Annotated in this window: 53 protein-coding genes and 1 other annotated feature (2 of these 54 only partly in view); of the genes, 6 read left to right on the forward strand and 47 right to left on the reverse strand. The window is 52.0% G+C overall.

Annotated elements, in window-relative coordinates:
• The 19 genes from ACTHPM_RS10515 to gpr form a co-directional block, all read right to left on the reverse strand.
• A protein-coding gene (locus ACTHPM_RS10515) for a 16S rRNA (uracil(1498)-N(3))-methyltransferase (RefSeq protein ID WP_440395109.1) crosses the window boundary here: on the reverse strand, nucleotides 1-261 show its beginning. 504 nt of this gene lie to the left of the window's left edge; only the first 261 of its 765 coding nucleotides appear in the window; it begins with the start codon at nucleotides 259-261; the stop codon falls past the left edge of the window.
• 96 nt (nucleotides 262-357) lie between these two features.
• Nucleotides 358-1,038 (reverse strand): site-2 protease family protein, encoded by a 681-nt coding sequence (locus ACTHPM_RS10520; protein ID WP_440395110.1) that lies wholly within the window; start codon nucleotides 1,036-1,038, stop codon nucleotides 358-360.
• Nucleotides 1,038-2,009 (reverse strand): 50S ribosomal protein L11 methyltransferase, encoded by a 972-nt coding sequence (gene prmA / locus ACTHPM_RS10525; RefSeq protein WP_440395111.1) that lies wholly within the window; start codon nucleotides 2,007-2,009, stop codon nucleotides 1,038-1,040. The genes ACTHPM_RS10520 and prmA overlap by 1 nt, the downstream gene beginning before the upstream one ends.
• A 199-nt stretch (nucleotides 2,010-2,208) precedes the next feature.
• Nucleotides 2,209-2,409 (reverse strand): YfhD family protein, encoded by a 201-nt coding sequence (locus ACTHPM_RS10530; protein WP_440395112.1) that lies wholly within the window; start codon nucleotides 2,407-2,409, stop codon nucleotides 2,209-2,211.
• A gap of 57 nt (nucleotides 2,410-2,466) precedes the next feature.
• Entirely contained in the window at nucleotides 2,467-2,835 is a 369-nt protein-coding gene (locus ACTHPM_RS10535) for a hypothetical protein (RefSeq protein WP_440395113.1), read from the reverse strand.
• Between the two features lie 211 nt (nucleotides 2,836-3,046).
• On the reverse strand, nucleotides 3,047-4,168 hold the full coding sequence (gene dnaJ / locus ACTHPM_RS10540; protein ID WP_440395114.1) for a molecular chaperone DnaJ: 1,122 nt from the start codon (nucleotides 4,166-4,168) through the stop codon (nucleotides 3,047-3,049).
• A gap of 113 nt (nucleotides 4,169-4,281) precedes the next feature.
• Nucleotides 4,282-6,129 (reverse strand): molecular chaperone DnaK, encoded by a 1,848-nt coding sequence (dnaK, locus tag ACTHPM_RS10545; RefSeq protein WP_440395115.1) that lies wholly within the window; start codon nucleotides 6,127-6,129, stop codon nucleotides 4,282-4,284.
• 57 nt (nucleotides 6,130-6,186) lie between these two features.
• On the reverse strand, nucleotides 6,187-6,786 hold the full coding sequence (gene grpE / locus ACTHPM_RS10550; RefSeq protein WP_440395116.1) for a nucleotide exchange factor GrpE: 600 nt from the start codon (nucleotides 6,784-6,786) through the stop codon (nucleotides 6,187-6,189).
• 66 nt (nucleotides 6,787-6,852) lie between these two features.
• Nucleotides 6,853-8,403, reverse strand: coding sequence for a TCP-1/cpn60 chaperonin family protein (locus tag ACTHPM_RS10555; RefSeq protein ID WP_440395117.1), 1,551 nt, complete (start codon nucleotides 8,401-8,403; stop codon nucleotides 6,853-6,855).
• 16 nt (nucleotides 8,404-8,419) lie between these two features.
• A complete protein-coding gene (gene hrcA, locus ACTHPM_RS10560; protein WP_440395118.1) occupies nucleotides 8,420-9,454 on the reverse strand; it encodes a heat-inducible transcriptional repressor HrcA in 1,035 nt (344 codons plus the stop codon).
• Nucleotides 9,455-9,621: 167 nt separating this feature from the next.
• Nucleotides 9,622-11,274, reverse strand: a complete 1,653-nt coding sequence (locus ACTHPM_RS10565; protein WP_440395119.1) for a DUF4179 domain-containing protein — start codon at nucleotides 11,272-11,274, stop codon at nucleotides 9,622-9,624.
• On the reverse strand, nucleotides 11,258-11,842 hold the full coding sequence (locus tag ACTHPM_RS10570) for an RNA polymerase sigma factor (protein ID WP_440395120.1): 585 nt from the start codon (nucleotides 11,840-11,842) through the stop codon (nucleotides 11,258-11,260). The genes ACTHPM_RS10565 and ACTHPM_RS10570 overlap by 17 nt, the downstream gene beginning before the upstream one ends.
• A gap of 140 nt (nucleotides 11,843-11,982) precedes the next feature.
• On the reverse strand, nucleotides 11,983-12,957 hold the full coding sequence (locus ACTHPM_RS10575) for an NAD-dependent epimerase/dehydratase family protein (RefSeq protein WP_440395121.1): 975 nt from the start codon (nucleotides 12,955-12,957) through the stop codon (nucleotides 11,983-11,985).
• A 1,186-nt stretch (nucleotides 12,958-14,143) separates the two neighbouring features.
• The gene (locus ACTHPM_RS10580) at nucleotides 14,144-14,611 is read right to left on the reverse strand and encodes an N-acetyltransferase (RefSeq protein ID WP_440395122.1); all 468 of its coding nucleotides are present in this window, start codon (nucleotides 14,609-14,611) and stop codon (nucleotides 14,144-14,146) included.
• Between the two features lie 128 nt (nucleotides 14,612-14,739).
• Nucleotides 14,740-15,945: a radical SAM family heme chaperone HemW gene (gene hemW / locus ACTHPM_RS10585; protein ID WP_440395123.1), complete on the reverse strand. Its 1,206-nt coding sequence runs from the start codon at nucleotides 15,943-15,945 to the stop codon at nucleotides 14,740-14,742.
• A gap of 139 nt (nucleotides 15,946-16,084) precedes the next feature.
• Nucleotides 16,085-17,902, reverse strand: a complete 1,818-nt coding sequence (gene lepA / locus ACTHPM_RS10590) for a translation elongation factor 4 (RefSeq protein WP_440395124.1) — start codon at nucleotides 17,900-17,902, stop codon at nucleotides 16,085-16,087.
• 83 nt (nucleotides 17,903-17,985) lie between these two features.
• Nucleotides 17,986-18,372: a hypothetical protein gene (locus ACTHPM_RS10595; RefSeq protein ID WP_440395125.1), complete on the reverse strand. Its 387-nt coding sequence runs from the start codon at nucleotides 18,370-18,372 to the stop codon at nucleotides 17,986-17,988.
• A gap of 30 nt (nucleotides 18,373-18,402) precedes the next feature.
• On the reverse strand, nucleotides 18,403-19,755 hold the full coding sequence (locus tag ACTHPM_RS10600) for a stage II sporulation protein P (protein ID WP_440395126.1): 1,353 nt from the start codon (nucleotides 19,753-19,755) through the stop codon (nucleotides 18,403-18,405).
• A 282-nt stretch (nucleotides 19,756-20,037) separates the two neighbouring features.
• Nucleotides 20,038-21,039 (reverse strand): GPR endopeptidase, encoded by a 1,002-nt coding sequence (gpr, locus tag ACTHPM_RS10605; RefSeq protein ID WP_440395127.1) that lies wholly within the window; start codon nucleotides 21,037-21,039, stop codon nucleotides 20,038-20,040.
• 160 nt (nucleotides 21,040-21,199) lie between these two features.
• Here gpr and rpsT point away from each other — a divergent pair, with 160 nt between their 5' ends.
• Nucleotides 21,200-21,472 carry a 30S ribosomal protein S20 gene (gene rpsT / locus ACTHPM_RS10610; RefSeq protein ID WP_440395128.1) on the forward strand — a complete coding sequence of 91 codons (273 nt, stop codon included), beginning with the start codon at nucleotides 21,200-21,202 and terminating at the stop codon, nucleotides 21,470-21,472.
• Nucleotides 21,473-21,580: 108 nt separating this feature from the next.
• Entirely contained in the window at nucleotides 21,581-22,801 is a 1,221-nt protein-coding gene (locus tag ACTHPM_RS10615; protein WP_440395129.1) for an MFS transporter, read from the forward strand.
• A gap of 75 nt (nucleotides 22,802-22,876) precedes the next feature.
• On the opposite strand, the gene holA is transcribed toward ACTHPM_RS10615, so the two are convergent.
• From holA to ACTHPM_RS10645, 6 genes are all read right to left on the reverse strand, one after another.
• Entirely contained in the window at nucleotides 22,877-23,896 is a 1,020-nt protein-coding gene (gene holA, locus ACTHPM_RS10620; RefSeq protein WP_440395411.1) for a DNA polymerase III subunit delta, read from the reverse strand.
• A gap of 285 nt (nucleotides 23,897-24,181) precedes the next feature.
• Nucleotides 24,182-25,366 (reverse strand): zf-HC2 domain-containing protein, encoded by a 1,185-nt coding sequence (locus ACTHPM_RS10625; RefSeq protein WP_440395130.1) that lies wholly within the window; start codon nucleotides 25,364-25,366, stop codon nucleotides 24,182-24,184.
• A complete protein-coding gene (locus ACTHPM_RS10630) occupies nucleotides 25,363-25,911 on the reverse strand; it encodes an RNA polymerase sigma factor (protein ID WP_440395131.1) in 549 nt (182 codons plus the stop codon). The genes ACTHPM_RS10625 and ACTHPM_RS10630 overlap by 4 nt, the downstream gene beginning before the upstream one ends.
• A gap of 303 nt (nucleotides 25,912-26,214) precedes the next feature.
• Nucleotides 26,215-28,854 (reverse strand): ComEC/Rec2 family competence protein, encoded by a 2,640-nt coding sequence (locus tag ACTHPM_RS10635; protein WP_440395132.1) that lies wholly within the window; start codon nucleotides 28,852-28,854, stop codon nucleotides 26,215-26,217.
• Nucleotides 28,855-28,984: 130 nt separating this feature from the next.
• A complete protein-coding gene (locus tag ACTHPM_RS10640; RefSeq protein WP_440395133.1) occupies nucleotides 28,985-29,503 on the reverse strand; it encodes a deoxycytidylate deaminase in 519 nt (172 codons plus the stop codon).
• 54 nt (nucleotides 29,504-29,557) lie between these two features.
• The gene (locus ACTHPM_RS10645) at nucleotides 29,558-30,133 is read right to left on the reverse strand and encodes a ComEA family DNA-binding protein (protein ID WP_440395134.1); all 576 of its coding nucleotides are present in this window, start codon (nucleotides 30,131-30,133) and stop codon (nucleotides 29,558-29,560) included.
• A gap of 254 nt (nucleotides 30,134-30,387) precedes the next feature.
• On the opposite strand from ACTHPM_RS10645, the gene comER reads away from it, so the two are divergent.
• A complete protein-coding gene (gene comER, locus ACTHPM_RS10650; RefSeq protein ID WP_440395135.1) occupies nucleotides 30,388-31,218 on the forward strand; it encodes a late competence protein ComER in 831 nt (276 codons plus the stop codon).
• A gap of 85 nt (nucleotides 31,219-31,303) precedes the next feature.
• Here comER and leuS read toward each other — a convergent pair whose 3' ends face one another.
• Both leuS and ACTHPM_RS10660 read right to left on the reverse strand, forming a co-directional pair.
• Complete coding sequence (leuS, locus tag ACTHPM_RS10655) at nucleotides 31,304-33,751, reverse strand: leucine--tRNA ligase (protein WP_440395136.1); 2,448 nt, start codon at nucleotides 33,749-33,751, stop codon at nucleotides 31,304-31,306.
• 109 nt (nucleotides 33,752-33,860) lie between these two features.
• Nucleotides 33,861-34,098 (reverse strand) — a binding site (T-box leader).
• 217 nt (nucleotides 34,099-34,315) lie between these two features.
• Entirely contained in the window at nucleotides 34,316-35,929 is a 1,614-nt protein-coding gene (locus ACTHPM_RS10660) for an extracellular solute-binding protein (protein WP_440395137.1), read from the reverse strand.
• Nucleotides 35,930-36,346: 417 nt separating this feature from the next.
• Here ACTHPM_RS10660 and ACTHPM_RS10665 point away from each other — a divergent pair, with 417 nt between their 5' ends.
• Entirely contained in the window at nucleotides 36,347-36,505 is a 159-nt protein-coding gene (locus tag ACTHPM_RS10665) for an asparagine synthase (protein WP_440395138.1), read from the forward strand.
• Between the two features lie 101 nt (nucleotides 36,506-36,606).
• Here ACTHPM_RS10665 and ACTHPM_RS10670 read toward each other — a convergent pair whose 3' ends face one another.
• The 16 genes from ACTHPM_RS10670 to spoVAC form a co-directional block, all read right to left on the reverse strand.
• The gene (locus ACTHPM_RS10670) at nucleotides 36,607-37,335 is read right to left on the reverse strand and encodes a 3-ketoacyl-ACP reductase (RefSeq protein ID WP_440395139.1); all 729 of its coding nucleotides are present in this window, start codon (nucleotides 37,333-37,335) and stop codon (nucleotides 36,607-36,609) included.
• A 140-nt stretch (nucleotides 37,336-37,475) separates the two neighbouring features.
• A complete protein-coding gene (locus ACTHPM_RS10675; protein WP_440395140.1) occupies nucleotides 37,476-38,246 on the reverse strand; it encodes a class I SAM-dependent DNA methyltransferase in 771 nt (256 codons plus the stop codon).
• A 31-nt stretch (nucleotides 38,247-38,277) separates the two neighbouring features.
• Nucleotides 38,278-39,183: a CvfB family protein gene (locus ACTHPM_RS10680; RefSeq protein ID WP_440395141.1), complete on the reverse strand. Its 906-nt coding sequence runs from the start codon at nucleotides 39,181-39,183 to the stop codon at nucleotides 38,278-38,280.
• The gene (gene rsfS, locus ACTHPM_RS10685) at nucleotides 39,180-39,527 is read right to left on the reverse strand and encodes a ribosome silencing factor (RefSeq protein WP_440395142.1); all 348 of its coding nucleotides are present in this window, start codon (nucleotides 39,525-39,527) and stop codon (nucleotides 39,180-39,182) included. Before rsfS ends, ACTHPM_RS10680 begins: the two co-directional genes overlap by 4 nt.
• Nucleotides 39,524-40,102 (reverse strand): bis(5'-nucleosyl)-tetraphosphatase (symmetrical) YqeK, encoded by a 579-nt coding sequence (gene yqeK, locus ACTHPM_RS10690; RefSeq protein WP_440395143.1) that lies wholly within the window; start codon nucleotides 40,100-40,102, stop codon nucleotides 39,524-39,526. The genes rsfS and yqeK overlap by 4 nt, the downstream gene beginning before the upstream one ends.
• Nucleotides 40,074-40,676, reverse strand: a complete 603-nt coding sequence (gene nadD / locus ACTHPM_RS10695; RefSeq protein WP_440395144.1) for a nicotinate-nucleotide adenylyltransferase — start codon at nucleotides 40,674-40,676, stop codon at nucleotides 40,074-40,076. Before nadD ends, yqeK begins: the two co-directional genes overlap by 29 nt.
• A 15-nt stretch (nucleotides 40,677-40,691) precedes the next feature.
• Nucleotides 40,692-40,982 carry a ribosome assembly RNA-binding protein YhbY gene (gene yhbY / locus ACTHPM_RS10700; RefSeq protein ID WP_440395145.1) on the reverse strand — a complete coding sequence of 97 codons (291 nt, stop codon included), beginning with the start codon at nucleotides 40,980-40,982 and terminating at the stop codon, nucleotides 40,692-40,694.
• Between the two features lie 52 nt (nucleotides 40,983-41,034).
• Nucleotides 41,035-41,901, reverse strand: coding sequence for a shikimate dehydrogenase (gene aroE / locus ACTHPM_RS10705; RefSeq protein WP_440395146.1), 867 nt, complete (start codon nucleotides 41,899-41,901; stop codon nucleotides 41,035-41,037).
• 28 nt (nucleotides 41,902-41,929) lie between these two features.
• Nucleotides 41,930-43,057, reverse strand: coding sequence for a ribosome biogenesis GTPase YqeH (yqeH, locus tag ACTHPM_RS10710; protein WP_440395147.1), 1,128 nt, complete (start codon nucleotides 43,055-43,057; stop codon nucleotides 41,930-41,932).
• A complete protein-coding gene (locus ACTHPM_RS10715; protein ID WP_440395148.1) occupies nucleotides 43,054-43,581 on the reverse strand; it encodes a YqeG family HAD IIIA-type phosphatase in 528 nt (175 codons plus the stop codon). The genes yqeH and ACTHPM_RS10715 overlap by 4 nt, the downstream gene beginning before the upstream one ends.
• Before the next feature lie 96 nt (nucleotides 43,582-43,677).
• Entirely contained in the window at nucleotides 43,678-45,816 is a 2,139-nt protein-coding gene (locus ACTHPM_RS10720; protein ID WP_440421528.1) for a transglutaminase TgpA family protein, read from the reverse strand.
• Between the two features lie 89 nt (nucleotides 45,817-45,905).
• Complete coding sequence (locus ACTHPM_RS10725) at nucleotides 45,906-47,153, reverse strand: DUF58 domain-containing protein (protein ID WP_440421530.1); 1,248 nt, start codon at nucleotides 47,151-47,153, stop codon at nucleotides 45,906-45,908.
• Between the two features lie 4 nt (nucleotides 47,154-47,157).
• Nucleotides 47,158-48,114 carry an AAA family ATPase gene (locus ACTHPM_RS10730; RefSeq protein ID WP_440395151.1) on the reverse strand — a complete coding sequence of 319 codons (957 nt, stop codon included), beginning with the start codon at nucleotides 48,112-48,114 and terminating at the stop codon, nucleotides 47,158-47,160.
• 245 nt (nucleotides 48,115-48,359) lie between these two features.
• Complete coding sequence (gene spoVAE / locus ACTHPM_RS10735) at nucleotides 48,360-48,710, reverse strand: stage V sporulation protein AE (RefSeq protein ID WP_440395152.1); 351 nt, start codon at nucleotides 48,708-48,710, stop codon at nucleotides 48,360-48,362.
• A 2-nt stretch (nucleotides 48,711-48,712) separates the two neighbouring features.
• A complete protein-coding gene (gene spoVAD / locus ACTHPM_RS10740; protein ID WP_440395153.1) occupies nucleotides 48,713-49,726 on the reverse strand; it encodes a stage V sporulation protein AD in 1,014 nt (337 codons plus the stop codon).
• Nucleotides 49,723-50,226 carry a stage V sporulation protein AC gene (gene spoVAC, locus ACTHPM_RS10745; RefSeq protein ID WP_440395154.1) on the reverse strand — a complete coding sequence of 168 codons (504 nt, stop codon included), beginning with the start codon at nucleotides 50,224-50,226 and terminating at the stop codon, nucleotides 49,723-49,725. The genes spoVAD and spoVAC overlap by 4 nt, the downstream gene beginning before the upstream one ends.
• 434 nt (nucleotides 50,227-50,660) lie before the next feature.
• Between spoVAC and ACTHPM_RS10750 the strand changes: the two genes are divergently transcribed.
• Nucleotides 50,661-51,734, forward strand: coding sequence for a M42 family metallopeptidase (locus ACTHPM_RS10750; RefSeq protein WP_440395155.1), 1,074 nt, complete (start codon nucleotides 50,661-50,663; stop codon nucleotides 51,732-51,734).
• Between the two features lie 214 nt (nucleotides 51,735-51,948).
• On the forward strand, nucleotides 51,949-52,308 hold the full coding sequence (locus ACTHPM_RS10755; RefSeq protein ID WP_440395156.1) for a LytTR family transcriptional regulator DNA-binding domain-containing protein: 360 nt from the start codon (nucleotides 51,949-51,951) through the stop codon (nucleotides 52,306-52,308).
• Nucleotides 52,309-52,373: 65 nt separating this feature from the next.
• Here ACTHPM_RS10755 and ACTHPM_RS10760 read toward each other — a convergent pair whose 3' ends face one another.
• The 4 genes from ACTHPM_RS10760 to ACTHPM_RS10775 all read right to left on the reverse strand — a co-directional run.
• Complete coding sequence (locus ACTHPM_RS10760; RefSeq protein WP_440395157.1) at nucleotides 52,374-53,195, reverse strand: SDR family NAD(P)-dependent oxidoreductase; 822 nt, start codon at nucleotides 53,193-53,195, stop codon at nucleotides 52,374-52,376.
• A 225-nt stretch (nucleotides 53,196-53,420) separates the two neighbouring features.
• Nucleotides 53,421-55,037, reverse strand: coding sequence for a response regulator transcription factor (locus ACTHPM_RS10765; RefSeq protein ID WP_440395158.1), 1,617 nt, complete (start codon nucleotides 55,035-55,037; stop codon nucleotides 53,421-53,423).
• 97 nt (nucleotides 55,038-55,134) lie between these two features.
• Nucleotides 55,135-56,874 (reverse strand): sensor histidine kinase, encoded by a 1,740-nt coding sequence (locus ACTHPM_RS10770; RefSeq protein ID WP_440395159.1) that lies wholly within the window; start codon nucleotides 56,872-56,874, stop codon nucleotides 55,135-55,137.
• Nucleotides 56,875-56,967: 93 nt separating this feature from the next.
• Nucleotides 56,968-57,671 carry the 3' portion of a carbohydrate ABC transporter permease gene (locus ACTHPM_RS10775; protein ID WP_440395160.1) on the reverse strand. Its footprint extends 142 nt past the window's final position, so only the last 704 of its 846 coding nucleotides appear in the window; the start codon falls outside the window, past its right edge — the gene reads right to left on this strand; its stop codon occupies nucleotides 56,968-56,970.

Below are 57,671 nucleotides of genomic sequence, written 5' to 3' on the forward strand. Positions count from 1 at the left end.
GCCTTTCGGCAAGCTTTGGGCAACCGTCACCTTCACGGCGGGCTCATGCGTCATTTCCAGGTGCTCCAGAACAGACGTGGTCACCACGCCGGACTCGATGGCTGTAATTTCCACCAGCGCTTCCCGGGACAGCCCATCGCTGACAATCAGCTTATCCCCGCTCTTGCCTCGCATCACCTTCGAAATATGACGCGCATCCTCACCGGAAATGTCGACCGTATTCTCTTTGAACTGCTCGGGCGATACGAAATATCGCTGCATACTCATCAACTTCCTATTTTAAAAATCACAAGCTACATCATACAACATTTGCACCGGATGTGACCAGTACATGTTTATCCTTGTTATAGCCCTTTATCAGGACATAATATGCACAAAAACTCCCAGGAAATGATAATACAAATCCGTGGCCAAGACGTAGAGCGGCCGTATCGTGTAGTTTTGGAGGGTCGGTATAAACAGAATCAGCAGAAAAATGAGCACCGACCACTGCTCCACCTGCTGCAGCTTGGCACGTACCGGGCGGGGAACAAGGTCCTCCACGATCCGGTATCCGTCCAGGGGCGGGAGCGGAATCAAGTTAAACAGAAACAGGAAAAAGTTCATCATGCCGAACAGCTGGAAAAACATCAGGATCGCTTGTAAAAGCTTTTCGTTCGTGATCGACGCAAGCGTTCCGGTAGCCATGAGTGCCGCGAAAATAAACGTTCCGATAATGGCCAGAATAAAGTTGCTCAGCGGCCCGGCCGCAGAGACGACGACGCCCATCAGCCTTGGGTTTTTGAAGTTATCGCGGTTGACCGGGACGGGTCTGGCCCAGCCAAAGCCTGCAATCAGGAGCAGGATGATCCCGAGCAGATCAAAATGGACAGCCGGGTTTAACGTGACGCGTCCCAGCAGCTTTGCCGTCGGGTCACCAAATTTATTGGCAAAATAAGCATGCGAAAATTCATGCACCGTAAAAGCAATGACAAGCACGAGCAGATAAAAGGGAAGCTGCTCCAGCGGTACGCTGAGTATTCTGTTCAAAAACTCCATTACGACCTCTTTCTAGCTACAAATGCGACCCAGTCCTCATCACGGCATACATCCTCTATGTCAAAACCGGAATCCTCAAGTGCCTGCTGTACGATTTCTACTTTATTTTTATAAATGCCTGAAGCAATGTAGACGCCGCCAGGTTCCAAAGCCTGGTATACATCGTCGATGAACAGCAAAATGATTTCGGCCAGAATGTTGGCCACGATGATATTCACTGGAAGGGTAATTCCCAGATTGTCTTCGCCGCTGCCGTTCAAAAGGCCCAGCAGATCGCTTTCCTTTACGGTAATCTGCTCGTTCATTTGATTGAGGGCCGCATTCTCGCGGGCACTGGAAACCGCCACAGGATCCAGATCTAGCGCCAGCACATGCTTCGCTCCAAGCAGAACGCCGCCAATGGCCAGAATGCCTGAACCCGTACCCACGTCGATGATTTCTTCGCCGCCCTTGATGACCTGCTCCAGCGTACGCAAGCAAAGCGCCGTCGTCGGATGCGTTCCCGTTCCGAACGCCATGCCCGGATCGAGCTCGATAATTTTCTCTGTCTCAAGCTCAGGCGTATAGTCTTCCCAGGTCGGCTTGATCGTCAGGCGCTCCGATACGCGCAGCGGCTTGAAATACTGCTTCCAGGCCGTTGCCCATTCATCCTCGTTGACCGTCTTGAATTCGTAACGAACCTCGCCCGGATCAATATCGAATGTCCGCAGCTCTTCGATTCTATGCTTCACTCCCTCCAGAATGTCCTCTACGGGAGATTCTTCGGAAAAGTATCCCTTAATCTCGGCCTGCCCTTCAGGTATATCGTTCAGCGGCAGCTCATACCACTGGCCGTATGAAGTGTCGCGCTCCTTGTTCAACGTGCCAGATTCCTCGATGGAAACGCCGCCCGCACCAGCCTCATGAAGGAAATTGGAAATCATCTCCACGGCTTCCTCGGTCGTATGTATCGTAATTTCATGCCATAACATCGTTTTTCATCTTCCTCCTCAACATCGTGCATAGGATTCATTGTACTATACATGGGCAGCCGAGTACAAAATTTTAAGTAAAATAACCTTTTTCCATCTGCAATACGAATGGTGAGGAAACCGAGTGCTTTTATAAGCACAAAAACCCGCGGCAGGAAAGGCTGCCGCGGATTTGGCTGAACCGCCAGAATGGCTGTTTCTATTCTTGTATGTTCCAGCTGTCATCGTTCATCTGGCGCAGCTGACGGTCATCTGCTGCTTCGCTCCGGCGGAGCGCTTCCACATCGTCGTGGTCCGCCAATGCTCCCGAAAATTCCACGTCCTCGTTTTTCATGGACATCAGTTTGATGGTCTTTTCCGTCTTGCTCATGATGCGGCCCTTTTTATCCTTGCTAGCCATCTCCTGCACCCTCTTTCGAATTTGTTCCGCGCTTTCTGAAATCGGCACACGGCTCCGTTATGCCATGCCGCCCGCATCTTCAACAATTTTCATCGCGCGGTCAAAGGATTCTTCCTCCACCACGATGGTCAGCAGAATATCCCTGCCCGTAGGCCCGCCTTGTCCGCCGTCGCTCATCCCGCTGGCAGATGGATCGGCAGCCGCCAGGATGGACGAAGATTCGCCGGTGAAAGAGGTGCCGTAGGTTGATGCAGACAAGCTGACCATATCGCCTACAAAGGGGCTTGCGCCGTACATTTCCGTTCCCGGATACCGGCTGAAACGGTCGATCGACATATCCACGACCCGCAAAGCCTGCAGCTTTTTGGCCGCGCTCTCGGCTTCCTCCGGGCTTTTAAAATAGGCAAGAATGTTTTTTTCACTCAACGCATTCACCTGCTTGTATCGGTAGTCTTGTTGCATGTTCAGGCATGCCGCTGCCTGTCGTTAGATTCTGCCCAAGACCTCATGAATATTCGCCTATTCGAGGAATTAGCAACATTTGCATTTGCTTGCATTTCGGCTTACTTGATCTATGTATGTCAAAAAAACCGGTCCCTGAGGGACCGGTTTCTGCAACAAAATTCATATCGACGGATCAGTCGCCGCGGAAAGCGCGCTTCATCCGGTCGAAAAAGGACTGCTCATGCTCGTGCGTCTGTTCGCCGTCCAGGGAAGCAAACTGACGCAGCAGGTCCTTCTGCTCGTCGCTCAGCTTGCTAGGCGTCACGATGACGACCTTCACGTGCTGATCGCCCTGTCCGATTCCGCGCAGGCGTGGAACGCCTTTGCCTTTCAGGCGGAAATACGTTCCGGTCTGCGTGCCTGCCGGAATTTTCAGCTTTACTTTTTCCGTGAGCGTGGGAATTTCGATCTCATCCCCGAGGGCTGCCTGTGCAAAGGTCAGCGGGATCTCGCAGTAGATGTCGTCACCTTCGCGCTCAAAGAAATCATGCGCTTTAACGCGGATCACGATGTATAAATCGCCTGAAGGACCGCCGCGAAGGCCGCCTTCACCCTCACCTGTCATGCGAAGCTGAGCTCCGTCATCCACGCCGGCAGGGATCTTGACATGGATTTTACGCTGCTTCTTCACCTTGCCGCTGCCGCCGCAAGTGCCGCATTTGTCCTTGATGATTTGGCCCGTGCCGTTACAGTTCGAACAGCTCCTGCGGTTCACCATGCGGCCGAACGGCGTATTCTGAACCACTTCCTGCTGACCGGAACCGTGACATACGGAACATGTCTGCGGCTTCGTTCCCGGCTTGGCGCCGGAACCGTGGCAGGTGTCGCAGTTTTCCGTGCGCGGAATCGTAATATCCGTTTCCTTGCCGAATACAGCTTCCTTAAATTCGATGGTCATCGTATATTGAAGATCATTTCCCCGCTGCGGTGCATTCGGATCGCGCCGTCCGCCTCCGCCGCCGAAGAACATGTCGAAAATATCTCCAAAGCCGCCGAAGTCGCCGCCCTGGAAACCTCCCCCCATGCCCTGGTTCGGATCGATGTGTCCGTATTGGTCATAAGTGGAGCGCTTCTGCCCGTCGCTGAGCACGTCATAAGCTTCCTTGACTTCTTTAAACTTGGTCTCCGCGTCAGCTGCTTTGTTCACGTCCGGATGATACTGCCGTGCCAGCTTGCGGTACGCCTTTTTAATATCCTCGTCGGAAGCGTCTTTGCCTACGCCAAGCACTTCATAGTAATCACGCTTATCAGCCACTCTTCCACCCCCGTCGTTTCCTTAAGAATATGCCGCTCATGGAAAAAGGAAAGCCAAAGCACCTGGGATGCCCCGGCTTTGACCTTCCCTTCCTGAACATAACTTTCTATAGGTTAACCTTGATTTTTGTCCTCGTCAACAACCTCATAGTCCGCATCAACGACGTTGTCTTTCTTCGCTGCGCCTTCCTGGCCGCCTGGAGCGCCTTCGGCACCTTGCTGAGCCTGAGCCGCTTGCTCATACAATTTGACGGACAGCTGCTGTACGATTTCAGTCAGTTCTTCGGTCGCTTTTTGGATTTGCTCCAAATCGTCGGTTTCGAGGGCTGCTTTCACTTTCTCTTTGGCCGCATTCGCTTTTTCGACTTCACCTGCATCCACCTTGTCTCCAAGATCTTTGATGGTTTTGTCTGTGGAGTACACGAGCTGGTCGGCATTGTTTTTCGCTTCAACCAGATCTTTACGCTTGCGGTCTTCCTCGGCGTGAGCCTCGGCATCCTTCATCATGCGTTCCACTTCGTCATCGCTGAGGCCGCTGGAAGAAGTGATCGTGATTTTTTGTGTTTTGTTCGTACCTTTGTCTGTCGCCGATACGTTTACGATTCCGTTCGCATCGATGTCAAAGGTAACTTCGATTTGCGGTACGCCGCGTGGTGCTGGAGGAATGTCTCCGAGCATGAAGCGTCCGAGCGTTTTGTTGCCGGCTGCCATTTGGCGTTCGCCTTGCAGCACGTGAATCTCAACGCTTGGCTGATTGTCGGCATACGTGGAGAAGATTTGCGATTTGCTGGTTGGGATCGTGGTGTTGCGCTCGATCATTTTCGTGAACACGCCGCCAGCGGTTTCGATACCGAGGGACAGCGGAGTCACGTCCAGCAGAACCACGTCTTTCACGTCGCCTGTCAGTACGCCGGCTTGCACCGCTGCGCCGAGGGCAACGACTTCGTCCGGGTTAACGCCTTTGTGAGGCTCTTTGCCTGTCAGCTTCTTGATCGCTTCCTGTACGGCAGGAATCCGCGTGGATCCGCCGACCAGAACGATTTTATCGATATCGCTCGCCGTCATGCCTGCATCGCTAAGCGCTTGACGGGTTGGTCCGAGCGTACGCTCTACCAGATCAGCGGAAATTTCTTCGAATTTGGCACGGGTCAGGTTAACCTCCAAGTGCTGAGGCACGCCATCCACAACCGTGATAAACGGCAGGGAGATGGTTGTCGTCAGAACGCCGGACAGTTCTTTCTTCGCTTTTTCTGCCGCATCCTTCAAACGCTGAACAGCTGCTTTATCTTTGCTCAGGTCGATGCCTTGTTCTTTTTTGAATTCGTTCACGAGGTAATCAATGATAACTTGGTCGAAATCGTCGCCGCCCAGATGATTGTCACCGCTGGTAGCTTTTACTTCGAAGAAGCCGTCGCCGAGTTCGAGGATCGAAACGTCGAAGGTACCGCCGCCCAGGTCATAGACCAGGATCGTTTGGTCTTCGGATTTTTCAAGGCCGTATGCCAGCGCTGCGGCAGTTGGCTCGTTAACGATACGCAGCACTTCAAGGCCCGCGATTTTACCGGCATCCTTGGTTGCTTGGCGCTGGCTGTCGTTGAAGTAAGCCGGTACGGTGATAACCGCTTGGGATACCGGTTGTCCGAGATACGCTTCTGCGTCGGATTTCAGCTTTTGCAGAATCATGGCCGAAATTTCTTGCGGCGTATAATCTTTTCCTTCAATCGTTTCTTTATGGTTTGTACCCATATGGCGTTTAATGGAATGAATGGTGCGGTCCGGGTTCGTGATCGCCTGGCGTTTTGCTGTTTCGCCGACGATGCGTTCTCCATCCTTTTTGAAGCCTACAACCGAAGGGGTTGTGCGGGCGCCTTCCGGATTTGGAATAACGACAGCTTCGCCGCCTTCCATTACGGCTACGCAGGAGTTGGTGGTTCCAAGGTCAATACCGATAACTTTACTCATGTGATATTTCCTCCTTCAGAATAAATGAATAGGTTCATATATTTAAACAGCCATGAATTACATGCTGACTTTAACCATTGCCGGGCGTAACACTCTGTCTTTGAGCATGTAGCCTTTTTGCACTTCTTCCACTACGATGCCTTCTTCATGCTCGTCGCTCTCCACCTGCATGATCGCTTGATGGAATTCCGGATTAAACGGCTGTCCCACCGTATCCATCGTCTCAAGCCCTTCGGCTTTCAGCACGCCTTCGAGCTGACGGAAGATCATGCCTACGCCTTTGGCGAAGGAATCATTCTCCGCGATTTCGCCTGCTGCGGTAATCGCACGGTCGAAGTTATCAAAGATGGGGATCAGCTCCGTAATCAGCTTGGAAGAGGCATATTTCGCAAAATCCTCTTTTTCCTTCTGGGTCCGTTTGCGGAAATTATCAAAATCCGCTTGCGTGCGCAGTGCACGCTGCTGATAGTCGTCGGCAAGCGTCTGCAGACGCTGAACCTCGCTTTGCAAATGTACCGTATCCAATACCTCCACGTTGCCCTCTTCTTCCGAAGAAGCATCCGTTTGAGCATTCACGTTATCATTTTCCACACCCGCTTCTTCGCGGTTGTCGTTCAATTCTTGTTCCTGTTCTTGAAAATCCTGGTTTTCTTTCAAGATGTCTTCACCTCCTTAATATGCTCTATATCGTTCTTAGGCAAACTCTGCGCTTCCTGAACCTGTTCATTCTTCATAGGCATGCGGGCTCTTCATCTTAATCACATTATGAATGCGCAGTACGGCTGCAGCAACCTCACCGGCTGTCTGCAGACCGTGTATTTTCACAAGTGCGGGATCGACGATGCCCTTCTCCTCATAATGGATCACCAGGCCGGAGTCGCAATCCACGCCCATATCGTCGCAATCTTCTGCGAGCTGGGCTGCACGCGCTTCTTCCATCTTCTCCAGCGGATTGTAACCGGCATTCAGAAGGATCTGGGACATGGGCTTGCGCAGGGCCGCGGCGACGGCTGCGATGCCAAATGCCTCCATCCCTTTCACAGCCTCGCGTTTTCGCTCCAATTCATACGAAACCGCCAGCTCGGCAGTGCCTCCGCCGGGAAGAATTCCTCCGGCAGCAGCAGCCTGAAGCGCTGAAGCCGCATCCGCGGCGATCCGCGCCGATTCGCCGACCACCTCCGCCGTGCTGGCTCCAACGATCAGCGTGACGAAAGCGTCGTCTTTGGGGGCGCCGCTGCGAATCCGCACGCGCTCCAAGGCCTCGTCATAGTAAGCCTGCGGGGAGAACCCGAGCAGTCTCCTGAGCGAATCCCGCTCCTTATGTAACGCCGTCCGCCGCAGCGGCACGGCACCGGTCATCGAGCTGACGCGAGCGAGGTCCTTCCGGCTTATGCGCGGAATCACCATCATATCATGATCCATGCAGAATTGCTCTGCATCGGGATGAATCCCTTTTTCGAGCAGGATCAGACCAACGCCAAGCTCCGCCAGTCCCTGCAAATCACGGGCAAACCGTTCCCGCAGCTCCATGTAACGGGCAAAGCCGGCTTCCGTTGTCAGCACTTCCTCGTCAAGGCTTTCCGGCTCCAGCGCATCATGCAAAATCAGAATGCGTGTGTCCGCCAGGCGGGGCGCATCTTGCGGATACAAAGGCGTTTGCTTGAGCAAAAGCCCTTCAAACACTTCATTGTTTCCTTTTTCATGGGCGGTAACCGCCTCTGCCAGCAAATAAGACGGATCCTTCAGCTTATGAAGGCCGATAATGGAGGCAGCCTCCATCACGAGAGCGACAATATCCTCCCGTTCCCGTCCGGCCACGTAAGCGGCTTTGGCGAGCAGCGGATCGTCCAGGTCTTGAATATCCCTGGCCCTCTCCCTCAAGGAATCGCAGGCCATTCGAACGCCCTGCTGCATGCCTGCAACAACTTTGGACGCGGGCACTCCGCGGACGATCTGGGATACGCCTTCCTGGACAAGCGCGCCCGCAAGCACGGTTGCCGTGGTTGTCCCGTCTCCCACCTTCTGCTGCTGGGAACGGGCCACCTGAATCAGCAGCCTGGCTGCCGGATGGCTGACATCCATTTTATCCAGAATCGTGACCCCGTCGTTCGTAATAATCACTTCGCCGCGGTCTCCTACCAGCATCACATCGAGTCCTTTCGGACCCAGCGTCCCTTCGACAGCCGAGGTGATGGCCCGGACAGCATTGCTGTTGTTCAGCAGCGCCGCGTACCGTTCTTCGCCTTCACGCACCGGCGGTTGACCTTGACTCATCCGTCCTCAAGCCTCCTTATTTGTAAAGCCTTGACAGCATCGTCGTCAGGTCCTTGGATACCATGCCGAGCAGGCTCATAACCCTCGCGTATTCCATGCGGGTCGGACCCAGAATGCCAATCGTTCCGAGCGCTTCGCCATCGAGTGAATAGGTAGCCGTAATCAAGCTGCAGTTCGCGAATGCTTCATGGTCGTTTTCTGTGCCGATCCGAACCCGAATTCCCGCTGAGCTCTGCGTAGCCGCCATCATTTTCATGAGTGTAGGCGTTTCCTCAAGCAGATCGAGAATGTCCTTCACTTTATCTACGTCCTTGAATTCGGGCTGCGTCAGCATGTTGGTTGCGCCGCTCAAATACACGCGCTGATCCGTATCCGTGTCAACGAATATGTTGTCCAAGATGCCCATGATTTCTTCGAAATTGGTCAAATGACGCTGCATTTCCTGGCCGAGCTCGCTGTACAGTCTCGACTTAAGCTTATAAAGCGGTACGTTCACCAGTTTACTGTTAAGCAGATTTACCACCTTTTCCATTTCTGAAACAGAAATGCCCGGCGGCACAGACACCGTTTTGCTCTCGACCTGTCCCGTGCTGGTCACGATAATGGCGACCGCGGTCGTATCGTTGAGGGACAGCAGCTGGAAGTGGCGCAGCGACGTATGAAAAACTTCCGGCCCAAGCAGGATGGAAGTATAGTTGGTAATATGGGAAAGGATCATGGCGGCGTGCTGGATGACCTGCTCCGTCGCGTTCAGCTTCTCCGCAAAGTAAGCCCGCAGCGTATGCTGCTCAGTAGGGAGCGCTTCATTCAGCGGTTCCAGATGATCCACGTAATATCGGTAACCTTTATGAGAAGGGATGCGTCCGGCGGATGTGTGAGGCTGTTCCAAGAAGCCCAGATCCTCGAGATCAGCCATTTCGTTGCGAATGGTCGCAGGACTGTATCCGACATCTCCCCGTTTCGAAATGCTGCGCGAGCCGACAGGTTCCGCTGAGCGGATGTAATCGTCCACAATGGCATTCAGTATCAATCTTTGACGTTCGGTAAGCATGTCTTCCCCTCCCTCTGGTCGGTGACTTTCGCCAATCGTTAGCACTCGTCTTCGTTGAGTGCTAACCGCTAATACAAAAATACCAAACTGACATGAGCATTGTCAAGTCAGTTCGGCATGTCGCCCCTTACACTGTAAATTCAGATAAACTCTCTGAACTGCAGCGCTTATCGGAGCATGAACTCCAGACTGCGGGACGGATCGCGATAGCTGTAGAACCCCGGATTCAGTTCTACGGCATCTTTCATCTGAAAGTCCGGATATCTTTCAATATTCTTGCTTTGTGCCTCGGGGCCCCGAGGCGACATTTCCGGAAACAATGTCTTACCGTCCACGCGCAGTGTGCTTTGGCTGATCCCCTTAAAGGAAGCATCGTCCGATTCAGATTCGATCATCAAGTCCTTTCCATCCATATAATAAGTAAAATGGACCGTAAAGGATTCCAGCCTCATATCGATGAACTTCTTCTCAGGCTCCGGCCGATCCAGGGTCATCCAGTTTTTGGCCGTATCTCGTTTGACGACGCTGGCATCCTTCAGGATCAGCTTCATCGGAACCTTGGACCAATCTTTGTACCACTCCGGCGATTCGAAAGCGAAGACATGCTTATAGTTTTCCGGATCGTCTCCCTTGATGGTATAAGACCCGGTTATTTCCTGTTCGCCTACCCGCAGGCGTACATCCCTGTAGATAACATCCCCCTGCGGGCTGCGGTCCTTCATCCCCCGTTCATCCTTGATGCCGATTATAATCTCAAGAGGTGTGACGGTTAGCGTATCAAGCTTGACTCCCGATTTTTGCTCAAATTCGGCATTCGTCTGCAGAGGCTGCGAGTAGATGGCTTCACTCGCTTTTCGGCCGTCCGCCTTGAATTGGAAAGACCATGTGCCCTCCGTCCTTTGGCTTTCCTTCATATAATTAAAGTGAAGTTCTGATGCTCTCCATTCTTGCAGGTTCATATGGCTGAAAATCTGTTCCATTACAATTCCGTCATTGTCAGAAGGATGCTGGGTCACCTTCCCTCGGCTGCTTCCACCGCCGGCACGGATCGTTAAATGAGGCCCGCCGTGCCCCTGATCACTTGGGTCCCGCGGAGTAACGATATACCTGACAGACAAACTATCTTTTGATTCTGTCACGGACTTGATGCGGATTTCAGGATATTGGGCTTCCCCTGTCGACAGCGCTTCCCCCGCTTCCGGCACCTTGCTGAGTGGTTTATCGACCGTCTTATAGGATACGAGGCCACCAGCTTCCAGCGTCAGTTTTTTCTTGCTGCTCTGCAACAGATCCTTGGCTTCATAAATTCCAAGCAGCTTTCCACTGGACTCGTCATACTTCAAATAACCGTTTACGGATTCCTCCGCGCCCGTCCCGTCCTTGATCACCATGCGCTCCAGTTCCATAAATTCATCAGGATCCGGCTTTATGGCGGACCCGGCGTCGAACGAGACCAGCAATTTCATTTTCTCTCCGTCCGTCACGACCCCCTTCAGGCTCATGGTCGCTCCCTTGCTCGTTGCATCCATATCATAGCGTTGGCCCACCCCGTTGTTTAGCGCACTCGTCACGCTCCGACCGCCATACAAGCTGTCCCAATTCAGCGTAACGCCGGCGAAAACCGGAACAGCGGCAGCCATAAAGCAAGCAAAAACGACGGCGGCCGGAATCCATTTTCTCCGAGCTCCCGGTGAAGGATTGAGCTGTAGCAACGCAGACCTGCGTCTGGACGCTTCTCTTTCAATCTCGCTCCACATCCGGTCGTAATCGGGACGGGGAGGCGCTTCTACGTGAACCCTATCATCATAATACCGACTCATTTCGGATCAACTCCTTTTCTTGAAATGCAGCCATCCGTCCCAGCAGTTTAGTTCCGCGGTTCAATCTTGATTTCACTGTACCTTCGGGGATGCCGAGCAGTCCCGCAATTTCCGGAACCGTCAGATCATTGACATAACGCAGGATGACAGCCATCCGGATTTTATCCGGAAGCTTGCCGTACATCAGCTGAAACTCTGTTCGGATTTCCCGCTGGTCCACAATCTCCTCTACCGAATTGGAGGCACGGGTGCGAGTCAGCAGGTAGGCCCTCAGTTCCTTGGCCCAGCCGTTCTTACGCCTTCTGAGCACGCTGCTGCATTCATTGGATGCGATCCGGAGCAGCCACGGCTTCAGCTCCCGGACCTGCGACCTGTCGGCCAGCATCGCTTTGACGAACACCTCCTGGCACAGATCCTCGGCGTCCGAGCGGTTCTGCATCATGTAATAACAGAGGTGGTAGACTTGTTCCTTGTAAGCCTCAAAAAGCTCGCGGTCATTCAATCGTTTGGCACCTCCCTTGTTTGACGTCTCGATGATATGACCCACATCACCCGGCAATCGTTCCATTTTTATGTATGCAAAAAACCACTTCCCTCCCGTCATCTTACATGACCCGAGAAGGAAATGGTCTATTAAAGCTTCATTCACATTCATAAAGAAGCATTCATCCTGTAATTGAATGAATGCCTCCGTGCTTTCCGTTTGCTTTATCCTTTGATGCATGCTTTCAGCGTTTCAATCATCTCTGCTCTTACATCGTACTCTTTATACCCCAGCACAGGCATCGTATCCTGCGGATCGGTATAAGCATCCCGGGCTTGCGTCTCCGCCGTATCGCCGATGTGAATGCCATGCTCTTTCCCGTGTGCGAGAGCTTCCTCGTCCATCTTTTGCATGGCAGGCTTCATCTGCTCGACCGGCATAACGACAACCTTGGTTTCCGTCTGACCGAGCAGGTCCGCAATAATCTGATGGAATTCGCTATGCTTCATATTTATCCCGCCGATGGCATATCCCGTACGATGCTTGCCGTTCTCAATGGCACCGACGGCGGCTTCAGCGACCTGCTGCACCGTCACCATCGCGGTTCCTCCGCCAAGCACCGGCACAACCTCTTGTCCTTTTACCCTGTCCACGAACATGGTCCACAGCGGTGTCCGCCCCGGCATCATTCCGAAAATATACGGCAGGCGCAGCGTCATGACATCCATGCCGCCTTCGCCCTCCATATAAGCCACTTCTTCCTGCAGCAGGCGGGTACGCGGATAGGCGTTATGCTCCTTCAGGTTCAAGTCCGTCCACACTTCGGTAAAGTGGGCGAAGTACGAGCCGAACAATACGAACTTCTTCACGCCGGCAGCTTTTGCGAGGCGAGCTAACCGCTGCGTCGGCAGCACGTTCGCTTCATAAAAGAATTTCATGGCAGGCGCCTCCGGCACGACACGTTCATCAGCCCCGGCTGCATAGACAAAAGCGTATTTTCCTCTTAACAAAGCCAAAATCTCTTCGTCACTCATATCATTCATATTCCCCAGCTTGCAATCGACTTCAGGCGGGAACAAGCCCTCTGCCGGCATGGGAGGAAGCGAAATGGTCGTTACGCCGTAACCACGATGCAGCAGTTCTTTTACCGTGTAATATCCGAGAAATCCGGTACCGCCAAGCACAAATACTTCTTTCATGATGTTCAGCCCCTTTGGAATAGTCGTCATGGTCATTTCGGCTTACAGGTTGTTTCCTAAATTTAGGATAACATGAATTTGAAGCTTTGCATGCTTTATATTTGATCATTATGTGAAATATTTCCCAAACTTTGCAGGTAATAAGATGCGAAAAAGCGAGTACATGACGCGGAAAGGACGGCATTGGGGTGAATTTATGTTAAAAATCGAATACATTACGGAGCATGGACGGCAATCAAGCCGGATATATGCGAAAAATTGAATACATGCCGCGGAATGGCTGGCATCGAGGCGAATATATGCGAAAAACCGAATACATGGTGCAGCACAGATAGCAACCAAGCCAAATGGATACGAAAAACCGACTACATTACGGAGCATGGACAGTAACCAAGCCGAATATATGTGAAAAATCGAATATATTACGGAGCACGGACAGTAACCAAGCCGAATGTATACGAAAAACCGAATACATTACGGAGCACAGACAGCAACCAAGTCGAATGTATGCGAAAAATCGAATACATGATGCAATACTGACGGCAACCAAGCTAAATATATGCGAAAAATCAAATACATTACGGAGCATGGACAGTAACCAAGTCGAATGTATGTGAAAAACCGAATACATGGTGCAGCACCGACAGCAACCAAGCCGAATATATGTGAAAAACCGAATACATGATGCAATACTGACGGCAACCAAGCTAAATATATGCGAAAAATCAAATACATGATGCAGCACTGACGGCAACCAAGCCGAATGTATACGAAAAACCGAATACATTACGGAGCACGGACAGTAACCAAGCCAAATGGATTCGTAAAATCGAATACATTACGGAGTACGGACAGTAACCAAGCCGGATATATGCGAAAAATCGAATACATGATGCAATACTGACGGCAACCAAGCTAAATATATGCGAAAAACCGAATACATGGTGCAGCACAGATAGCAACCAAGCCAAATGGATTCGAAAAACCGAATACATGATGCAGCACAGACAGCAACCAAGCCGAATATATGCGAAAAACCGACTACATGGTGCATCATGGACAGTAACCAAGCCGACTTCAATCCGGCTTACCACAGCCTTAATACACAAAAAACCATCCTTCCGTCCGTCCAAAAGACGTTGCGGAAAGATGGTTCCTATTATTCACCAGTTGGTTGTCTGTCCGATTAGTTCAGCATTTTCAGCACAGCAATTTCGTCGCAGCAGGATTGCTTGCTGCAGTTCACGCAGTCCGTCCATACCTTTTCCGGAAAAATCTCCTTCTCCACCACGGTAAATCCGTTTTTCACGAAAAAGGATACCTCGTACGTCAATGCCATAATTTTAGGAATTCCTTGGCGTATCGCTTCTTCCGTCAGCTTGTTGACCAGCTTGGAGCCGATTCCAAGTCCCTTGTACCCATCCATAATGCCCAGGGAACGTATTTCAACCAGATCATGGCCCAGGCGGCAGAGCGAACCGCATCCGATCACCTGACCATCCACTTCCGCAACCACGAACTGATCCAGCTGCTTCTCCAGCACCTTGCGGGACCGGGGCAGCATAATCCCCTTCTGTGCATATCCATCGATCATCTGAAAGAGCGGCTCAACATCCTCCGGGACCGCCATTCTGCATGTGACTACAGCCGGCATCTTACTTCTCCTCCTATGGTAAGGACGGTGTAATACAGGCGATAATAGCCAGTAGAACTTTGCGCATCCTTAATACGTGCTGTTTTATAATATGAATAAATATACAACATCACGTATAGAAGTTCAAGCTAATCTTTTAGCGTCAGCGACCCGATAAATGTGCCAAAGACATCATTTCCAAACAGGAGTCCCTGTTCGCTGAGACGGTAGCCCTCGCCCGTTTTTTCCATCAGTCCGGCATCCAGCATTTGATGAAGGGGCTTCGCGAAAACCTCCTCGATCGTCAGCCCGAACTGCTCTTGGAAATGGCGATCGGATACGCCGCTCAACACGCGCAGGCCGACCATCATGAAATCCTCCATCGCTTCTTCTTTCGGAACGGTAAAGGTTTCGAGCCGCGGCAGTCCTTCCTTCGTCGCTTCCGTATAAGGGGTGACGCCTTTGATATTCATATGGCGCCGGTGTGAGACATAACCGTGGGCTCCGGCTCCCAAACCATAGTAATCCTCATTAAGCCAATACGCCATGTTATGGCGGCTGTGATAGCCGGGCTTCGCAAAGTTGCTGATCTCGTACTGCTCGTATCCTGCCTTTTTCATGCGATCCATCAGCAGAAGGTACATTTGCAGCTCATCATCCTCGTTCGGAAGCGGCAGCTGATTTTTCTTATACATCGTATGGAAAAGCGTATTCTCCTCCACCTTCAAGCTGTATATAGAATAATGCGGCAAGTCGAGCGCTAGTGCCTTATCCACGCTCTCGGCCAGCATCTCGACGGTCTGGTTCGGCAGGCCGAACATCAGGTCGATCGACATGTTCTCGAATCCGGCCTTGCGGGCATTCTCCAGGCTCTGGTATACATCGTCCGTATCATGGATCCGTCCAATGCCTTTCAGCAGCTCATTCTGGAATGACTGCACGCCGAAGCTCACACGGTTGACGCCGCCTTCGCGCATGACCGACAGCTTTTCGAGATCCGTCGTACCCGGATTGGCCTCCATGGAGAACTCAATCGAATCCGACCAGTTGGGAAAATATGTGCGCACTGTCTTCAGAAAATATTCCATTTCATCCGGCTTCAGAACGGTCGGCGTGCCTCCCCCTACGAAGATGGTTTTGATCTCGCCGGGAGGAATCTCCTTGACGGTCCGTTCCATTTCGCGTTCCAGGCCCTGCAAATACTCCATCACTGGCTGGTTTTTCAGCACATAGGAGTTGAAATCGCAATAAAAGCACTTATTCGTGCAAAAGGGAATGTGAAGATAGACCGCTTGCGGCTTCCGGTTCCCTTGGGACGCTGCGGCTTCCGCAGCATGCGGCTGTATGACTGTCATGATTCAATTCCCCTCCTTAATATGTTAAAAACCCCACACAAAGTGGGGCTGCTGCTTTGCAACACGGATTCAGGCGCTTCGCGAGAAGCCCCGAGTACAGAGGAAACGCCGCGAGCGGCTTCCCCTGCTTGAGTGAAAATTAATTGTCGTCGATCTTCAGGACGGCCATAAACGCTTCCTGCGGCACCTCGACGCTGCCGACCTGCTTCATGCGTTTCTTGCCTTCCTTCTGCTTCTCGAGCAGCTTCCGCTTACGCGAAATGTCGCCGCCGTAACACTTGGCAAGGACGTTTTTGCGCATCGCCTTAACGGTTTCACGCGCAACGACCTTCGTGCCGACGGATGCCTGGATCGGCACCTCGAACATTTGGCGCGGAATAAGCTCGCGCAGCTTTTCGCAGATGATGCGTCCGCGATGGTACGCCCGGTCGCGGTGGACGATGAATGACAGGGCATCCACCTGTTCGCCGTTCAGCAGGATATCCATCTTCACGAGATTCGATTTGCGGTATCCCGAAATCTCGTAATCAAAGGAAGCGTATCCTTTGGTTCCGGATTTCAACTGGTCGAAGAAATCATACACGATTTCCGACAACGGAATTTCATACGTAATCGTCACACGAGTCGTGTCCATGTATTCCATGTTCACGAATTCACCGCGCTTGTTCTGGCAGAGCTCCATAACGGTACCAACATAGTCGTTCGGAACGATGATGCCCGCTTTGACGTAAGGCTCCTCGACGGACTCGATCTTGCCGACCTCCGGATAGTTGGAAGGATTATCGATCTGGATCGTTTCGCCGTTGGTCAGCTCAATGCGGTAAATAACGCTTGGCGCTGTCGTAATGAGCGGGATGTTAAACTCGCGTTCGATTCTCTCCTGAATGATCTCCATGTGAAGGAGGCCCAGGAATCCGCAGCGGAAGCCGAAGCCCAGCGCGCTGGACGTCTCCGGCTCGAAGCTTAGGGAAGCGTCGTTCAGCTGCAGCTTCTCGAGTGCTTCACGCAAATCGTTATATTCCGACGTTTCGATCGGATACAAGCCGCAGTATACCATCGGGTTAATTTTGCGGTAACCCGGCAGCGGCGTAAGTGTCGGATTCTTCGCATCGGTAACCGTATCGCCGACGCGGGTATCGCCGACATGCTTGATTCCCGCCACGATGAAGCCTACATCGCCGACCTTCAGCTCATCCACGATCGTCATCCGCGGCTTAAAGGCACCCACTTCAATAACTTCGAAGGTTTTGTCGGTCGCCATCATTTTGATCTTTGATCCGGTCTTGATGCTGCCGTTAACGACGCGCACATATACGATGACGCCTTTGTAAGGATCATAATGCGAGTCGAAAATGAGCGCCTTCAGCGGTTCTTCCGATTCCCCGGTAGGAGCCGGCACCTGCTTCACGATCTGCTCGAGGATTTCCTTGATCCCGATGCCTGCCTTGGCCGAAGCGAGCACCGCTTCGCTGGCATCCAGGCCGATGACGTCTTCAATTTCCTGTTTGACCCGCTCCGGATCCGCACTCGGCAGGTCAATCTTGTTGATGACCGGAATGATCTCCAGGTTGTTGTCGAGCGCCAGGTACACGTTCGCCAGCGTCTGGGCTTCAATTCCCTGCGCGGCGTCCACCACCAGCAGGGCGCCTTCGCATGCCGCAAGGCTTCGCGATACCTCATAAGTGAAGTCGACATGCCCCGGGGTATCGATCAAATTGATCAAATACTCCTGGCCGTCGTCCGCCTTGTATGTAAGGTTCACGGCCTGCAGCTTGATCGTGATCCCGCGTTCGCGTTCGAGATCCATCTGATCCAGTACTTGTTCCTGCATCTCCCGGGAGGTCAATGCGCCTGTATACTCCAAGATCCGGTCGGCAAGCGTTGATTTGCCGTGGTCTATATGTGCAATGATACAGAAATTACGAATGTTCTTTTGCCTAGCTTGTACGTCTGTCATGCCCTACCCCCAAAACAGCCTGATGTGTCAATCAATTCATTATAGCAGTTGAAATAAAGGCGGGCAATCCCACAGGCAAAGGATTAATCGGTGATGGAATCGAACAGGGAGACCACCATGCGGATTCCCTTCTGGGAAAGGTCCTGCAACAGGCCGGCTGTCTTGTCGGCCAGCACGTCAACGGTCGGCTTGTTCTCACTTGCCTGCAGAATCTGCTCCGGCGTTTGGGTACTTACATCCTGAACCTCGATCTGTTCCGGCTGTTTGTCCTCCACTTTGAATCGGTTCGAGCTCTGCCTTGGCGCAGGGATTTGGTCAGCGTTAGCCGCTTGCGCTGTTTGCTGATTGGCATATGCCGCTGTTTTGCCGGGATCCGGCGAACCGCCGGAACCGGCAAGCTGCATGCCGATCAGTATGCCAATTCCTGCCCAGATGCCCACCATCCATATCCGTTTGCTCCATTTCGACATAACCGGTTCCTCCTTCGTCCCTGTCCGGGATTAGCTTTTGGCCCCCGTTTTCGCACCGGATACCGACTTGTCCACATTCGCTTTCTCTGCCTTCTGGTCCGTATAATACAAATCCGCAATGATCTGGGCCAGCACCTCCGCGGTCCGTTTCAGCTCCGCGTTCGTGCTGTCAATGCCGCCAACCTCAATCAAAATGCTGTTGTCCGACAGGGACTGGTTATATTCGCCGTTGCCTTGTGCCGAAGTTTTCCCCCAAATCCCCCGCGATATTCCCGGGTAGGATTTTTCAAGCTTCTCATGGAGGGTACTCGCAAAGGCCTCGTTTTTGCGCCAGTTTTTGTTCTGGTGGCCGATGATGAAGAAGACTTGTGCATAGCTGGCTCCGTCGATTACCGTCGTCGTCTTGGCGTGCCGCTGGGAATCGCGGTGGATATCGATCAAGTAATCGAGACCGCTATTTTGTGCCAGCGCCTCTTTCACCGTCTGGCGTGTATATTTATAGGAATAGTTATAATTATAATCCTTGACCGTGGCCGCATAATCCTTTTGCGAATGAAGCGTCCCGATCCCGAGCTTTTCCAGCTTATCAGTCATGTATTTACCGACCAACATCACGTTTTGGGAAGGGGACTTGGAGCTTGGATTCGAGCTTGCTTTGCTCAGCAGCGGATTATAGGCTTCCTGCGGATGAGAGTGATAGATCATAACGGCCTTTTTGCCGGATGCATTCGCAGGCGGTGCCGGGTTGTCCGTTTGACTCTTCTTCCCTTCTGCTGCCGTTCCGGGATGGCTAGGTTCTTTTTTGCCCCCGCCCGCCGGTTCCTTGACAGGAGTTTTATCCGGAGCCTGGTTCGTTGACTTGTCAGGGGTCTTGCCCGTTGGTTTCGGATCGGCTGTTCCTGCCTGCTTGTCGCCCTGCTCTTCCAAGTCCGGCGGCAGGTGATAATCTTCGGGAGGGTCCAAATTCTGATTGCCCGCCGCACTTCGGAGCAGGACCGGATCATTTGCCCCCATTCCCGGCATTTCCTTCGCAAGCAGGCTCTTCGGATCACGGGGATTTACACTCGTCAGCATCTGAAACACGAAGGTGGTCATTTTTTCACCGGAGAAGGTAGAGCCTCCCTTTTCCTTATCTATATGCTGGAGCTCCATGCCCAGCATGTCCATAAAAAACTTGCTGGAAAGCGAGCCGGCGAACCCTTTCATGGATGAAACGGGAGAGGTGTTCAAACGTTGCTCCGCCAAACCGCCCAGACCCAGCAGCAGAAAAAAAACAAAAGAACCCAACGTCAGCAGCAAAAACGTTCTTCCCATCGACAGGCTGCGCAGCAGTTTGGCTCTCCATTTGCCGATGTTCCAAAGTTGAAACCCATTCCTCTTCATTGTGTTGTCCTCCTGAACTCTCTTATACTCCAAAACTATGATCCGAAGAGATTCACTAGAACCAAAAATGATATATTTACACAAAAAAGTTCGGCACAGGAGGCAGGGAGCATTGTATCGCTATGGAAGATTTCGGAAAATCACTCATGTCTTCAGACTTAATGTCCCTCGACTTCTCTAGCTGTTGAGGAGGGTATTATAGGAGCAAAAAGAAGAAGCCCTGCTAGATTCTCAGAGCTTCCCGTAGTAATGTACAGATTCGATTGTTACCCGGCATGCCTTTTAATGCGTATAGGCTCCCGAGTTCCCCGGATCAACAGCATCATGCAGCGACGCATTGAGACCGCTTGCCACGATATTGGCAATGTCCTCGATGAATTCGTCGATTTCTTTGGGGGTTACGATGAGATCATGACCGAGCGGCTCCAGCACTTCTTTGACGAGCGCCAGCCGTTCATTTTCGGAGATGCCGTTCAAGAGTCCCATGATCTGGCTAGTCTGATCGGTTTCCTGCCCAAAATGCTTCTTCATCATTTCCAGAACGTTATTCACGATCGTCGACGCATAGCACACGGTAGGCACCCCGATCGCAATGCATGGAACGCCGAGTACCTCTTTGGTCAGACCGCGGCGCTTGTTGCCGATGCCTGAACCCGGATGGATGCCGATATCCGCAATCTGGATCGTGGTGTTCACCCGCTCCAACGACCGTGATGCCAGTGCATCAATCGCGATGATCAGATCCGGGTTGGTCCGCTCCACGATGCCCTGCACAATTTCGCTGGATTCAATGCCCGTAATGCCAAGCACGCCTGGAGCGATGGCGCTGATCTGGCGGTAGCCCGGAGCCACCTGATCCGGCATCAGCTCAAAATACTGGCGGGTCACCAGCACGTTCTCCACGACCAGCGGTCCGAGCGAATCCGGCGTGACGTTCCAGTTGCCAAGCCCGACAATGAGAACGGTATCCTTTTTCTGAATACCTATTAAAGTTAGGAAATCCTCGAATTCTCTCGCGAAAGCCTCCGTCACCCGCTCCTGCAGCCCTGTATCCCCATTGCGGAGCCCTGGCACCTCCAGCGTGACATAGTGCCCTTTGACACGCCCGATCGCCTGCGAGCCTTCATCATTCAGCACATTCAAACGCGTGACTTTGATCCCGTCCTTATCGGATACTTCCTCATCTACGCCCGGAATCGATCCCGGATACTGCTTTGCGGCCATTTCGCGGGCATCCACCGCCAAATCGGTGCGTACGGAATACTGCTGCAAATCCAATTCCATGTACAACTCCTCCTCCTTTTCCTTTTCGCTTAGTGTGCGGGAGGAGGTCCCTGATTATGCAAAGCCTTTTAAGTATTGCTTTTTACGGTACCCCATGCTAAACTATTTTAAGTTGTGAATCATTTCGAGCTATTCGAATGCCTTACAGGAGGTGAATGCAATGCCAAACATTAAATCCGCCGTAAAACGCGTAAAAACGAACGACAAACGCCGTGCGCTTAATGCTTCCCAAAAATCCGCGCTTCGTACAGCTGTTAAAGCTGCCGACACTGCGCTGACAGGTACTGAAGTTGAAGCTGCAAAAGCTGCAGTTCAAGCCGCTTCCCAGAAGCTGGATAAAGCTGTAAGCAAAGGTCTCGTACACAAAAACGCTGCGAGCCGCAAGAAATCCCGCTTGGCGAAAAAACTTAACGCTCTGAATGCTCAAGCATAAGAAGCGCTATCCATACGATGAAAATGAAGAGTCCTGAACAGCTGAAAAGCTGGTCAGGACTTTTTAATTCAGCATATACATAATAGTCTCAAGGAGTTGACGAGAGCAGTGGAAATCTGGAAGAAAAACTTATGGGTATTATGGTTCGGCTCAATTATCGTATCTTCAAGCTTCTCCATGGTGATTCCGTTTCTCCCTATCTTCTTAATCCAAATCGGCGTGACCGAAAACGTTGAAATGTGGTCCGGCCTGCTGTTCAGCAGCGCATTTCTGGCAGGCGCCTTATCATCTCCGTTCTGGGGCTCTGTCGGTGACAAGTACGGGCGTAAGGCCATGATCGTTCGCGCCGGCTTCGTCCTGTGCGTGATCTATCTGCTGACCTCCTTTGTCACCAGTCCCGTACAGCTTCTTATTCTTCGGATTCTTCAAGGCCTGTTGTCCGGCTTCATTCCTGGCGCCATTGCCATCGTCGGTACCAACACGCCGGAGCATAAGGTCGGATATGCCTTATCGACCATGTCGACCGCGACAGCTACCGGGAGTATCATGGGACCGCTTCTCGGGGGCGTATTAGCCAAGTTGTTCGATAACCGCATGGCATTTGCCAGTGCGGGCGTGCTGTGCTTTCTGGCCACCCTGCTCGTCATTTTTTACGTCAAAGAGGAAAAATTCGTGCCAGGCAAGGGACGCGTGTCCGTGTTTAACACCGTCAAGCTGGCGCTTCACAATAAAATGCTTGTCGTCGTATTGGTGCTGACCATGTTCACGCAGTTCTCCGTTATGACGATCGAGCCGGTGCTTCCGCTCTATATCGTGGAATTTGGGCACTCGGCTTCCAACGCCTCCATCCTGGCGGGAGTTATTTTCTCGCTTGTCGGCGTAGCGAGCATCATCTTTGCCCCCCGTTGGGGCAAGCTTGCCGACAAAATCGGCTTTCAAAAAATACTGCTCATCGGACTATTCGCCGGCGGCATCGGCTCGCTCCTGCAGATCCCTTTTCATAACATTTGGGGGTTCTCGATCGTCCGCTTTTTGTACGGCTGTTTCTTCTGCGCGGTCTTCCCGGCGCTCAACGGCCTGATCGTCCGTGCCACCTCCGCCGAGTTCCGGGGCAGGGCATTCAGCCTGAGCCAGACCTCCAACCAGCTTGGAGGCATGCTGGGTCCGCTGGCGGGCGGCGCGATCAGCGGCATATTCAGCATCCATGCCGTGTTCCTGCTGACGGGCATTCTGCTGCTGCTCACGATGGGGCTTGCCTTCTGGTCGCAGCGCTTCAGCCGCTCAGGCTCATCCGAAGTGGACAACGGCTCCGGGGTCGGCATGTCGTAACCCCTTTGCGAATTTAAAAAGCTGACTCCCTAACGAGGGGGTCAGCTTTTTTACTTGGAACCAAAATGCATCTACTTAGGCCGCAAGCCGCAGCAAAAACAGTTCCAACCCGAGCACTTTGTCAATGGCGCCGGTTTTCATCTGATAATCAAGCGTTCCGAGCCTGCTCAGGATTTGCTTCAGCTGCGGAGCCTGGAACTTCCTGGCCTGTTCGCCTGCAATCTTCACCGCGTAAGGGTGAAGTCCGAGCTGTGAGGCGATCTGCTGCTGCGAATAGCTCTGGCCGCCGAGGTCCTTGACCTGCAGTATAATCCGGAACTGCCGGGCGATGAGCGCAGCGATTTTGATAGGCTCTTCCTTCTGCTTAAGCAGCTCATAGAAAATGCCGAGTGCACGGTCCACTCTTAAATTCGCGATGTCCTCGACAAGCGCAAACACATTTTGTTCGGTGTTTCGCGCGATGAGCTCCTGAACGATGGCAACGCTGATGCTGCCGCCCTTGCCTGCGTACAGGCAAAGCTTATCGATTTCGGCCGAAAGGGTTTGGAGCTGCGTTCCAGCATTGCGCACAACCATTTCCGCGGCCCCCTCCTCCAGGATACAGTCGCGATCCTTTATCCTCTTGTTCACCCATTTCAGCAAATCCTCGCTGCCGAGAGGCATGAAGGAAAGCAGCGTGCCTTTGGTTTTGATCTCCTTGACGACCTTCTTCCGCTCGTCGAGCTTCTCCTGATTAACCATGAATACGAGTACGCTGTATTCTGCCGGGTTCTTCATATATTCAAGGAGCGATTCGACGCGATGCTCCAACTTGGCATTGTCTTTGCCCGCTGTAAACACAGAGGCATCCTTGACAAAAATCAGCTTGCGCGGCACCATGAAAGGCACCATTTCCGCTTCCTCAACGACCGTCTGCAAAGGCGTGTCCGAGAGATCATAGTGGACCAGCGCAAAATCACGCTCTTCCTCGGAAAGCGTCTGTTCCACCAGTCCGGAAACGAATTCATTCATCTGGTACTTCTCCGTTCCGTACAGCAAATAGACCGGCGCGATCTCTCCTTGCTTGATTGCTTTGACCGCAGCTTTGACGTCCAAGCCCAGGCCCCCTTTCATCTATGTAGCCCTTGTAGTGATCTGGCCTGTTTTCTATTTTATCAAAAATCGGGACCGGGTAAAACAGCAAAGAGACCTTCCCTGCGTAGGAAGATCCCTCTGCTCCCAGCTCATCTATGATAAACACCGGCCGAGCAAAGCTCTAGAAACTTTGCAGCCTGCGGTCATACGACGGGTCTGGTGAATTCTAACCGTATATCCTATTCCATATCTCTATACATGGTGCATTGAACCCTGCGAATTTATTCAGATCCGGTCCTTTTTAAGTCAAGGATTGGAAGGAGCCGAGCCGTTTACCTGATAGGTTTTGCTCGTTGTCGCTCCCTGATCATCTGTGGTTTGATACGTAAAGACCGTGCTGTCAGCGGACCAGACGCCGGAGACCCAAGTTCCTGGCAGATCCAGCGTTTTGACTACTGTTTTCTCGGCGCTGCCTTTATCCGAGAGACTGTAAATGACCAATTTGTTCTCTTCGATCGAAGCGGCATATTTGCCGTCCGGGGAATCGATCTGGGTCGATGGTTCCTTAAAAACCGATATTCCCATCAGAGTCTTGTCTTCACTCTCATCCGGATTCGAGTCGCTGGTCTTCCGATCGACAGGCGACTCCGGCGTGCTGCTGCTGTCTGCCAATGATTTATCCTGGCTGCTGCCGCTGTCTGCCGGGGCCGTTTGTTCCGTACTAGGGCTCGTTGCTGCTGCAGGAGACCCCGAGTCGGCGGTTTCACCTGAGCCCGCCTTTTTCTGAGATTTCGTGTCGGCGTTGCCGGTTTGATCCTCAGCTTTGTTCTCTTGCTCCGAGAATTTGGCTACAGGCTCTTTGGCCGCCTCGTCCGGAGCTTGGTTCTGCGCCGTAGAATCCTGGTCGTCCTGATTTTCCTGGGGAGCTCCGTCGACTGCATCCCGTTTAGAGATTACGCCGGAGTTATTGGGTTCTTCCCGCTGAGGTTCAACTTCTTGTCCTCCCCCGGCGCCTGAGGTTGCATCGCTAGTTGCAGCCACATTTTCCTTGTGCTCGGATTTGAATGCCGGCTCTTCTGCCGTCGAGAGATGCTTCGGCGTGTAGTTGAAAATGGCCACCCCCAAAATAATAACCGCAGCAGCCGCGCCCATGGCGGTACGACCAGCAACCGAATTGCGGAACTTGGTGGTTCGCGCGGGACGGGCAGGTACAAGCACCATTTCGGCCGGAGCTTCTTCCCGGGAGGCACTCTTCTCCTGACGTGCCTGGTCAATAGCATCGAGTTGAGGCATAATCGCATCAACGATACTGAATTTGGGTGTCACTTTAGGCAGATCCTCAAGATCCCGGGATAAAGATTTCAGCATCCGAAAGGTTTCCGTACACTCAGGACATTGCTTTAGATGCTCATATAATTGAACGGTCTCTTCCTCGCTTAAATCATAATCCAAGTAACGGTGCATCCACTCCACCACCTCTGGACATTTCATCCTGATACACCACCTTTCTGATGCTCTTGGAGCATGTTCTGGAGCTGCTGCCTAGCTCTGAACAGGTAAGACTTCACCGTATTCAGAGGCAGGTTCAGGCAGTCAGCAATTTCGTTATAAGAAAAATCCTGCAAATACCGCAGGACAATGACGGTCCTGTGATGATCAGGCAGCTGGTCAATGGCTTCCTGGATGTCCTGTGCCAAATAAGAAGACATGACGGCCTGCTCCACGTTCTGTTTGTCCTGAAAAACGAGCTCATGCTCATCGATCGAAACGGTTGGCTTCGTGCGCCGGAATTTGTCGATGCAAATATTGGTCACGATCCGTTGAACCCATGTTTTAAACTGCGCTTTTTCTTCATAGGAGCCTATTTTGGTATAAATGCGGATCAGCGCTTCCTGGGAAGCGTCCATCGCATCCTGCTCGTCGTTTAAGATGTAATAGGCCGTGCGGTAAACGTGATGTTCAATTTCTCTTAATAGGGTGATTAGAGCGTCGCGATCGCCCGATTGAGCGGCTCTGATGAGTCCCTGCTCTACCACAAAGGATCCCCCTCTCCCTGCAATCTTACAGACGTGTAAGAGCATCAAATTGTTGCAAATTGTAACCAAACATTTTTTATCCGTTATAAGACCTGTGAATCTTATGTACGTCATGGCGAATTCGCCTGCGGCGGCATGGTAATCCCCAATTAAGAATACCAAATTCTAGTGGGCCCGTCACCTTCAATATATGTTGCGCCAACTTACTCATTTTACGTGTTTTATTCAGCCAATACTTTAAGATTTTGTTAACATATGAACTCTTTTGAAATTTACTTTTTTCATTTTGTCACCTCAAGCCCTTTATTCGGGTCGTTCCAGCTTGGAACGGGTGCTGATCACCTTCCCGGATTTCACCAGCACCTGCACTTCGCCATCGAGATCCGTACGGTACAACGCGGAATTCTCCGCGGCAATTCGCTCCACGACTTCTTCATGCGGATGGCCATACAAATTGTTGACTCCCGCTGAAATGACTGCCGCTAACGGCTGCCAGTAATGAAGCCATTCTTCCCCGCTGGAAGATTTGCTCCCGTGATGGGCGATTTTGATGACGTCAATTCCGCCCTCAGGCAGGTTAAAGCCATGATTAGGCGACGAAGCCTTCACAGATGCTGCGCTTTGAGCTTTGCTCCCCCCCAAACTCAAAACTTCCTCTTCTGCAGATTTGTCCATATCGCCTGTAAAAAGGAATCTTCCTTCGTTCATCGTGAGCAGAAACACTACTGAAGCATGGTTTTGGTTTTTTTCGACAGGAACTTCACTCTCCCCGGTTACAGGTGGGAATGGTGACAAAAAAGAGAGCTCTGTGCGGCTGTCCGGCTTCAGTTCCATGCCTTGATGAGCTTCGTATACGGGGATTTTGTGCTTGAGCGCGGTATCCATCAGCTTATCAAAGGACGCCGTTCCCGCCAACGTGCCGTTGAAAAGCAAAGCGTTGACCGGAATCTGGTCCAGAACGGCCTGGACTCCGCCCGCATGGTCTTGATCCCCGTGCGTAATGATCACCGCATCCAAATGGTGGATTCCGCGCTGCTTAAGCAGCGGTACCAGCACCTTCTCCCCGACTTCGAAAGGCTTCTTGCGCTCTTTCCAATCATCCTGCGGTTTGCGGAAACTGACGGTACCGCCGCCGTCCACCAGTATATTTCGCCCTTTGGGCGTCGTAATCAGAATGCTGTCTCCCTGCCCGACATCCAGATACTGGATCAAACCCGCGCCGTGCAAGGACGCAGGCCGGTATTCCCAATATATCAAAAATATAAAGGCAAGTATAATCGAGGCCAGGGAGGATAATATTTTGCGGTTAGGCACCTGTGGGAAACCCGGCGAATCTCTCCCTTCAAGCTCGACCGTGTCTTCGTTGTCGACGACAGGCATGCGGCGGGTATCAGGTACGAGCTTCCCGGTACCGTATAGAAGGAGGTAGAGAAGCACGAAATAAGCGCATATCCAAATGAAAGAGGGCGATCGCCAGATCGTGACGAACTGCGGATACCCATTCATCCAGCGGACGAACCAGAAAGTTCCTTCATTCAAAGCTTCCGCTGCCCAGGCAACCACCTTTCCGGCAGGAAGCCAGATCCAGCCGAAAATCAATGCCGCGGTTCCCAGAGGTAGCGTCAGGAATGTGATCAACGGCACCAGCAGGAAGTTGGCCGCAAAAGACAGCAGCGAAAACTGATTAAAATAATAGATGGTGAGCGGAAAGGAGACAAGCTGGGCTACAAGCGTCACGCCTGCCGCGGCAGCCAAGCGTTTCGGCAAAAATTGAAGAAGCGGATTCATTAACGGCACGTACAGCATAAGCCCGGCCGTCACGAGAAAAGACAATTGAAAGCTGACGCTCAGCATATAATAAGGGTTCCACAGCATCATGAGCAAAGCCGCGGCTGCCAAAATGTTCATCCCGTCTTTCAGCCACCCCTTTCTCGCCGCAAACAGCCCAATCATGCCCATAATCCCTGCCCGCACGACCGAAGGGCTTACTCCGGACAATAGCACGTATAACGGGATCATCAGGATGACGATGAGCAGCGATTTCTCGCGCGATATTCTAAAAAAGGATAGTATAAACAGAAGACTGGCGACGTACACGGCGACATGCATGCCGGAAATGGCAAGAATATGGGTTAATCCGAGCTGGGAAAACTGCGTATACGTATCCGGGTCGATATCGTCCTGCATGCCGATCAGAAGCCCCTTCATATATCCGGCGTCAGGTTCATGAAATACCTGTTCGATCTTCCCTCCCAGCTCGCTCCGGATCCGATCATTCCAGCGGAAAACCGTAAGCGTACTCCAAATTGAAGATTCTGAGGCCTGTACATTCTGGATGCCTTTGATTTTATAGAGCCAGTGAATATGCTGGGTTCGCAAATAGGCTCCGTAATCGAAGCCTCCGAAGTTTCGGGCTTCCGCAGGAGCCTCGAGCGAACCGTTCATGCGGACACGGTCTCCCCGCTGCCAGCTTCCGGCTGCCGCTTGCTGGTCTTTGCTCTGGAGCTTCACTTGGACCATGACCCGTTCATGGAGACTCGCCCCGGGAGCTTCTGCAGGCGAAGCGCTGCCTGTCAGGCCTATCACCTGCCGGAGCTCTACTTGAAAATCCGCTCTGTCTCCGTCCACGTCGACAGCCGAGACGATGATGCCTTCAGCCTGCACCGGCAAACCGTTCAAGTCCGTGGCCTCCATAGCAAAAGCCTGCGGCAGCTCCGTAACGTTCCGTGCATCGTTCCATTCCCAGTATATCCCTGACAGCATCATGGCAGCCCAAGCGATCACCAGACTCCGGAGCAAACTTCCACGCATCGCTGCAGCCGCCGCCATCAGCAGGATCACCCCGCACCAGACCCATAATAACCGCCCGCCCGAGCAAACATAAGCAATACTGCTCCCAGCCATCCAGCCGATGGTCCAAATGATTAAAGGCCTTGCCCCCATGATTTCCCTCCCGATAATATGACGTTAACTCACCTTGCAATAATAGACCGCATACGCAAAAAGACCCCCGGCTGCAGCTTCATGGCTGCTATGCCAGAGGTCCTTCCCCGGTCGAAATTCTGATTCGGCGTTAATTGGAAACGGTCATCATCGTCTCGCGCGGAGGCTCATATGATGACAGTCCGCGGAAGACGATACCCTTTTGCTTCATCATTTCCGTCACCTTATCCGTATCCTTCGGATAGGGGCGGTGAAATACAATTTCCGTAACCCCGCTGTTGGCCAGCATGTTGGCACAAGTCCAGCAGGGCTCGTCCGTAACATATACCGAGCTGCCTTCACGGTCAATGCGGTCGGTGAAGAGCAGCAAATTTTGTTCGGCGTGAATCGTCCGCACGCAGCGCTGTTTCTTGACCATCTCCTGCTTGCCGTCATGTTCCACCATTTCAATCTCTTCCGCAATCATGCATCCGGCTTCGGAGCAGTCAGGCAAACCCATCGGCGCGCCGTTGTAGGCGGTCCCGAGCAGCTTTTTGCCTTGAACCAGCACCGCTCCCACATGTCTGCGGGGGCAGCGGGAACGCGTCGAAACCATGTAAGCAATATCCATAAAGTACGTATCCCAATCTTTCCTTGTTGCATCGTTCACGTTTATCACCCGATTTTCATAGAATCATTGTAGATATTGTAGCACATCTCCGGGCTAAAGCTCTACGTAGGGCTTCATTTTCTCCAGCATTTTGGCACCGATTCCTTTTACCTTGTCCAAATCCGCCACCTTCTGAAAAGGGCCGTGCTGGTTCCTGTAATCGATGATCGCTTGCGCTTTTTTGGCGCCGATCCCGGGGATGTTGGTGAGTTCGGAAGCCGATGCCGAGTTGACATTGATTTTGCCGGCGGATGTTCCGGCAGAAGGAGCGTCTGCCGTGTTCCCAGCTGCCGCATCGGGCTGCACATGGCCGGCAGCCGTCGGCTGCGGCTTGGCAGGCAACGTTGCCGTTTCCTCTGCCGCCGCAGGGGCTTTGGAAATAGAGGATTCAGGCTTTCCCGTCTCCGCTTGAGCATGATCCGATTTTTCTGATTTTTCCTTTACAGCAGTCTGGTCGGACGCTTTTTGGGCCTTCACAGGCTGTTGTCCCGCATCCAGGGTACTCGCAATACGGGCATTCAGCGGCTGCCATGCCTCAATCCCGCCGTTTGGCTTCATACCTGACAATAAAATCGCAGCAGTTCCTAATAGAGCGCAGCATACGCTAATGCCGGCCGTCCATCGTTTCATATCATGCACCTCATTTTCTTTGAGTTGACCTACCATTTTCACGCCTATTCCAGGCTCTATGACTATTGGGTCACAGCGTTTCCAGCACGACTTTATGACCTGATTCCGCTTCAGAAAAAAAGCATTCTACAGAAAATTAATTCACCCGGCGATGACACTTCCCCCGAAAAACCGTCATGAGATGCAGGCTCATGTGCATACATTTAGGAGAAGGATTGCGCCGTTACCGCAAAGCATGAAAGGAGGAAATCTATATGAAGGTAGGATTCATCGGAACCGGCAGTATGGGAAGCATGTTGCTTGATGCCTTCATCGCTTCCGGTGCGCTCATGCCCGAGCAAGTCTTCGCCAGCAGCCGTACGCCGGCAAAGGTGCATTTGTTGGCTCAGCGTCATCCCGGGCTGAACGTATGCAGCAGCAACACGGAAACCGTGAAAAATAGCGATGTTCTATTTCTATGCGTAAAACCGCTTCAGTATAAAGCGTTGATCCACGAAATCGGAAGTGATTTGCGAACCGAACAAATTGTTATATCCATTACCAGTCCGGTTCAAATCCGTCATCTCGAGAGCTGCTTGCCCAGCAAAATCGCCAAGATTATTCCCAGCATCACGCATTTGACCTGGAGCGGGGCTTCCTTGTGCATGTATGGCAGCCGCATCACCGAGAAAGACAGGCTGCTTGTGGAAAATCTTCTTGCCAACATCAGCCGGCCGCTAGAAATCAGCGAATCCCATGTGCGGATTACCTCTGATTTTTCCAGCTGCGGTCCGGCGTTTATCAGCTTTTTCCTCGATCAGTGGATCGAAGCAGCCGTGGATATGACAGGGATTCGCCGTGACGAGCTGACAGAGCTGGCAGGCGAGATGCTCCTTGGAACCGGAAGACTGCTTACCGAAGGCGGGTTTAAACCGCATGAGCTGCAGGAAAGGGTTGCGGTACCCGGCGGTATTACCGCTGAAGCGCTCGCCCTTTTGAAGCAAAGTCTGGGCGGTGTGTTCGAGCAGCTGATCTCTACCACGCATGCCAAATATGAAGAGGATTTGAGCAAATGCGACGAGGCTTTCGAGGATTCTGACGCCTAGCTGCTGCATCGCCCGGATTCCAACAAAAATCCCCGTACAAAATGAATTGTACGGGGATTGAATGCTTTTCGATCCTAAACATGATTTAGTTGGCTACAATATTCACCAGCTTGCCCGGAACCGCAATGACTTTACGTACGGTTTTGCCGGCAATCGCCTGTTGGACGCCTTCCTGGGACATGCTGTAATCCTGCATGGCTTGCTGGCTCATGTCCTTGGCAATTTTCGCGCGCTGTACGATTTTACCGTTCACCTGAATTACGATTTCAACTTCGGAATCTACGGTCCAAGCTTCATCAAAAGCAGGCCAGGAAGCATACGTGATGCTTTCCTGATGGCCGAGACGCTCCCACAGTTCTTCGGCGATATGCGGTGCAAACGGAGACAGCAGCTGCGTAAAGTCTTCGATCGCTTTGCGAGGAATCGAATCGGCCTTATAGGCATCGTTGATGAAGATCATCAGCTGGCTGATCGCCGTATTGAAGCGCAGATGGTCCATGTCTTCCGTGACTTTCTTGATCGTTTTATGCCATACGCGTTTGAACTCGTCGCTGCCTTCGTTATCCGTAATTTTCGGATTCAGGCTGCCGTCCTCGTTCACCACAAGGCGCCATACGCGGGAAAGGAAGCGATGCGCGCCTTCCACGCCGTTCTCGTTCCATGGCTTCGTCGCTTCCAGCGGACCCATGAACATTTCATAAATGCGGAGTGTATCCGCACCATAGTTCTCGACGATTTCGTCCGGATTGATGACGTTGCCGCGGGATTTACTCATCTTCTCGTTGTTCGTGCCGAGAATCATCCCTTGGTTAATCAGCTTCTGGAACGGCTCCTTGGTGGTAACAACACCCAGGTCGTAGAGGAATTTATGCCAGAACCGTGCATACAGCAGGTGAAGCACCGCGTGCTCAGCCCCGCCAATATACAAGTCTACAGGCAGCCATGCCTCCTGCTTCTCTTTGGAGCACAGCTCATCGGTATTATGCGGATCGATGTATCGCAGGTAGTACCAGCAGCTGCCCGCCCATTGAGGCATTGTATTGGTTTCGCGGCGAGCCTTCATGCCCGTCTCGGGATCGACCGTTTCTACCCAGTCAGTGACGTTCGCAAGCGGCGATTCTCCGGTTCCTGACGGCTTGATTTGATCCACATCCGGCAGCAGCAGCGGAAGCTGATCTTCCGGCACGGTCTTCATCGTGCCGTCTTCCAGATGCAGAATCGGAATCGGCTCGCCCCAATAGCGCTGGCGGCTGAACAGCCAGTCGCGAAGGCGGTAGGTTGTTTTGCCTTGTCCCTTGCCGCTTTCTTCGAGCCATGTGATCATTTTGGCGATCGCTTCTTCGGTGCCCATGCCGTCCAGGAAGCCTGAATTAACATGTTCGCCTTCTCCGCTGTACGCTTCTTCCTGAACATTTCCGCCTTTAACGACTTCAATGATTTCCAGACCGAACTGCTTCGCGAACTCCCAGTCACGCGTGTCATGGCCTGGTACCGCCATGATCGCACTGGTTCCATATCCGGCAAGCACGTAATCCGCAATCCAGATCGGCAGCTTTGCGCCATTAACGGGGTTCACGGCATACGCACCTGTAAATACGCCCGTTTTGTCCTTGGCCAGATCGGTACGCTCCAGGTCGCTCTTGCGAGCCGCTTGATCCTGGTAAGCTTTGACTGCTTCTTTTTGTTCCGGAGCCGTAATCGATTCTACCAGATCGTGCTCAGGAGCAAGTACGCAGTAGCTGGCGCCGAACAAAGTGTCAGGCCGGGTCGTGAACACGGTCAATTGACCTTCGTGACCCACGATGTCAAAGTTGACTTCAGCTCCTTTGGATTTGCCGATCCAGTTGCGCTGCATGTCCTTCAGGCTCTCGCTCCAGTCCAGATCATCCAGATCCTCGAGCAGCCGGTCCGCGTATTCCGTAATTTTTAGGATCCATTGACGCATCGGCTTGCGGACAACCGGGTGTCCGCCGCGCTCGCTCTTGCCGTCGATAACTTCTTCATTGGCAAGTACAGTACCCAGTGCCTCACACCAGTTCACCGGCACTTCGGCTACATATGCAAGACCGCGTTTGTACAGTTGGATGAAAATCCACTGCGTCCATTTATAGTACTCCGGATCGGTCGTGCTGATCTCCCGTTCCCAGTCGTACGAGAAACCGAGGGATTTGATCTGACGCCGGAACGTGTTGATGTTCTTGAGCGTAATTTCACGCGGGTGCTCGCCCTTATCCATGGCATGCTGCTCTGCAGGCAGACCGAACGCATCCCACCCCATCGGATGGAGCACATTGTAGCCTTGCATTCTTTTGTAACGGGACACGATATCGGTAGCCGTATAGCCTTCCGGATGCCCTACATGCAGGCCTGCTCCGGATGGATACGGGAACATGTCAAGCGCATAAAATTTCGGCTTGCCCGCCTCTTCTCCGGTTTTGAAAGTGTGATGCTCATCCCAATACTTTTGCCACTTTGGCTCGATGGACTGGGGATGATACCCCTGCCCCTGAACCTGATGTTGATTTTCACTCATGCTCTACCAGCCTCCTGTGCAGTCCAATGCCGCCCTTTCATATCCGAGCGACCCTGCTTTAGCAATCTTTTTCCAAACAAAAAAACCTCTTCATCCATAGCGTATCATCGCTAGGGACGAGAGGTCTAATTCCCGTGGTACCACCCTAGTTAGCGGAAAGTATGCTTTATTCCCGCTCACTTTGCACCCTATAACGCGGGTGAGCCGATGATCCTTCGCACGAAAGTCTCCGCGCTTCACATCATTACTCCGAGGCGAGTTCATCTCAAATCGTCAACCGGCTTGCACCCACCGCCGGCTCTCTGAATGACATCCCTGAAACTAATACCCCTCATCATCGCTTTCATTTGCAATTGAGTTAGATAAATTGAACGTTAACCTTTAGTTCATTTTATACAGATGAAACATTGAACCATATTATATATAAAATTTGGCCCTTAGTCAACGTAATTTGCTTCTTGCATAGGTGCCGCCTCCACCATGGCATTCTTTGGCGAATCACACTTTTCTCCCTTTCTTGATCCGCTTCCTTCAGGCATGCCCCCAATGTCAAGGGAGACTTAATTAATTGTTCCCTTGTTGATCCCAGCGATCATACGCAGCCTGGTAGATTTCCACGATGCGGTCGCTGCCCATCTTCTTTACTTGAGCCTTGTATTTGTCCCAACCTGACAGCGGCTCCTGGCCCGTAACGAATTTTGCTTCCATCTGTTCAACATAATTGTTCAGATCGGATAGAAGCGACGTCACCTCGGTCTGTTCCGCTTCTGTCAGGAATACGTTCGGATACGGCACTTTGGCATAAGGGATGATTTTTTCCTTGTTTTCCTTGTCGACCCATTCGTCAATATCGCTTCTCAGACCCTTCGACACTTCCGGCAGGCTGACGCCAGGCGTCGTGATTCCATAGTTCGGCGTTATTTTTCCGCGATAGTTCTCACGGTCGCCTCCACCGGGAACTGGCAGCCATTCCTTCACATGATTTTCTTTGTCCTTATACTTCCACAGCAGATTCTCCGGCCCTTGGTTGAACAACGTGGATCCTTCGTAATCATATTGATAATCGACCCAGCGCATCGTGGCTTCCGGAGCCGGATTCGTGCCGGAGATGGCAAAGGTGCCATTCTTCGAAATGCCTGAAGACTTTGCTGCAACCGGGGAATCCGGGAAGCCCGTTTTCAGCGGCGCCATGACAGGGTTATCGGCATTCGGTTCCCCGCCCAGCATAAAATACGGAAGCCAATCATTAAACAGGGCTACCTGATTATTTTTCCCCTTGGCCTTTTTCTGTTCATCGGTTTGGGAGAAGGTTTCATGATCGAGCAGTTGATCCGTCCATAGCCGGTTCAGGAAAGTAAGATACTCTTTGTAGCCGTCCTCCTGCGGCGTATAATGCACTTTGCCCTGCTTGTCGGCATAATACACCTCATCATAAATGCCCCAGAATCCGAGCATCTGAACGCGAATATCCTTCAGCTTGGTCGATGTCAGCGGGATTTCATCCGCCTTGCCATTGCCGTTCGGATCCTCATTTTTCACCCGTTTCAGGTAATCATACAGCTCATCCGGCGTTTCCGGAAGCTTGGTTACTCCCAGCTTATTGAGGAAACTTCCATTGTAATACAAAGGGCTTTTATACCAAACTGCCCCTTTATCAACATAAGGCAGGGCATAAATATGTCCGTCCGGAGTCGTGATGGACTTTCTGACCTCCGGATTCTCATCCAGCAGTTTTTTAATGTTAGGCGCATACTCATCGATCAGCTTCTCAAGCGGAACGAGCGTCCCCTGGCTGCCGTAGGTAACCTGCTCGGCTGGGGTCAAGCTCGCTGCATAGAAGATATCCGGCAGATCGCCGCTCGCAAAGATCAGGTTCTTCTTCGTATCGAAACTGTCCACGGGTACCGTCTGGAAGGTCAGCTTGATGTTGGACAGCGTCTCCATATCTTTGAATACCTGCATCGTATCCCATTTCGCGCTGCCTACATCTGGCGCAAACACGGACAGCGTTATCGGCTTGTCAACGATCGGAAAGCCTTCTTTACGGACGCTTTCCGCCGATTTGGCCGCTTGGCCGCCCTCGCTGGCTTCTTGGGATTTGGAACCGCAGGCCGCCAAGAGAGAGGCGAACACGGACAGGCAGAGGACCATGGCCCATGGTTTTAACAATTTTGTCATTAGATGATTCCTCCTTTTTATCATTGTGAGCCGGCGTGAGCCTGGATGTAGCTTCCCTCCCTTTGAAATCAATTCAACGCCATCCGCAGGAGCTCTGTTGTGGAAAGCCCGGGTTGCTCCGCTGGGACCTGGGTTAAATGATAGCGTTTACAAAAAGTCTATGGACACGAACCCATAACGTAAATATGTTATTTTTGATATGTTAAATATGAGTGCCGATTCCACTGTAATATCCGCATTCTTATACCGTTTAACCTGATTTCAAGAATATCCCGGTATGTCAATTATGCTTCCGGATAGAATACACACCGGTGTAAAAAAGCGCAAAATAACCCTACCAAATGCATAATTTCGTCCTGCAAAAACCAGAATAACTTTTGTCTGTCCAAACTTCATTGAACCAGGAGGAGTGTTCGTATGCGTGAAGGATTGATTCCTGCCGTTCTTGGAACCGTAGTATCTGCTTCCGGTGCCGCGCTGCTCAGCAGCAAGTACAAACTTGCCGCCACGGGAATTTTAGGATTCGGTCTGGCTCATGTCGTACTCGGAACGATCGATTTGATCGAACACCGGTAGGACGAGGCTTGGATAGGTCGCTCCAAAAAGCGTAAAAAGCTGGCTTGCACGGAATCCCATTCCGGCAGCCAGCTTTTATATTTTACGTCTATGGAGTCGCCTTACTGCGGATTTGTGGTCCAGATTCCTGCGGATTTCACAAACACACGGGCTGGGAGCTTCAGAGACGCCAGTGCGAGTTCGGCTACGTCCTCCGGCTGCATCATCCGGTCTTCGTCACCGATGCTTAAATTGTTGTCGCGGGCCAGGTCGGTATTGACCGTGCTTGGCGTCAAGGCAATCACACGGATATTCTTCTTGCGAACCTCCTGAAGGAGCGATTCTGTCAGCCCCATAATGCCGAACTTCGATGCACAGTAGGCGGAACCCGTCGCGAAACCTTTCTCCCCAGCCGTTGAGGAGATGTTAATGATATTGCCGCTGTTTTGTTCCAGCATGGTCGGCAGCACGGCACGGGATACGTAATACGTCCCCATCAGATTCACCTGAATGATGCGTTCCCATAGTTCGGGCTCCATATCTTCTACCGTTCCAAAGGATGCCATTCCCGCGTTGTTAATCAGAATATCGATGCTGCCCAGCTGCTCGCCCAGCTTCGATACAGCCTCATCCACTTCCTTGCGCGAGGAAACGTCCGCAGTTGCCGTGTAAACCGAGATCCCGTATTCCTTGGTCAAGGAATCGCGCAGCGCTTCGAGATCCGAGGCGGTTCTCGCCATAAGGCCAAGATCTACACCTTCTTGTGCCAGGGCAGTTGCAATGGCAAGTCCGATGCCTTTTCCGGCCCCCGTAACGATAGCGGTTTTACCTTTTAAGCTTGTGAGTTTCATTTCATTTCCCATCCCTTCTCCTGATAGTTTCATTGGTTATTACCCATCATTGCCGGGGCAAAAAGCCCCGGGCAGCTGTGTCCCGGGGCTTTAGGTTTCCCATCCGTAAACTCGATTAACCCCGGTTCTAGCCGTGCAGGCTATTTCACAGCCATGTAGAAAAGCCTCTGGGCGTCATCCCCAGCCTCTACCCACTCAAAATCAGCATAACATTTCACGTCGCGGAAGCCAGCCTTGACCAGCTCGGTTTTCATCCACTCCGGATCATAAGCCCGCTGGACATGCGTCTCTTCAAAGCGGCGGTACAGATCACTTTGTTCCTCTCTCGCGAAAATGCTCAAATGATGCTCGATTTCACAGCGCGGAGCGTCCAATTCGCAGGTCCATATGTAAGAGACCGATCGATCGTCCCATACAAAGGGCTGCTCCTCATCGTAACGGATGATCGTGTTAGGGTGATGCACATCAAATAAGAAGATTCCTCCGGGCTTAAGCCCCTTGTAGGTATGGGCGAAGGCCGAGATGACGTCCCTCTCCTCCAGCAGGTAACTGAAGCAATCGCAGAAGGAGATGACGGAATCCACCGGTTCCGGTATTTCCCATTCGCGCATGTCCTGCTGCACCCAACGGATCGAACCTTCGCGATACAGCCTGCTGCCCTGCGGCGTGCTCTCCATTTTCCGTCTTGCCACGGACAACATGTCCGCGGACAGATCGATGCCCGTCACTTCAAAGCCTGAATTGACGAGCGGAATCGTGATGCTGCCCGTACCGCAGCCAAGCTCGACCACGCTTCTCGGCATGCTTCCATGCTTCTCCCAGGCTTGGCGCGCAAATCTCAGCCAGTCCGGATAAGGCATATCCTCCATCAATTCATCGTAGACATATGCAAATTTTCGGTATGAAGACATGATGACACCGCGCTTTCTGTTCGCTTTCCGCTTACTTTTGCTCGATCTGCCCCTCTGAATCCGGCTTCACAAGATACGTCCAATTTTCCTTCTGAGTGATAAGTCCTTCCTTCATCAGCTTACCTAAAGCCCGTTTGAAGGCCGATTTGCTTATACCAAACCGCTGTTTGATAATATCCGGAGGCGTAGCATCCGAATAAGGCATGCCGCCTGTCGGACGCTCCTTCAAAAAGGTCAGAATCCGTTCGGAATCCAAATCCCTGCCAACTTCCTTGCGCTGGGCCATGGAAAGGTTGACGCGTCCGTCTTCACGGATATGGCTGACGCGGACCTCCACTTCTTCACCCAAGCGCAACAAGTTTAGGCGCTCCGAAGAATGGATCATGCCAATCACGCCGAGTCCGACGACTCCGCCGTCCACGATGACGAAGGTACCCATCTGCAGGGGTCTGTACACCGTAGCCTTGAACCATTGGTTAAGCCATGAGGATGGTGCACTGAAGGCATGGCGGGACAATTCCTGCTCTCCTGCAAGCTTCGCGCGGAGACGCCCCTGTTTGTCATGCTCCATGATGACGAATACCGAGTCTCCGACCTGCGGACGGAGTTCCTTCAGTTCCGGAAGCTCGCGGACCGGCAGCAGCAGCTGACGGCCAAGGCCCATTTCGAGGAAACATCCGAGCCGCGGATGCACGTCAGCCACGACCAGCTTCGCCATTTCTCCAAGAGTAAGGTAAGGCTTCTTCATCGTGGCTGCCAGCCGGTCTTCCGTATCGTAAAAAATAAATACCTCGACCTGGTCCCCAGGCTTGATTTCACGAGTCAATTCCGTATAGTGCAGGAGAACGTCCTCTCCATCGGCATCCAGAAAATATCCATAAGGCGATACTTCGCGCATCACTTCATAGGTTTGTATCGTTCCTGCGACCAGACTCATACGTTCTCCACGACCTTGGCATCCGACCACAAGCGCTCGATATTGTAATAATCGCGCTCATCGCGGTGGAACACATGGACGATGACGTCCCCGAGATCAATAAGAACCCAGCGCGCCGAGTTCATGCCTTCGATGCCGCGGATTTCCGAGCCTGCTTCATGCACGCGTTTGCGGATTTCCGTCGCAATGGACTGAACCTGTACGTCTGAGTTACCGTGGCAGATGACGAAATAATCCGAAATCAGCGAAACGCCTTTTAAATCCAATGCCACCACGTTCATGGCTTTTTTATCTTCTGCAGCTTCCACTGCCAGGTTTAACAATTGCTCTGATGTAAGGGTCATGAATTCGCCTCCAACTGTTTAATAAGGTCATTGCGGGCAAATACCGTCAGCGGATAAATGATCTGTCGGCGCGATACGAGCAGGGTAATGGTGGAATCCAAACCTGCGATCAGCCCTGCTTCAAGGCTATGGTTGGCCAGTTCGCGAATATTATTCACGCCCGGAAAATCTCTTCCGGGTTCAATGTAATCCGCAAGGCAAACCACCTTATCCATAAGGGTCATGCCGATCCGCCCGGACGTATGGTACTTGATGGCATCAAGCACTTCCGGATCTTCCACGCCGTAATCGCGTTTCGCGACAAAAGCTCCGACTTCGGCATGCCATAGCGCTTTATCGTAAAATAATAAATCCTTGGATAAATCGTTCTCGCGGATGACCGCTTCCATCTGCTTGACGGGCCAGTATTTGGCGACATCGTGCAGGATAGCCGCTTTCTCCGCTTTCTCGGGGTCTGCCCCGTACCGCTCGGCCAGCTTAACGGCGGATTCCATCACGCCCTGCGTATGCTGCCAGCGCATGGCCGGCATTTGCTCCGAAACGGATTTAATCAGTTCTTCTCGGCTGAATGCCATATAATCCTCTCCTTCTGATATAGTCGTAGACACTGTCCGTTACCATATAGCGGATTGAATGACCGGTGGCCAGCCTTTCCCTGATTTCTGTAGATGAAATGTCAACCTGCGGCATATCGGCCAGCAGAACCTTACCCTTCAAATAAGAGGGCAGCACGTTCAAATCCAAGGTGGAGCCCGGCCGCCCGACGCCGATAAAGCTCATCAGATCAACCAATTCTTCAATCCCTTCCCATTTGGGAAGATAGTTGACCATATCTGCGCCGATGATGAAATGAAAATCTATTCCTTCAAAGGAGCTGCGGATATCCTTCACAGTATCGATCGTGTAGGAAACGCCGCCCCTTCTGATTTCGATATCGAGTGTGCGGAAACAGGGATGATCCGAGATCGCTTCAGCCACCATCCCGAGACGGTCCTCGCCGGAGGCTCCGGCCTGTTCCTTGTGGGGCGGAATATGGCTGGGCATGAACCATACCTGGTCCAGCCCGAACGAATCCCTCGCGGCTTCGGCTGCCAGCAGATGGCCGATGTGGATCGGATCAAAGGTACCGCCCATGATGCCTACCTTCATGGTGAACCCTCCTGCTTATGGCAATTCGATTTTTTTGTTGTCTCTGGATTCCTTGTAAAGAACAATTGTACTTCCGATGACCTGGACCAGCTCCGCATCCGTTTTGTCGGCCAGCTCTTCGGCAATTTCGTTTTTATCGTCAAGGCAGTTGTTCAGCACGCTGATCTTCATGAGTTCTCTCTTCTCGATCGCTTCGTTGATGTGTTTGATCAGTTGTTCATTCGTTCCGCCCTTTCCTACTTGAAAGATGGGATCCAAATGATGTGCGAGCGATCGCAGATAGCGCTTTTGCTTACCCGTTAGCATGTTTAATCATAACTCCTTAATATTCATCTGTTTTCATTCTCCAAGCAAGAAACTAGCTGGACATGCTTTGCAGCACGGCAGCTCTCATCGCTTCCACAGGCGCAGGCAGTCCCGTCCAGTATTCCAGCGCATACGCGCCCTGGTTCACAAACATGCCAAGGCCGCCATGAATCTTGCAGCCTTTTCTCCCGCTTTCTGCGAGCAGCTTGGTTTGAAGCGGATTGTAGATCAGATCGCTGACCACCATGCGCTCCGATATCAAACTGACATCCATGGGCGTTTCCGATATATTCGGATGCATCCCGACGGACGTCGTGTTAATCACAATATCGATTTCCCGGATATAAGCGGGGAGTTCCGTCATGGATAGGCCCCGAATGTCAGCCAAGTCCCTCCACTCGCAAGCCAATGCCTCCGCCTTGTCCGCCGTGCGGTTGGCAATATAGATCCGGTCCGGACCTTCAAGCGACAATGCGTAAACAATCCCGCGCGCCGCGCCGCCTGCACCGAGTACCAGAATCTTCTTCCCTTTGAGATCGGGAACCGCTTCTTCCTTCAGCGACCGGACATAACCGATTCCATCGGTATTGTATCCGGTCAGCACCCCGCCGTCGTTCACAATGGTGTTTACGGCCCCGATCCGCAAAGCAGTCTCATCCAGATGGTCCAGATGAGGAATGACCTCCAGCTTGTGCGGAATCGTCACGTTGATCCCCCTGAAACCAAGGGCCTTGAAGCCGGCAACAGCTTCAGCGATCTGCTCCTGCTTGACGTGCATGGGAACATAAGAACCTGGCAGCCCCAGTGCTGCGAGTGCAGCCTGGTGCATGACAGGCGACTTGGAATGGGCTATGGGATCGCCGATAACGCCTAAAAGAAGCGCTCCGGTCTTCTGAAGCAACTGTGAATTTGTAATCATGGGTTCAACCTGCCTCCCTATTTATCGATTAAATCAGGGAAGGCCGGGCTAATACTTTGACGCCTTTAGGCGCATGGATAGCCGTCAATGCACCCTGATCGCCGTTCACCTTGATCCAGCCCAGACCCGAAATGAACAGATCCATTTTGGCGCCTTTGGGAACGCGGATTTCATGCCTTGTCCACTCGGGAAGTTCACCGAGGTGTTCCTTGTCAGGCGGTGCAAGCAGTTCTCCCGCATGCTCCTGATACAAAGCGTCCGCCTTTTCCAGCTTGGTCCGGTGGATATTCATCCGGCCGCTCAAAAAGCAGGTGAAGGATTGGCGAGCTCCCTGAATGAAGTCAAAGCGTGCCATGCCGCCGAAAAATAGGGTTTGTCCTTCATTCAGCTGATACACCATCGGTTTCAGCGGATTTTCCGGCATGATCGCCCCCAGATCCTTGCGGTTCACGAGCTCGCTGTAACGCCAAGGGTACACGATCCCCGGCGTGTCGATGATATGGCGTCCGTCGTCCAGCGGAATACTGACCATATCGAGCGTCGTACCGGGATAGCGGGATACGGTGAGTTCCTGCTCCAGATCGCTGTAGTCACGGATCAACCTGTTAATCAGCGTGGACTTGCCTACGTTAGTAGCACCCACCACATATACATCGCGGTCGCCGCGGTATTCGGATACCGCCTCCAGAAGACGGTCGAATCCCTGATTTTTTTTGGCGCTGCACAGAATGATTTCCTCGGTTTTGAGGCCTTGTTCTTTGCATTGCTTTTGTACCCAGTTGATGATTTTGTTCCAATTCGTCACTTTTGGAAGCAGGTCGATCTTGTTGACGGCGAGAATGACGGGGTTGTTGCCGACAAAGCGTTGAAGCCCCGAAATCAGACTGCCCTCGAAGTCGAACAGATCGACAATATGAATGACGAGTGCATTTTTCCCTCCGATTTGGCTTAGAAGCTTCAGGAACTCGTCCTGATCCACCGTAACGGAAGAAGCCTCGTTATAGTTTTTGATACGGAAGCAGCGCTGGCAAATGACCGGCTCCCTGCCAAGCGACTTCTCCGGAATATAGCCCGGCAAATCGGGATTCAGCGCCTGCAGCTCGATGCCGCAGCCGCTGCATTTTTTGACGCTTTGTCCTTCAAACGGGTCTTTCATCGATGTTTTTCCTCCTCAAGCCATAGTCCTTTTTTACGCAAGCGCGTCAGCGCAATTTTTTCCAAACGGCGATTAATCCTTGTTGTCCATCCTTCGTCCGCAATGGAAATTGGAAGCACCAGCACCGTAAAAAGTCCCATGCGATTGCCGCCGTACACATCGGTCATCATTTGATCGCCGACCACGATGGTCTCTTTATCGCTCAGTCCCATCATGCCCATGGCTTTGCGGAAAGGCGCATTCCGCGGCTTGCGCGCTTGATGCACGAACTGGATATCCAGCGGCGTGGCAAACGACGCGACGCGGTCCATGCGGTTGTTCGATACGATCACAAGCTTGAACCCGAGCTTCTTCACCTGCTCAAACCAAGTGATCAGCTCCGGTGTCGCCAGGGGCGCTTTCGCTCCGACCAGGGTATTGTCCAGATCCGTGATGATTCCCCGGTACCCTTTGGCGTACAGGTCTTCCAGGTCGATATCAAATACCGTATTCACCCTTAATTTAGGGATTAGCATTTCGAACAAGTTGTTGTCACCTCAGTTTCATAGGACAAACTATACCATAATCTCCGTGGTTAGTAAAAAGAAAACGCCCGCGGGGCCGCTGGGCGTAATTCACGGTTATGCTGCCGAATCCTCCGCCTTTTTCAAAGCCGCTTTTAGCTCCCGGCTGTGGTTGTATACGCTTCTCCATTCAGCTTCCGACACGGAGGATGGACTGTATCTGGCTTTCTCGAATAGGGTTAAGAGCTGCCCAAGGGAATTCGACAAGGCCGGCATCTCTTTTTCCCACCGGATAACCGATTCACGGAGTGTTTCATTGGAGCTCCGGCGTATTCCCTTGCGCTTCAGTCTGCCGACCCAGCGCTCGGTCATGATGATGACCTTCTGGTCTGCGGACAACTTAGAACCTTTACGAATGCCGACCAGCAGGAAACGTACCCTGATCCGCATCAGCCAAAGGATATATCCGGCCAAGAGGATAAGAATCAGAGCCGTAATCCAGACAATTGCCCAAGCAGGCAGGCCAGTGCTCGCCGAACCTGTTCCGACAGCAGCCTTTTCCTGCTCCACTTTCGGCTTCTCTTCCTCTTCCACGACAGGCGCCGTTACAGGCTTGCTGTCCTCCTGATGGGTCAGCAGGGGCATATTGAATCCCGGTGTGGCTTCAACAGGCACCCAGCCGTAATCCCCGAAATAAACCTCAGCCCAGGAGTGGGCATCCGCATTGGTTATGGTATAGCTATCGGAGTCAGCCGGATTCTGGCCGTTCCTTTGCAGGACACCATCCGTATCAAACTGCTGCTGTCCCGGGGCATAGCCTTTGACCCAGCGTGCCGGTATCCCGAGCGAACGGGCCATCATCACCATGGAGCTCGAAAAGTAGTCGCAGTACCCTTCCTTAATGTCAAACAAGAAGCTGTCGACGAAATCGCCGCTTGTCTTTTTGGAGAGGTCAGGCTGATTGGTATATTTGAAGTTGTTTACTAAGTAGTTTTGCAGCAATCCCACTTTTTCATACGGGGTTTCCGCTGAAGAAGCCACCTGCTCGGCCAGCTTGCGCGTCCTGACGGGGAAGCCTTTGGGGATCTGAAGGTACGCGTCATCCAGCTTACCGCCGCCGTACAGATCCTTGAACGTCTTGGTTCGAATCTCGTCTTCAGGAACGACAGGCACTTCCGAGATCACGGTGTACGTTTTGGGATATTGAGGCTTCTTGGCATCGGTATCCCAATGCAGCGCTGACTGGTCACTTTCCCAGTAGATCCGGCCCGCATCGGCATTGTCCAGCTCTTTGATCTCGGACACGCGGAAGGCTCCAAAGAGAACCGGATACACTTGATCGTTCAGCATCGTAATGGTTTGTTCAAGCTTCTCCGTCTCACCGGTTGGGGCATCGCCGCGATCAAGCGAGGAACCGACGCTCACATTGTCATATTTGCTGCCGCCGCGGGCTTCGCTCCATCCCGTTCCCGAATAGACTTGTCTTGTCTCCCCGCGCCAATAATTCCGCTTCCCGGATTTGACCGACATGACCGGCGTATAATCGAAATTAAACCCGCCGCCGAGATTGTTGTCGTTCCGGCTGTAGCCAGACGTGCTCACACCTTCGGCAGAAGTGACTTCTCCGCTTACATCCAGGCCGTTCGCAGACTCTACGGTAGAACCACCCACCCAAGCCGTATAAGGGTCCGTCAGCGTCGGAGGTACCGTCGGCATACTGACCCCGGCGATGAACATCACCGAGAACAAAACCGCAGCATGGACGAAAATCTTCAGCGGAACTTTACGCAAATGCCGCCAACCGGAAGGGAAGCGTGCCTGAAAGCGGCGGAAGTGCTCGCTGACCAGCCAGCACATGGCTGCAAACATCGTCCAGGCCACTTCCGGCCACAGCGTGCTTGCCGTAAAGGAATCCAGAATGGAAAATGCGATGACATGAAGTCCTGAAAAGACGATGATTCTTCGTTTCGTCGTCACGAGTAGCGAACTGAGTAACAGCAGAAACCAGGCTCCCCCAGCAATCCATATGTAGGGAGACAGATGCTCGATATACTGCTGAATCCGATTCGCGAGCGTTCCGGAAGGCATATACACCCAGTATTTCACAAGCTCCCGGTGAATCACATATAGAATGACAGCCCCTTCCAAAACGAGCCGGTACGCCCTTTTGACAGGCAGCAGCATTTCCACAAGGATAACGACCGTCATGCTGATCAGAACAATCGATGTGGTTTCTTCATACCAGGTGTAGTCCATAAACGAAATCCACTGAATCCCCATGATCCAAATCCATAATAAAGAAAGGGAATAAAAGAGCGAGTTCCTTACATTTAATATCCACGTTCTCATGCAGAGCCACCTCCCAGCACAGCCGGAAGATCATGCAGATTCGAAACCGCACATCCGAAAATTCCCCGAGCCTTGAGCATGGAAACCCAATTTTGCTTGTTCATATTCTCACTCTCGGAGGCGGTAAGCAAAATATGGGAAGGGGTATAGCCGCGGGTATCCGCCCAGCGCAGCACTTCAAGCGCTTTGCCGCCGCTTTGGGGACTAATAAGTACGAACATCGATCCGGAAGGAATGAATCTCCCCCCCTTTTCGAGCTTTTGCAGCAGATTTCCGTCCCCGTCGGCTGCAACGTCCACCAGGTGATGCATCATCCGCTGGCGGTCGCTGTACGTTTCGCTCGGAGCAAACATTTTGAACTGCTCGCCTGCCGTTGCCAGCCCCATGCACAGCCGTTCACGTGAGGCGAAATGAATGAGCGAAGCTGCAGTCGAGACCGCAAGCTCGAATTGGCCGTCCGTTTCATAATGTGAAGAAAGGGCGTCCAGGACGACCATGATTTTGGGTACGGAATCATACTCGAATTCTTTGGACTTCCAGGATCCGGTTCTTGCCGTCGCGTTCCAATGAATCCGGGATATACGGTCTCCGTATACATAGTCCCTTACGCCATTGATTTGGGTCGTCTCCCGTCGGGATGCCACCGCGCTCTGAGGTCCGGCAAACCTTGAATTCCGGTTCATCATTTTCCATCCGGAAATGGTTACGGTCCGGGGGAATACCCGGAACTGACCCGGAACATGAAAAGAGCCTTTATGCTCCATGAGTCCGAATATATCCTCCGTCACGCATTCCGTTTCGGTAAAAAAATACCGTCCGCGCTCAAGCGGCGGCGTCTGGAACATCAGCTGGCCGCCGCCGCGGAAATCCGGAATGACGCTCTCCTCGAACGACCAGGTTTCTCCGTTATGCCGCTTCATCACCTCACGGATGATGACATAGGGCATAGGCAGGAAGCCGGGAACCGCGAATTTCAGGCTTACCTTCACCTGTTCTCCTGCATGCAGCGTTTCTCCCTGCTCCTGCTCCGCGGAAAGACTGCGGTGGCCGTTGACGCGGCGAATGCCGCCAAGGCCTCCGGCAATGAGGTAAACAACCAGAACGCTGATCATGACAAGCAGCATCATCGAGGTTTTGCCGCCTTGAAACAGGACGAACAGCAGGCTGGCAGCCCATACGGCAAGCACGATCCAAAAGCGGAGGTTCCGCGCCATGGATCCGATTGTTTTCGGCAGCGCCATCATAACCTTATCGCTCCAAGGCGACAGGCACATGCACCTGCTGCAGAATATTTTTGACGACGGATTCCGCACTGACGTTATCGAGACGCGATTCGGGCCGCAGGATAATCCGATGCGAGAGCACATAAGGAGCAAGCACCTTGATGTCGTCCGGCAGGACAAAATCTCGCTGCTGAATAAAAGCGTACGCTTTGCTCGCCATCATCAGGGACAGCGATGCTCGCGGACTGGCGCCGAGAAGAACGGAAGGATGCTGACGGCTCATGCGGACGATTTTCAGCAAATAATCCGTGACCGCGTCACCGATGAACACCTGCCGGATCTCCTTCTGCATCTCTGCAATCTGTTCCATATGTGTTACAGGCGTCAATTTGTCAACGGGTTGCCCCTGCGCGTGCTGCTGCAGCAGGCTTCTTTCGGTATCTGCATCGGGATATCCCATACTGATCTTCATCATAAAACGGTCCAACTGCGCTTCCGGAAGCATGTACGTTCCTTCAAAGTCGATCGGGTTCTGGGTAGCGCAAAGCATGAACGGCTTAGGAAGCTCATAGGTCTCTCCATCTACCGTCACATTCCGTTCCTCCATGACCTCAAGCAGCGCCGATTGCGTTTTCGTCGTTGCACGGTTGATTTCATCTGCAAGTAGTATGTTGGTCATGACGGGACCTGGGCGGAAAAAGAACCGTTCTTCGCGCGGGTGAAATACGGAAACGCCGGTGATGTCGCTCGGCAAAATATCCGGATTACACTGGACGCGGCGGTAATCTCCGCTCATCGATCTCGCCAAAGCCTTGATCATCTGCGTTTTGCCGGTTCCCGGTACATCTTCAATCAGAATATGCCCTTCTGCCAGGAGAGCAGTAAGCAAAAGCTGGATTTCGAAGGATTTGCCTAAAATGCAGGATTCAAGATTGGATCTTACGGCTGCAATGGTTTGCAGGGATTCGCTGCTTACGGGCATCTATTCATGCCTCCTTATATCATGCTATTTGATGAAACGAAAAAATGGATTGCGTAATGAATTCTGTTAAATCCTGAGATAAGAAGCATATATCTTACATTGTACATGATATATTCACCTAAAGTACATTGTGAAGGCCTCCTAATTTACTCGTATACGCCGACATACCTTCTATAAACATAGCAAAGGCACCCTGCTCCGCGTGGATACAGGGTGCCTTGATAAGAGTCCGTACTAGCGGTGGGTTACCCCTTGGGGCGAACCAGCAAAGCAGCCAAGAACGAGAAGATAATCGCCGCGGAAATTCCCGCACTCGTGACCTCGAATATGCCGGTTACGATTCCGATCCAGCCGTCCCGCTGCAGCTCCGATAAAGCCCCGTGCACGAGAGAACTGCCAAAGCTGGTAATCGGCACAGACGCCCCGGCACCCGCGAATTTGACCAAAGGATCATAAAGCCCGAATCCGTCCGCAACGGCACCGGCCACCACAAGTGTGCTCATCGTATGAGCGGGGGTCAGCTTGAACAAATCCATCATGATTTGCCCGATGACGCAAATTAATCCGCCGATGACAAAAGCCCATAAAAATTGCATGCCTAATCCTCCATTTCCAGTGCCACCGCATGTGCGATACACGGGATGCTTTCACCCTGCTGGTAAGAGATGGGAGATAGCAAGGCCCCGGTTGCCACGACGAGCACTTTTTTAATTTCTTTGTTCATAAGCCTTTTGAGCAGATGACCGTACGTGACGACGGCCGAACAGCCGCAGCCGCTTCCACCGGCCATCACGTATGCCTGTTTCCGCATGTCATAGATGAGAAGTCCGCAATCGTTAAACTCGGTTTCGTCCATATCGATTCCCGCCTTCTGCAGCAGTTCGTTCGCGATCGGGTGACCGACGGACGCGAGATCGCCGGTAACAATCAAGTCATAATATCCGGGTGCGAGCCCCGTGTCCCGGAAGTGGGCTTCAATGGTATCTGCAGCTGCCGGCGCCATGGCAGCTCCCATGTTGAAAGGGTCCTTGATTCCCAAATCCATGACCCTGCCGATCGTTGCCCTGGCTACTACAGGACCGCTTCCGCCCCTGCCGACGATACCGCAGCCGGAGCCCGTTACCGTGTACTGGGCGGTCGGAGGCTTTTGGGATCCGTACTCCGTCGGATATCGGAACTGTTTCTCGGCTGTGCAGTTATGGCTTGCCGTTCCGGCGAGCACACGATCCGCAGCCCCTGTATCCACCAGGAGCGCCGCAAGCGCGAGGCTCTCCATCGATGTAGAGCAAGCGCCGAACACGCCCAAGTATGGCGCACCCAGCTTTCTTGCAGCAAATGTGCTGCTGATGATCTGGTTGAGGAGATCCCCGCCCACCATGAACTGAATTTGTTCTTTGGTCAGATCGGCCTTCACGATGGCCAGCTGCGAGGCTTGCTCCAGGAGCTTTCGTTCTGCCTTCTCCCATGTTTTCTCATTGATTTCGATGTTATCGTAGATATAATCAAAATCGCCCGATAGCGGACCCTGGCCTTCTTCCGGCCCTACGACCGCGGCACCCGCAAGCAGAGCTGGCTTCGAGGTGAATTCCCAGGTCTGGCCCGTCAGCTTCATGGATGATGCACTCCCTGAATGCCCAGGATCGCGTACACCAGACCGACGAAAAAGGCAGCGACCGTGCCGAACACGATGACGGAACCTGCGAGCTTAAACATATTCGCACCCACCCCGAGCACGTAACCTTCCGATTTATGCTCAAGGGCGGCGGAGCACATCGAGTTGGCAAAGCCCGTGACGGGAACAGCCGTCCCTGCTCCGGCAACCTGTGCGATTTTGTCATACACCCCTAAGCAGGTGAGGATGATGGAAATAATAATCAGGACCGCTACCGTCGGACTGGCCGCTTCCTTAACGGACATATCGAACAATGACATAAAGCCCTGCTGAATGGCCTGTCCGACAAGGCAAATGCCTCCTCCAATCAGAAAAGCGAGCACACAGTTTTTGAACGTGCTACGTTTGGGTTCATGCTTCTGCGCAATGCTTTTGTAATCCTCTTGGCTGAGCGTATCCAGACTGAATTTGGTCCCTTTATTTTTCGTGTTTGCAGGCAATGAAAGCACCTCCTCTTCATCATTCCTTTTCATTATTTGTCAACCTGAAGATTGTTATGTATTACTTGAGGCTTTCGTCTTGGCCGCGCAGCAAACAGCCGCCACAATCTCGCCATGGCAGCTGTCTTCGGAACGGCACGATGCCTGCATCCTGCATCCGGCATCCGTCATTCATTCAAAATAAGCAAAGCAGGACAATAACTAGCAACAGCAACAGCACGAAGACCAGAATGATCTCTTTGCTCACGGGCATGAACTCCATGTGGATGCTCCCTTCTGCACCTAATCAGGGCGTACATCTACTGTATCTTATTCCTGAACCATGGGTTGGTGCTTCACCGGAGCAACATGGACATTCCCTCTTCCGGAGTTCATACTATAGATTGTGAAATTACATAAGATATAAGAAAAGAAATAAAGGAGACATGGATGGCATGGATCAAAAAACGATGGACATGTTCCGCAAGCTGACCGAATTCCCCGCGGCTTCCGGATTTGAGAAGGAGCTTCGCGCTTACGTAAAAGAAATGATTACCCCATATACGGACGAATTCGTCCAAGATCGTCTCGGCAGCCTGTTTGGCGTGCTCCGCGGCGACGAGCAGGGACCGAAGGTGATGGTAGCGGGACACTTTGATGAGGTAGGCTTCATGGTGACGGGAATATCCGAAGCCGGCATGATTCGGTTCCAGCCTCTAGGCGGATGGTGGAGCCAGGCTGTGCTTGCGCAGCGTCTGAAAATCATGACGCCGAACGGGCCGGTAATCGGCGTTGTGGGCTCCATTCCAACGCATCTGCTGGATGAGTCGCAGCGCAACAAACCGGTCGATATCAAAGCCATGTATATCGATGTCGGCGCGGACAACCGCGAAGAAGCTGAAGCTTTCGGCATCCGTCCGGGACAGCAAATCGTACCGATTTGCGACTTTACTCCGCTCGCAAATCCGAAGAAAATCATGGCCAAGGCATGGGATAACCGTTATGGCGTCGGCCTTGCAGTAGAACTGCTGGAAGCCCTCCATAAAGAAAAGCTTCCTAACACCTTATACTGCGGCGCAACCGTGCAGGAAGAACTGGGCCTTCGGGGCGCACGGACATCTGCGAACCTGATTCAGCCCGACATCTTCTTCGCGCTGGATGCCAGTGCGGCGAATGACATGACGGGGGACAAGAGCTCCTTCGGCCATATCGGCCAAGGCGTACTGCTTCGCATTTTCGACCCGTCGATGCTGACGCATCGCGGTCTCGTCGAGTACGTACAGGATACCGCCGATACGCATCAAATTAAATACCAGTACTTCGTATCGCAGGGCGGAACCGATGCAGGCCAGGTTCATTTGAGCGGAATCGGCGTTCCGTCAACCGTCATCGGAATCTGCTCGCGGTATATCCATACCTCCTCTTCGATCATCCATACCGATGATTATGATGCAGCAAAAGAGCTTTTAATCAAGCTCGTTAAGGGTCTGGACCGGACCACGCTGAACACAATTCTCGAAAACGCGTGATTTTCGTTTGCTACATCATAAAACCTGCCTGCTCCCCCGGCTTCAACGGGAAAGCAGGCAGGTTTTTTATTTAAGAAAAGGTGATTTTGAAGGATTTTTGTCCAAGCCCACAAAAAAATTAATAAAATTCACAAAAAAACATTATATATTAAGTAAAAATGTGATAGAATGAAAGCGCTAACAGCAATCATCTTCTAAAGGGGGCTTTTGAAAGATGAACCAAACCGATAAGGTGATGAACGAGTATCAGAATTTTGATCCGGTCACCGATGCTTTTTTCTTCAAGACGGGAAGTCAGGAGCAGGTTATTTTCCACGGCAGGAACTACATTATTAAAAAAAGATTATCCGCCGCAGAGCAAACCTCGATGAAATCCCTTCCGAATTTCGTCCGTGCAGCTTCCAATCTATACGTCAATGTGAACAAAATTACAAATATCGACGGCAATACCCTGCATTTTCGCGATGACTTCGCCTATCCTCGTACCATAACGGTTTCCAAGCGGACCCTGGAACAAATCAAACGGCGTATGTCCCACCAGACCGGTTCTCTCTCTCCGGAGCAATTGATCTAAGCCTAAGCAAATAAGCGGCAGCTGCCCGGTTACGGACGGCCTGCCGCTTTTTGTTATGCGGAGAATTAATTTACGCTGTACGGCCTTACTTTGCGGTATCCCCAGGACGATTCGCCATCTTCCGGCATCCCCGGCAGAATCAAGCCTCCATCGATCCGGATCGTAATTCCTGTAATATAGGAGGCATGCTCGGAAACAAGCCATAACGCGGCTTGTCCGATATCCTCCGGGACGCCGATCCTTCCAAGCGGAATCGTGGAGCCCACATGGTCGTGAATCGGCTCGCGTTCCCGTACCAGAATCCCTCCGGGAGCAATACAGTTCACCCGTATACCGTAAGGCGACAAGTCCAAAGCAACCGATTCCGTTGCCCTTTTGAGAGCCGCCTTGAGCCCTCCATATACTGCATCGCCCGGGTATGCACGCTCGGCATGGGTAGAAACGATGTTAATGATATTTCCTCCGCGTCCCGCCTCGATCATATGCTTGGAAGCCTCTTTCATCAGCAGCATCGGAGCACGGAAATTCAGCTGCATCGTATCATCCAAATGATGGATCGGCAGCTCGGTGATCGAAGCATACATGCCGATGCCGGCATTATTCACAAGCACGTCGATGTGCCCCATGGCCTGAACCGCTTCTGTGATGGTACGCTGTGCTTCCTCGGCGACTCGCAGATCACCTTCACGGACGATGCAAACCCTGCCCGATGCAAGAGCGATCTCTTCCGCGGTCCGTTCTGCCTCCGCATCGTCCTTGTAATGAGTAATCATGATTCCATAACCGGCTTCTGCAAGCGCCAGAGCGATCCCGCGCCCGATGCCGCGGCTTCCTCCCGTAATAAGGGCGGTTTTGGGCTTTACGTTCTCTTGTAATGGATTGACCATATTCATCCTCCTTTTTCGAGCTTGAGATATATCCGAATGCAGGGGCATCACCTCTTTTCATTGCAGATAAACGTAGCGTTTACAAAGGATGTATGATACTGATAAAACCTTATAAAGAAGAAAATGTCAAATCTGCTGATTTCGAATTACACCGTTCGCAAAAAAAGAAGCGAGTCTTCCATAAAGAAAGACTCGCCCTGATCGCCGGACTGCGGCTTTAGTGGCTCATTTGATCAGCTCCGTCGGATTCATGCCTGTGATCTTTTTAAACAATGTACTGAAGTAGGGAATATTCTTGTAGCCGACCCTTTCGGCCACTTCATAGACAAGCATGTTCCCTTCGATCAGCAGCTCCCGCGCTTTTTCGATTCTGACCCGGGTCAAGTAATTATTGAAGGTTTCACCGGTCATATTCTTGAAAATGATAGCCAAATGGTTTCGTGAAATGAATACTTTATCCGACAACTCCGCCAAGGTAAGCTCTGATGCATAATGCTCGTGGATGTAACTCGTCATGAAATCGACAACCTGCCGATGCTTGCTCTTCCCTCTCCATTGCTTGCTGCTGCAAATTGTCGTTATTTTCTCCTTCAGCCAATGGGTCATTTGATCCGGCACAATCAAGGAGCCAATCTCCTTGGTAATCTGGTCGCTTGTGAACAGTTCATCCATTGAAAACCCGGTTTCATAAAGCGAATAGGCGATAATTCCCCATAGCTCGCTGGCCAGCATTTGAACGTAGGCTGGTGAAATATCCTTCCGCTCCTTGACCATATCCATATATTCGCATAACAGCTGCACTGCTTCAGCTTCTTGCGACGATTTAATGGCACCTGCCAACTTAAACGACAGTTTGACGGGAAAGAGGGGGACGCCTTCTTGTCCGCCTTCCCTAACTTCTCGGTAGAGGTATACCTCACAGGCCGAAGCGATTCTCTCCGCTCTTTGATCTATGGCTCGAAAGGCTTCCTCCGTCGAATCGGAAATCTTCGTCCAGCCATCCTTCAATCCTCCAATGCCAAGCCGGATCTCCAGTTTCAAATAGCCGGCGATGCTCTCAGCCAGCATGGTTCCGAGTTCCATCAGCCTCTTCTCGAACGGCTCACCGAGCTCTTCAACAGGATGAAGAATCAATAAGGACCGGGTGCTGTGAAGCTCGGTATATTCGATCTCGGAAAAAAGCTTCCGCGCAATTTCGCAAACCATGTTGCTGACTGCAAAACGGAACAGATTCCAATCTGAAACGGACATGCAGCTGGCCTTTTCATTACGAATCAATTCGATGCCGATCGCGATATGACGGCGATTCAGCCAATAATAGTACGCCTGTGGCAGATGATTATCGTCTTTGTATGCTTGATCCAGAGTTCCGACCGCGACCGATCGCACCCACTCTTTCTCGACGAGGGGTTCATACAGCGACATTTTGTTTTCAAGCTCTCCCTGCCTTTTCCGTTTCCCTTCCTCATCTCCCAGCTCCTGAATGACTCTGTTTAAGATGTTCTTCAGGGTAGGCATACTAATCGGTTTGGAAACGTAGTCGCTGGCCTGGAACCGGAGTGCTTGTCTTGCATACTCAAAGTCCGAATATCCGCTTAAAATGATGATTTTCCCTCGAAAGCCTTCAGCTCTAAGCTGTTCAATCATCTCCAAACCATTCATCAGCGGCATGTAGATGTCGGTGATAATGACATCCGGGCGCGTAGCGCGTATCATCTGAAGGCCATCTTCGCCGTTCAATGCCTCTCCAACCCACTCCGCGCCCAGCTGATCCCAAGGGATCGCACGTTTCATCCCCTGCAGCACCCGGCGTTCGTCATCCACGATGGCGACTTTCCACATATCTCCCTCTAAACCTCCTTGTACTGTGCAAAAATAACAGCAACGAACGGAGCCTCCTTCAATGTGACCATGGAAGCGCGTACAAGATCTTATTCTGCTACACATCCGCGTTCGAAGGGGGCTCAGTCAGCAGCGGAAGCATTATTTCGACTCGCGTTCCGCCCTCTTCTCGCTCCTTTAGCGTCACGCCGTACAGCTCGCCGAAGTAACCGGCGATTCTCTCTCTTACGTTACGAATGCCGTACCCGCCGGTATGGCGTTTCAGCTGCCTGTTCTCCGGCTGCTTGAGCCCGGTCCCATTATCCTCGATCAAGACCCGCAGCGCATCCCCGGTGTTCTCCATTCGTATAAAAATCAGGCCGCTGCGCTGCTTATTGAACCCATGGACGATGGAATTTTCGACGAACGGCTGTAGTGTGAGCTTGGGGATGAATAACTCCTGGATCTCGGCCGGACTCTCTATCCGGTAGTCCAGTCCGTCCCCCCAACGAAGCTGCTGGATTTCCAGATAACATTGTATATGTGCCAATTCATCCGCTATCGTAATAAAACTATTGCCATTAGATAAGCCGATCCGAAACATTCGTCCCATCAGCTCCAGAATGCGGCTCAATTCTTCCTGTCCGGCCTCAATCGCCATCCAGTTCAGCTGATCCAGCATATTATAGAGAAAATGCGGGTTAATATTGGCTTGAAGGGCCTCGATTTCCGCTTTTTTCTGCTGTTCATGGCGCCTCTTAAGCGAGCGATAGAGCTCTTCGATCCGCTCGTTCTGCTTGCGGTATCCGGCAAAGAGATAGCCGAATTCATTCTGGTAATCCATCGGCAGCTCGACTTTCTCTCCGCCCAAGGAATACATGCGCATCGCGGTAACAAGCTGCTTGATCGGCTTGGTGAATTGCCTGCTGATGAACAGGGTCAGGAGTAAAACCAGCAGTACCGCAGCAATCCCGATGAGGCCGATCCATTCGGCCAACTTTAAGCTGCTCGAGGTGATCTGGTTCCATGAGGTGAATTCGATCAGCGTCCAGATGGAATTATCCACCCTGGAGTAGACCAGCAGGGTGTCTCTTAAATCCCCCGTCCCTTTGATATGAACATAGCCGGATTTGTCGCTTTTGAGATCGACCCATTGGGACCAGTCATTCTGCTCAAGCGGATCGCCTATTTTCATAATGGGCTGACCTACGCTGTCCGCCAGAATCCGGTTGGATCCTTCGGAATTCCCGATCAGCAGTTTCCGGATTTCATTTGCCTTGATATGAATGACCAGTGTACCGATATAGTCATCGTTATAAACAATCTTTCGGGCAAAGCTGAGTACCGGTATCTCTCCTTGGGGACTGGAGAATAGATACTCTCTCGACCAGCAGAAATCGTTTTTGTCGAGGCATTCGGCATATTCCTGCCGGTCCAGATGCCTCATGTCCCTGAACTGGATATAGCTCTGCCTTTCGCTCCCGATGGGGTTGTTCATATAGAGATCGATCCCTTGAATTAATGGGATCGCATAAGTCAGATTACCGAGAGCGCTTTCAACAGTGACTCGTCTGCGGTGCCGTTCGAATTCATCATTCCGGTTCAGGAGGAAATTGGTCAGCTCGATGTCGCGGGAGCTTGACAGCGAGATTTGCTCAATCATCACCAGCCGGGTCATAATTTCATTATTCAGTTCATCCAGCAGCTGCTGCTGGTAATGAGAAGTTGTCCGTACAAGCGCTTTGGACGAATTGCTGTAACTCGTCCAAGCGGTGGCCGCGATTACAAGAATGAGAACGGCGGCATAACTGTTAAAGAACAGTCGGTCGATTCTGAATTTTTTAAAAGGATTGGTCAAATATGCTCCTCCCCTGAAGTGGATGAGGTAAATAAACGGTAAAACAACGAAGAGACTTCGCGTTTTACCGTTACCGGATGAGTTTTTTTAATCTTAGCCTTTTATACCCGTTGTCGCAATGCCCTCTACGAAATACTTCTGCAGAAACATGAAGATGAATGTAGCCGGAAGTACGGACACCAGCGACATGGCGAGCAATTGGCCCCATTCCTGCGCGGACTGGGAATCGTTAATCATCCGGAGCGCCAGGCCGACTGTATACTTCTCTACCGAGTTAATGTAAAGGAGATGACCCAGGAAGTCGTCCCAATTCCAGAGGAAGCAGAAGATCATGACAGTCACGATCGCCGGCACCGTAAGCGGAATTACGACCCGCCAGTAAATGCCGAACCAGGAGCATCCGTCGATTTTGGCGGATTCGTCCAGTTCTCTTGGAATTCCGCGTATGAATTGAATCAGCAGGAAGACGAAGAAGGTGCCGCCTGCCCCGCCCGCAAGCATATGGGGAATGATGAACGGCAAGTATGTATTCACCCATCCCAGTTGATAAAACAGGGCATACTGGGGAATGATGAGCACCTGTCCAGGCATCATCAAAGTCAGCATCAGAATGGAGAACCAGAAGCCCTTGAGCGGAAAATCCAATCTCGCAAAACCGAAGGCTACCAGTGTGCAGGATACCAGCGTCGTCGCGATGACAGCCATTTCAAGTCCAAAGGTATTGAGATAAAAATCGGTAAATGTATGGCCCGGAATGGAATTCCAGCCCTTAACGAAATTGTTCCATTGCGGGACTG

Source organism: Paenibacillus sp. SAFN-054, assembly GCF_051966755.1.
Taxonomy (GTDB): Bacteria; Bacillota; Bacilli; order Paenibacillales; family Paenibacillaceae; genus Paenibacillus_AQ.

Bases quoted from the DNA above. Each gene is read 5' to 3' on its own strand.
- hrcA (WP_440395118.1), bottom strand. From the start codon at position 9,454: ATGCTTACCGAACGTCAAAGATTGATACTGAATGCCATTGTGGACGAT.
- ACTHPM_RS10720 (WP_440421528.1), bottom strand. From the start codon at position 45,816: ATGGACTACACCTGGTATGAAGAAACCACATCGATTGTTCTGATCAGC.
- ACTHPM_RS10765 (WP_440395158.1), bottom strand. From the start codon at position 55,037: ATGTGGAAAGTCGCCATCGTGGATGACGAACGCCGGGTGCTGCAGGGG.
- rpsT (WP_440395128.1), top strand. From the start codon at position 21,200: ATGCCAAACATTAAATCCGCCGTAAAACGCGTAAAAACGAACGACAAA.
- yqeK (WP_440395143.1), bottom strand. From the start codon at position 40,102: ATGGCATTCAGCCGAGAAGAACTGATTAAATCCGTTTCGGAGCAAATG.
- ACTHPM_RS10635 (WP_440395132.1), bottom strand. From the start codon at position 28,854: ATGGGGGCAAGGCCTTTAATCATTTGGACCATCGGCTGGATGGCTGGG.
- hemW (WP_440395123.1), bottom strand. From the start codon at position 15,945: ATGACAGTCATACAGCCGCATGCTGCGGAAGCCGCAGCGTCCCAAGGG.
- ACTHPM_RS10680 (WP_440395141.1), bottom strand. From the start codon at position 39,183: ATGAGTCTGGTCGCAGGAACGATACAAACCTATGAAGTGATGCGCGAA.
- ACTHPM_RS10665 (WP_440395138.1), top strand. From the start codon at position 36,347: ATGCGTGAAGGATTGATTCCTGCCGTTCTTGGAACCGTAGTATCTGCT.
- ACTHPM_RS10645 (WP_440395134.1), bottom strand. From the start codon at position 30,133: ATGAAACGATGGACGGCCGGCATTAGCGTATGCTGCGCTCTATTAGGA.
- dnaK (WP_440395115.1), bottom strand. From the start codon at position 6,129: ATGAGTAAAGTTATCGGTATTGACCTTGGAACCACCAACTCCTGCGTA.
- ACTHPM_RS10570 (WP_440395120.1), bottom strand. From the start codon at position 11,842: ATGGAACGATTGCCGGGTGATGTGGGTCATATCATCGAGACGTCAAAC.
- aroE (WP_440395146.1), bottom strand. From the start codon at position 41,901: ATGATTACAAATTCACAGTTGCTTCAGAAGACCGGAGCGCTTCTTTTA.
- nadD (WP_440395144.1), bottom strand. From the start codon at position 40,676: ATGAAGGTAGGCATCATGGGCGGTACCTTTGATCCGATCCACATCGGC.
- leuS (WP_440395136.1), bottom strand. From the start codon at position 33,751: ATGAGTGAAAATCAACATCAGGTTCAGGGGCAGGGGTATCATCCCCAG.
- ACTHPM_RS10555 (WP_440395117.1), bottom strand. From the start codon at position 8,403: ATGAGTCAAGGTCAACCGCCGGTGCGTGAAGGCGAAGAACGGTACGCG.
- ACTHPM_RS10675 (WP_440395140.1), bottom strand. From the start codon at position 38,246: ATGTCTTCATACCGAAAATTTGCATATGTCTACGATGAATTGATGGAG.
- spoVAD (WP_440395153.1), bottom strand. From the start codon at position 49,726: ATGAAGCTGACGGGCCAGACCTGGGAATTCACCTCGAAGCCAGCTCTG.
- ACTHPM_RS10730 (WP_440395151.1), bottom strand. From the start codon at position 48,114: ATGCCCGTAAGCAGCGAATCCCTGCAAACCATTGCAGCCGTAAGATCC.
- yhbY (WP_440395145.1), bottom strand. From the start codon at position 40,982: ATGCTAACGGGTAAGCAAAAGCGCTATCTGCGATCGCTCGCACATCAT.
- ACTHPM_RS10575 (WP_440395121.1), bottom strand. From the start codon at position 12,957: ATGAAAGAAGTATTTGTGCTTGGCGGTACCGGATTTCTCGGATATTAC.
- comER (WP_440395135.1), top strand. From the start codon at position 30,388: ATGAAGGTAGGATTCATCGGAACCGGCAGTATGGGAAGCATGTTGCTT.
- ACTHPM_RS10520 (WP_440395110.1), bottom strand. From the start codon at position 1,038: ATGGAGTTTTTGAACAGAATACTCAGCGTACCGCTGGAGCAGCTTCCC.
- ACTHPM_RS10755 (WP_440395156.1), top strand. From the start codon at position 51,949: ATGAACCAAACCGATAAGGTGATGAACGAGTATCAGAATTTTGATCCG.
- ACTHPM_RS10760 (WP_440395157.1), bottom strand. From the start codon at position 53,195: ATGGTCAATCCATTACAAGAGAACGTAAAGCCCAAAACCGCCCTTATT.
- ACTHPM_RS10660 (WP_440395137.1), bottom strand. From the start codon at position 35,929: ATGACAAAATTGTTAAAACCATGGGCCATGGTCCTCTGCCTGTCCGTG.
- spoVAE (WP_440395152.1), bottom strand. From the start codon at position 48,710: ATGCAATTTTTATGGGCTTTTGTCATCGGCGGATTAATTTGCGTCATC.
- ACTHPM_RS10595 (WP_440395125.1), bottom strand. From the start codon at position 18,372: ATGTCGAAATGGAGCAAACGGATATGGATGGTGGGCATCTGGGCAGGA.
- rsfS (WP_440395142.1), bottom strand. From the start codon at position 39,527: ATGACCCTTACATCAGAGCAATTGTTAAACCTGGCAGTGGAAGCTGCA.
- ACTHPM_RS10600 (WP_440395126.1), bottom strand. From the start codon at position 19,755: ATGAAGAGGAATGGGTTTCAACTTTGGAACATCGGCAAATGGAGAGCC.
- yqeH (WP_440395147.1), bottom strand. From the start codon at position 43,057: ATGAAAGACCCGTTTGAAGGACAAAGCGTCAAAAAATGCAGCGGCTGC.
- ACTHPM_RS10725 (WP_440421530.1), bottom strand. From the start codon at position 47,153: ATGATGGCGCTGCCGAAAACAATCGGATCCATGGCGCGGAACCTCCGC.
- ACTHPM_RS10670 (WP_440395139.1), bottom strand. From the start codon at position 37,335: ATGAAACTCACAAGCTTAAAAGGTAAAACCGCTATCGTTACGGGGGCC.
- ACTHPM_RS10565 (WP_440395119.1), bottom strand. From the start codon at position 11,274: ATGAGTCGGTATTATGATGATAGGGTTCACGTAGAAGCGCCTCCCCGT.
- prmA (WP_440395111.1), bottom strand. From the start codon at position 2,009: ATGTTATGGCATGAAATTACGATACATACGACCGAGGAAGCCGTGGAG.
- lepA (WP_440395124.1), bottom strand. From the start codon at position 17,902: ATGACAGACGTACAAGCTAGGCAAAAGAACATTCGTAATTTCTGTATC.
- ACTHPM_RS10625 (WP_440395130.1), bottom strand. From the start codon at position 25,366: ATGAAATGTCCAGAGGTGGTGGAGTGGATGCACCGTTACTTGGATTAT.
- ACTHPM_RS10580 (WP_440395122.1), bottom strand. From the start codon at position 14,611: ATGCCGGCTGTAGTCACATGCAGAATGGCGGTCCCGGAGGATGTTGAG.
- ACTHPM_RS10530 (WP_440395112.1), bottom strand. From the start codon at position 2,409: ATGGCTAGCAAGGATAAAAAGGGCCGCATCATGAGCAAGACGGAAAAG.
- gpr (WP_440395127.1), bottom strand. From the start codon at position 21,039: ATGGAATTGGATTTGCAGCAGTATTCCGTACGCACCGATTTGGCGGTG.
- ACTHPM_RS10750 (WP_440395155.1), top strand. From the start codon at position 50,661: ATGGATCAAAAAACGATGGACATGTTCCGCAAGCTGACCGAATTCCCC.